The organism is Brevundimonas basaltis (genome assembly GCF_014202075.1).
Classification (GTDB): Bacteria; Pseudomonadota; Alphaproteobacteria; order Caulobacterales; family Caulobacteraceae; genus Brevundimonas; species Brevundimonas basaltis.
In genome coordinates this window covers 1-55,110 of sequence record NZ_JACHFZ010000002.1, presented here as the reverse complement: position 1 = coordinate 55,110, position 55,110 = coordinate 1, and the positions used below count along the sequence as shown (strand labels likewise).

Genomic DNA, 55,110 nt, shown 5'->3' with positions numbered 1-55,110 from the left:
CGCTCGTCCTGGCGGGTCTCTTCCGTCTGGGCCCCCCAGACGATGCCCTGGTGCAGATCCGTGATCCGGACGCCGTCGTTCTTGGCGTAGAACTGGAACAGCAGGGCGTCCTGGGTCTTGGTCATGTGATAGATCGAGCCCGGGTTGGGCGGGAACAGGATCTCCTGCTCGGCCGGGCCGAAGTCGGTATCGACCGTGACCTTCAGATAGCCTTCCGGGATGCGCAGCCCGGCCGTGGTGTAGCCATAGACGCCCATGGTCCCGAGGTGGGCCAGATGGACGTCAAGCCCGCTCTCGACGATCGCCGCCAGCAGGTGGTTGGTGGCGTTCAAGTTGTTGTCAACGGTATACAATTTGTGCCGCGCCGACTTCATCGAATAGGGCGCGGCGCGCTGTTCGGCGAAGTGGACGACACTGTCCGGCCTCCACTCGCGGATCAGGGAGACGAGGCGGTCGAACTCCTTGCCGACCGTCATGTTGACGAAGTCGACGGTCCGGCCCGAGACCTCCTTCCACGCAGCGATGCGCTCGCCCATGGTGCGGATCGGGGTCAGCGACTGGACCTCCAACTCGTTGTCGATGTTGCGGCGGCTGAGATTGTCGACGATGCAGACGTCCCAGCCTTGTGCCGACAGGTGCAGGGCCGTGGGCCAACCGCAGAATCCGTCGCCGCCCAGAACCAGTACGCGCATCCGTCCATCCCTCGTCATGACTGTCATCCTGCCTAGCCGATGGGGCCGGCGGGGCAAAGCCCGAGCATCCAACGCGCGAGCGCGGCGTACGGGCTCAGGCGCCGGTCCGGGCGCGCCAGGCTTCGCGGCTCTGGCCCCAGCGGTCGACGCGCACGGCCTCGAACGGCGGCGGCAGCCGGGTTGGGCCGAGGTTGCGTGATCCCAGCCGCTCGGCCAGTCGCTGCGACGGGGTGTTGTCCGGGTCGATGCAGTGAATGACCTCGGTCCAGCCAAGGGCATCGAAGGCGAAATCGATGGTCGCCGCAGCCGCCTCGAGGCCATAGCCCTTACCCTGGGCGTCCGGGTGCAGGCCCCAGCCGACCTCCGTGCCGGGCCAGCCCAGCGGCGTCCACGGGCCGACGCGGCCCAGCCACAGGCCGGTGTCCCGCTCGACCAGCGAGAACATGCTCACCCCCGTCAGGCTCCAGGCGCCGGCCATGGTCATGAAGCCACGCCAGGCCGACGCGGCCGGCTGCGGCCCGCCGAGGAATTTCGCCGCCTCGGGGTCGGCCATCATCTCCGCCCAGCGCGGGAAGTCCTCCATCACCGGCGGCCGCAGGGTCAGACGGGCGGTCTCGATCACAGCCAATACTCCTGTTCCAGTTGGTAGCGGCTGCCGTCCTGGGTCAGTACGCTGGACCACAGACCGAACCGGTCGGTCCGGATCGGCGGCGACTTCAGCAGATTGTGCCCGACGATCCACGCCCCGATCCGGTCCGGATTGGTCTGCGGTTTCAGATAGGCCAGCGTCACATGCGGGCGGTAATCGCGTTTCTCCATAACCACCCCGGCTCGCTCGCCGGCGGACCGGCAGCGTCCGGCCAGCACGGACAGCCGCTCGTTGGCCTCGACGCCCGCCCAGAGGCTGTGGCTGCGATGGTCGTCGCCGAAGGCGCCGACGCCGCTCAGGCTGAACTCGAACGGCCCGCCCCGGGCGGCGCGACCCAGTTCGGCGGCCAGATCGTCGGCGCGGCGCTCCTCCATCTCCCCATAGAAGGCCAGGGTCAGGTGCAACTGGTCCCGCGTCCGCCACTTGGCGCCCGGCAGGCCCGACTGACGGCGCTCCAGCGTGTCGGCGATATCCTCGGGGATCGACAGGGCGGTGAACAGCCGGATCATGCGACCGTTCGTAGCGGCTGAAACCCGACCGCCCAAGTCCGGTTTTCCTTGCGTATGGGAGAACCGGCCCCGATATTTGACCGGACAGCCGGGATCATCCCGGCGAACAAGGAGATCGAACTCGCGATGAGCGACTTCAACAACGGCTACGCCCGGCCTATTCCGCAGTCTGGCGACATGTCGGTGGACGCTGGCCTGCGCGGTTTCATGCTGGGCGTTTACAACAAACTGGCCATCGGCCTCGCCGTGGCGGGCACCCTGGCGCTCGTGACCGGCAATGTGCCGGCGGTGACGGAGCTGCTCTGGGTCCAGACCCCCAACGGCTTCGGCGTCACCATGCTGGGCATGATCGTCCAGTTCCTGCCGCTGGTGCTGATTTTCGGCTCGATGTTCTTCATGAAGAACCCGACCGCGGGCGGCGTGAACCTGCTGTACTGGGCTGTCGTGGCCTCAATCGGGGCGTCGCTGGGTTTCGTGTTCCTGCGCTACACGGGCTCCAGCGTGGCCTCGACCTTCTTCGTCACGGCGGCCGCCTTCGGCGCTCTGAGCCTTGTCGGCTACACGACCAAGAAGAACCTGACCGGCATGGGCAGCTTCCTGATCATGGGTGTGATCGGCCTGGTCATCGCCATGGTGGTCAACATGTTCCTGCAGTCGCCGATGATGCATTTGATCATCAGCGGCCTCGGCGTGCTGATCTTCTCGGGCCTGATCGCCTACGACACCCAGCGCCTGAAGATGACCTATTACGCGCTCGGCGGCGACAAGGCGGCCATGGGCGTGGCGACGGGCTTCGGCGCCCTGAGCCTGTTCATCAACTTCATCAACCTGTTCCAGTTCCTGCTCGCCTTCATGGGCGGCAGTCGGGACTAGGTCGGCGCAAAGGCCGAAGAAAAGGCCCGGAGCGATCCGGGCCTTTTTCTATTCCACGACGCTGAAGCGGCGGCTGTCGAACACGCGCAGCACCTGCGGCAGTTCGCGGCCCCGGCGCAGCACCACGCCGCCCTCGCCGATCACCGCCCACTGGCCCTGTTTCAAACGGAGCGCGGGGCGCTTCTCGATGCGGTAGGCGGGGGCATCGCCCGAGCGGCGAAAGACGGCGAACTCGGCGACATCGCGATGGCCGGCCATGGCGTAGTCGCGCCACTCGCCCGCCGCTACCATCCGCCCGTAGACCTTCAGGATCAACTCCAGTTCGCGCCGGTCGAAGAACACCGGGCCGGGCGCGGACTGAAATTCAGCGGCGTCGCTCATGGTTCGAGGTTAGGCGGCTCGTCCGGAAACGCCAGCGTTTATAGCCGGCCCCGATCGGATGACCGACGTGTCCCGAACGCCACTCGATGAAGAAATCGCCCGGAACACGAAATCGCCGCCGTTCCGCCCATCGTCCGCCCCCTTGGGAGGCGACACCTGATCCATCGGCTCGTCGGAGTCCGGAGCGATCCCGGATCCTGAACAGCCCCCCCAGCCCCCCTGGATCACTCCATCAAGGGCTCCGGCGGGTCGATGCTTCCTCCAAGCGAGACGCCCGCTCAGCCACCCTCCCCCCTCCGGCCGAGCGGGCGTTTTGCTGTCCGGCGTCTGGCGCCCGCGGTCAGGGCAGGATGATTTCGACCGCTTCCCCGCCCCGCATCACCGACAGGGTGCGCTGACCGCCTCCGTCGAGGGCGCGACCGAGACCGTCCAGATCGGTCACCGGGCGGTCGTCGACGAGGCGGATCAGGTCACCGGCCTGCAGACCCGCGCCGGCCGCGACGGAGCCGCCCTCGACCGCGAAGACCTGGGGACCGTCGGCGCCGGCCCGGGCGCTCAAGCCGCGCGCGACCACGACCCCGGACCCGATCACCACCGGGCGGTCGCCCGGGGCCTCGACGGTCAGCGTCGCCCGGCCCTCGCGGCCGTCGCGCAGATAGATGACCTGAACCTGGGTTCCGGGCTGGGCGATGCCGATGGTCGCCGCCACCGTGCCCGCGTTGGAGACCGGCCGGTTCTGGATGCGGGTGACGACGTCGCCGCGCCGCAGGCCGGCGGCCTCGGCGGATGAACCCGGCGCCACGCTCTCGACCACCGCGCCGCGAACGATGCCGAGGCCGAAATCGCGCGAGCGCTCGGCGTTGAGCGAGCCGAGAATGGCGCCGGTTGAGCCGCGTCTGACCTCGCCGACGGTGCGAAGCTGGCCGACGACATACATCAGGATACGGCTGGGGACGGCGAAGGCGATGCCGTCATTGCCGCCGCCGCCGCCCGACAGGATCGAGGTATTGATGCCGATCAGCCGGCCCCGGCTGTCCAGCAGCGGACCGCCTGAGTTGCCCGAGTTCACCGCCGCGTCGGTCTGGATATAGTCCTCAATCCGGTCGCCCATGCCCGACCGTCCGAGGCCCGAGATCACGCCCATGGTCAGGGTCTGGTCGAGGCCGAGCGGATAGCCGACGGCGAAGGCGAGGTCGCCGGTGCGCAGCTGGTCGGAATCGACCACCTCGATCTCCGACAGGCCGGAAGCGTCGAACTTCAGCACCGCGAGATCGGTCGCCTTGTCCGTGCCGACCAGGACCGCGTCGAAGATGCGGCCGTCGGTCAGGTCGACGGTGAATTTCCGCCCGCCTTCGACGACATGGTTGTTGGTGACGACAATCCCCTCGCGGGCGTCGATGATGGCGCCGGAGCCGCTGGAGATCGGCCGGGGCTCGTTCTCGCCCGAACTGGGCCCTTCCGACTGGCCGAGGGTGGTGACCTGGACCACCGCGGGCAGGGCCTGTTCGAGACCTTCGGCGAAGCTGAACACCCCTCGCCGGGAGTCATACGGGATCGGCCCCTGTGGCGTGGACTGGGCCGCGGCCCCGGTCGCGCCCAGCAGCGGAATCGCCATGGCCAGCGCCAGGATCGACAGGCCGTTTGCCCGATTGGTGGAACGCCGCATCGCCAGTCCCCTGTGGTTGTCGCGAGCCTAGCGCGAGAAACGCGCTGTGACGACAGCCCCCGGAGCGGCGTCATCGACGGTCATGGACGCGCCGTGTCGTTTCAGTATCGCCCGCACGAAGGCCAAACCCATGCCGTGGCTTTCCCGCGCCTCTCCGGCGACGTCAGGGGCCGGTCGCCGATCAGGCGAGAAGCCCGGGCCCTGATCGGCGACCGACAGCACCGGACCGCCGTCGCGCAGCCCGGCGGTCAGGGTCACCGCCCCGCCCTCGGGAGAGAATTTGACTGCGTTGTCGACCAGGTTGGTCACGGCCCGCTGCAGCAGGGAGCGGACCCCCAGCACAGCGGCCGGCTCGCTCTCTACCCGGATGGAGACGCCGCGCTCTTCGGCCAGCGGCTGGTAGAGATCGGCCGCCTGCGCCGCCAATTCGTCCAGCCGCACGCTCTCGAACACCCAAGCCTCGCCGTCCCGCAACGCCATCGCCTCGTTCATCGAGCGGGAAATCTGCGCCAGGTCGGCGCGGGCCTCGTCCACCAGTCTGCGCGCCTCCGGGGTCGTCGCCGCTGAGCGGAGCTTTTCAAGACGGACCGAGGCCCGGGCCAGCGGCGTCCGGAAATCGTGGGCCAGCTGGTCGGCGGAGTCGCGCAGCCAGCTGAGCAGTTCGTCGAGCCGGTCAAGCGTCAGGTTCACCTGGCCGGTAAGCTCCGTGAGCTCCGGGGCGAGGGCGGTTTCCGGGGCGCGGAGCGAGAAGTCGCCGACGGCGGCGCGATCCAGCGCACGACTGACCTCGGCCACGGCGGCGGTGAGGCGGCGGCGGGCCACGGCGGCGGCGGCCAGGCCGATGACCAGCAGCAGCAGGCCGGTTCCGATCACCGCCGCCACCGCCCAGCCCCAGGCGTCGCCCGAGCGGTCGACCACCCGGCCAACGGCGATGTCCAGCGCCCCGAACGTACGCCGAACCACCACTACCTCGACCGCCCGCGACGGGCACAGGTCGCCCGGTCCCAGCCGCACCACATGGACGTCCTCGCCCAGTCGCCCGGCGCGCTCGCTTCTCGCCGTTTCCAGCGCCGCCAGACCGGCGGGCTTGCCGACGGGCGCCCGGATGAAACGCACCCCGGCGCCGCCCCGGCCGGTGCGGCAGGTTTCCTCCAGCGTGCGGGCCTCCCGGGCCGGTCCGTCCTGGAAGGCGCTAAGCCAGGCCGAGAGCCACGCCGCGTCGGCCTCGGTGAGCTGGTCCGCCGACAGGCTGGCCTCCGAGCCGAGCTTCGAGACCATGGCGCCGTAGTCGTCGAGCGCGGCCAGCGCCGCCTTCTCGCGCTGATCCATGCGCACCGCCGCCCCGGTGATCAGCAGCGAACCGGACAGGGCCAGCGCCGCCAGCACGCCCATGGCCGCCGCCAGCTGGGTCGAGGTCCGCCGCGCCAGCCAGCCTCTCGGGCCCGGGGATCGCGCCGCCATCCCGGCCTCAATCCGCCGCCGACAGATCGCGGAAGACCAGGCTCTGGCTGCGCGCCGACACGATCAGCGGATGCAGATCCTCACCCAGTTCCGGCGTCTGTTCCTTCAGTCGGCGGCGCAGGGCGCTGATCCGGGCGTCGATGACGTTGACGAAATTGTCGGGCAGGAATTTCCACTCCACCCAGCAGCGGTCCCACAGCATGGTCTTGGTCACCGGCTGGCCCCGCGCCGCCATCAGTTCGGCGACGATGGCGAACTCCAGGGGCGACAGGTCGATCTGCCGGCTCTCGCCTGCCCCGGCATCGAACTTCAGGGTGCGGGCTCCGGGCGACAGGCGGAACGGCCCGTTGACCAGTTCGGCGCCCGCCGGCCGGGCCCGGCCCGATGCCCGCCGCAGCTGGGCGGCGATGCGCGCCACCAGTTCCTCGTCACCGACCGGCTTGGCCAGATAGTCGTCGGCGCCGCCCAGCAGACCTTCGACCTTCTGCCGTTCGCCGCCGAGGGCGGTCAGCATCAGGGCCGGGGCGTCGGCCGAGGTTCCGCCCCCGGCGCGCAGCCGCTTCAGCATCTCAAGCCCGTCCATGCCGGCCGTCAGTCGGTCGAGGATCAACACGTCATAGGGGGCGCGGGCCGCCGCCTCGAGCGCCGCCTCGCCCGCCTCGAACCGGTCCACGGCCTCGAAGCCGGCGGCGGTCAGCCGCTCCGCCACATGGTCGGACAGGGCCGGATCGTCCTCGAGCAGCAGGGCGCGGCGCCCCGCGAACACCGGACCGAGCCGGGCGAAGGGATCGTCGTCCCGCAGGGTCCCGTCGTTCTCGCCGTTCATCTCTGCGTCCACGCTGATCTCCGCCGCCGGCGCCACGATAGGACGCCGGGGCTGGATGACAACGCCCGGCGCCTCTCCGCTCTAGGCCGATGGGGCGGGGACGGGGGCTGATCGTTCCTGACGCCGCCCGTTCCCCGACCGGTCAGTGGCTGTCGTGACCGTGACCGTCGGCGCCGGCGTCAGTGGCCCCGGTCGCCCAGGCCTCGCCGCCGGTTTCCGCGAACCAGAACGGGGCGCGCGGCCGCTGGCGCGGCGCGATCTCGTTCATGCCCGAGTCGTAGACCCGGCCGTTGAGGACCGTGTAGGCGACCGAGGTGGTGTTCCGGATGTTGTCGAGCGGGTTGTCGTTCAGCACCACCATGTCGGCGAGCTTGCCGGGCTCCAGCGAGCCGATGTCGCCGTCCATGCCCAGCGCCCTGGCGCCGTTCAGGGTGCCGGCGCGAATGGCGTCCAGCGGCTGCATGCCGCCTTGGGCGAGACTCCATATTTCCCAGTGGGCGGCCAGTCCCTCGCGCTGGCCGTGCGCGCCGATCTGGACGGTGACGCCCTGGTCGGACAGGCGGGTCGCCTCGCGGGCCACGGAGATGTGGTTCCACTCGTTGTCGGGGGCGGTGACCGGACGCCGCGCGCGGGCGTCGAGGATGCGGCGCGGCACATACTGGGTCAGGATCGGATCGTCCCAGACCGGGCTTTCCTGATACCAGTAATTCTCGCCGTAGCTGCCGCCGTAGGCCACCACGATGGTTGGATTGTAGGCGACGCCGGTCTGGCGCCACAGCTGGTGCACGTCGTCGTAGAGCCGGGCCAGCGGGATGGCGTGCTCGATCGTGGTGTGGCCGTCGACGATCATCGACATGTTGTGCTGGTAGAGGGAGCCGCCCTCCGGGACGACCATCATATTCAGACGGCGGGCCGCCTCGATGACCTGCTGGCGCTGGTCGCGGCGCGGCTGGTTGTAGCTCTTGACGCTCCACGCCCCCGCCGCCTGCATCCGGCGCAGGGTCGACAGGGCGTCGTCGAGGTCGTCGATCTGGGCCGTCGAGGCCGTGGTCGCCCCGTACAGGATGGTGCCGGTCGAGAAGATGCGCGGGGCCACAACCCGGCCGGCGCGGGCCATCTCGCTGTGGGCGAAGATCTCGCTGGTGTCGGCCGAGGGGTTGTGGATCGTGGTCACCCCGAAGGCCAGCGAGGCGTAGTCGACCCAGCTCTGCTCGGGGATGATCTCGTCCGTCCCCATCGAGCCGTGCCAGTGGGTATCGACCAGACCGGGCATGATGGTCTTGCCGGCCATGTCGAGGGTCGGGATGCCGGCAGGGATGGTCATGCTGGCGGTCGAGCCGATCGACTCGATGCGGTTACCGTCGACGACGATGGTGCCGTTCTCGATCACCTCGGCGCCGTTCATGGTGATGATCCGGGCCCCGACCAAAGCCATACGGCCCTGCGGACGGTCCGTCTCGACGCTGAAGCCGAGATTGATCCCGTGTTCGTCCGGCTTTGGCAGCTCTTCCGGAGCACCCTCGACGAAGGCGAACGACCGGTTCAGGTCGCGGGTGAACAGCTCCGGTCCCTGCGACCAGTGCAGGCGGCCGGAGTCACCGGACCAGCTGAGCCATTCGCCGGAATCGCGGGTGACCCGGGCCTGCGGCAGGGACTTGCCGTCCGGACCGACGTTGATCGGTCGGCCCGCCGCCACGAAGGGGGCGACATAGGCGTTGAACCGCTCGGTCCAGCCGATCCAGTTGCCGTTCGGCGAGACGGCGAACTCGGCAGCCCAGTCGGAGGTCAGGTGGGTGCGCTGGTCCGAACCGTCCATATCGACCGAGATCAGGGTGCGTTTGTCGCCGTCGCGGCCGGTCAGAAACAGCCGGTCGCCATCGGCGCCGAACTGGGGGTGGGCGCCGTCCTCAGTGACCAGCACCGGCTCGCCGCCCGCGGCCGGGACGCGGTAGACGCCCGGTTCCCGGCTCCACAGGCCGGTGGTCAGGAAGCCGTCGTTGACCTTTCGGTAGACGATGGTGCGGCCGTCCGGCGAGAAGGTCGGCTCGATGTAGTGGCCAGGCTTCGGCGTCACGACCCGGCCGGCGCCGCCCGAGGCGGAAACCACCCGGACCGCGCCCAGCTGCTGGTCGTCCCAGGTCGTGTAGACGATCGAACGGCCGTCCCGCGACCAGTTGGGATAGAGTTCGAAATGGTCGCTCTGGCGGGTCAGGCGGCGCGCCGTGCCGGTGGGCAGGTCGCGGATCCACAGATTGCCCAGCGCCTCGAACACCACCTTCGAACCATCCGGCGAGGGGCGGGCCCAGCGCACCATCTTCACGTCGAAGCTGTCGGGCGCGACCTCGACCGGGAAGCGAACCGTGTCCTGCACCCGCCGGGTGTCGGCGACATGGAAGGGGATGTCTGAAACCGTCCCGGACGCGACCTCGACCTTCTGGATGCGGCCGTCGGCCCAGAACACAATGGAGCGGTTGTCGGGCGTCCAGCTGATCGCCGGATAGACCCCATGGATGGCCCACGTCTCCTGCAGATCGCGGTCGAGGGCGGAGAAGACCGGCGTCTCGCGCCCGGACTCGATATCCATCACATACAGCACCGACTGGTAGCGGACGCGCCGGATGAAGGCGATCGACTTGCCGTCGGGTGAGGGGGTCGGACGGATCGAGCCGCCCGGGCCGGTGATGTAGGGATCGATCTCGCCGGTCTCGCGGTCCAGACGGCGGATGACGTAGATCTGGCCGTTGACGTCCTTGGAGTATTCGAAGGTGCCGCCCGGCGTGGCGTCGTCGCTGAAATACAGATAGCGCCCGTCGGGCGAGAAGGCCGGTTCGCCGGTGTCTTTCTGCTGGGTGCGCCGCTCGGTCATCTGCACGCCACCGCCGCCGGTGCGGTGATACATCCAAAGCTCGCCAGCCCCGAGCGAGCGGGCCGAGGTGAAATGCTTCCGGGCCACGATGAACTGGCCGTCGGGCGTCCACTCCGGCTGGTTCAGCAGGCGGAACGACTCTTTCGAGATCTGGACCGGGTTCGAGCCGTCGGCGTCCATGATCCAGATGTTGTCGCCGCCGGCGCGATCGGAGGTGAAGGCGATGTGGCGGCCGTCCGGGGACCATTTCGGCTGCATGTCCCAGGCCACGCCCGAGGCGATGGCGCGCGCCTCGCCGCCCGAGATCGGCATCACATAGATGTCGCCCAGCAGGTCGAAGACGATGGAGCGGCCGTCGGGGCTGACATCGACCGACATCCACGTGCCGCGGGTCACATCGATGGGAATGTCGCGCGACGGGCCGGGCGGATTCTGCACATCCCATTTGGCGTCTTCGGCCTTCTCTTCGTCGGCGGGGGTCTGCGGGGTCTGCACGTCGGACGGAGGCACGACGGGCGGCGGAGCCGGTTCGGCCACCTGGGCCGTCGCCGGGCAGGCGAGCGCCAGCAGAGCGGCCGTAGCCAGGAGTTCGCGCTTCATGGTTTTGGTCCCCGAATCCGGACGTCTTGCGCCGACCGCCGGCTGACGCGTCCTTGCCGAGCGCGCAGTGAGCCCTGTCGGGCGGCGGAAGTCCAGCAGGCGGACGGAGACAGACGGTCGCGGCGAACCCACCTTCGGGACCCCGCCGTGCATTCCGGCGCGGCGGTCGCTATCTGAGGCGGAACATGGGAGCGATCGGCGCGGGGCGTCGTCGCTCCGCCCGCCGCCGAGGACCGCCCATGACCGACACGCTCGACCTTTCCCACTGGATCAATGGCGAGAAGGTTCGGGCGGACCTCCCGTCGGAGAGCCGAAATCCCTCGGATACGCGCGATCTCGTCGCCCGCATTCCCGACGGCGGCGTGGACGAAGTGAACGCCGCCGTGGACGCGGCCAAGGCGGCCTTCCCGGCCTGGGCCGAGGCATCGCCCGAGGTCCGCTCGGACATTCTCGACAAGGCCGGGACCCTGGTTATGGAGCGGCGCGAGCAGCTCGGCCGGCTGCTGTCGCGCGAGGAGGGCAAGACCCTGGCCGAGGGGATCGGGGAAACCGTCCGGGCCGGTCGGGTCCTGAAATATTTCGCCGGCGAGGCCCTGCGCCTGCACGGCCAGAACCTGGCCTCGGTGCGGCCGGGTGTGGAGATCCAGACCTATCGCCAGCCGGTCGGAGTGTTCGGCCTGATCACCCCGTGGAATTTCCCCATCGCCATCCCGGCGTGGAAGGCGGCGCCCGCGCTGGCCTTCGGCAATACGGTGGTGATGAAGCCGGCCGGTCCGACGCCGGCGACGGCCGAGGCGTTGGTCGCCATCCTGCACGAGGCCGGTCTGCCGAACGGGGTGCTGAACCTGGTGATCGGGCGCGGCGGCGTCGGCCAGGCCATTGTCGATCACCCGGACGTGGCCGGCGTCTCGTTCACCGGCTCGCAGGGCGTCGGCGCCGGCGTCGCGGCCGGAGCGGCGAAGCGACAGGCGCGGGTCCAGCTGGAGATGGGCGGCAAGAATCCGCTGATCGTGCTCGACGACGCCGATCTCGACCGGGCCGTGATGATTGCGCTCGACGGCTCCTACTACGCCACCGGCCAACGCTGCACCGCTTCCAGCCGCCTGATCGTGCAGGACGGAATTCACGACCGCTTCGTCGCCGCCCTCGCCGAGAAGGTCGCCGGCCTGCGCGTCGGCCCGGCGCTGGATCCGAACACCCAGATCGGTCCGGCGGTCAGCGAGGCCCAGCGCGAGACCTCCTACCGCTACATCGACGTCGCGCGCGGGGAAGGCGGCCGGGTCGTCATTGGCGGTGAGCGGCTGAGCCTCGACACGCCCGGTTGGTACGTCCAGCCGACCCTGATCGCCGACACCCACGCCGACAGCCGGATCAACAATGAAGAGGTGTTCGGTCCCGTCGCCTCGACCATTCGCGTCAAGGACTACGAGGAGGCGCTGGCCATCGCCAACGGCGTCGAGTTCGGCCTCTCCGCCGGCCTCGTCACCAGCTCCCTGAAACACGCCCGCGACTTCCAGCGGCGGGCGTTGGCGGGGATGACCATGGTCAATCTGCCCACCGCCGGGGTCGACTACCATGTGCCGTTCGGCGGGACGAAATCGTCGAGCTACGGCCCGCGCGAGCAGGGCTTCGCGGCGGTCGAATTCTTCACCCGGACCAAGACGTCCTACTCCGCCGGCTGAGAATCCGCGGTGAACCCGTCGGCGCGCGTGGCGTTAACCGGGAAAGGAGACTGCCCATGGCCACTGCAGATCCGGTCACCCGCAAGAGCGCGGCTCCCGAACGGAGCGGCGGCGACGACCTCAGCGACGTGGAACTCGTGGTCCGCCGCGCCCGCGCCGGCGACCTGACCGAAAACGAGGCGTTCGAGGATATCGACCGCATCGTCCGCCGTCGCGATCCGATGGATTTTGACCGAAAGTCCTGGGCCTAGCGCGGTCCCGGCCTGCTGAAAGGCCTGCCCCCGCCGGCGCAGCTGGTGGGAAGCAAATGGCGCACCCGGAGCGATTCGAACGCCCGACCCCCAGATTCGTAGTCTGGTGCTCTATCCAGCTGAGCTACGGGTGCGCATGGCCGCGAACGGCGAGGCGGCTATCTAGCCGAGAGGGCGCGGGGGGGCAAGGGCCGCATGCGGCTTTCCTGCAGTGATTTCCCGAGAGGGGTTTCGCCCCGGCGGCGGGCGCGCCAAGTTGCGGGTCTCCCCGTTATCGCGCCACCCGGACACGCCATGTTTTTGGTTCCGCAACCTGCCCTGCGATCCGTGATCGCGCTCGCCGTCGGGGTCGCTCTGATCCTGACCGGATGCGCCGCCGGCGCTGCAGGCGGGCCGCCCCCGGCCGCGGCGACGCCACAGGCGCCTCAAGCGCGCGGCCCGTTCGTGGCGGCGGCCAATCCCCTGGCGGTCGAGGCGGGACTGGAGGTGCTGCGGCGCGGCGGATCGGCGGTCGACGCGGCCGTGGCCGTGCAGGCGGTGCTGGGGCTGGTCGAACCCCAGTCGTCGGGCCTCGGCGGCGGAGCCTTCATGATGCTCTTCGACGCCTCGACCGGAGAGGTGACCGGCTACGACGGGCGCGAAACCGCTCCGGCCGCGGCGTCGCCGGAGTTGTTCCTCGAGGACGGCCGTCCGCTGGCTTTCGGGGACGCCGTGTTGAGCGGGCGCTCGACCGGCACGCCCGGCGCGGTGGCCGTGCTGGCGATGGCCCAGGCAGAGCACGGCGTCCTGCCGTGGCACAGCCTGTTCGCCGAGGCTGAGCGGCTGGCCCGCGACGGCTTCGTGGTCAGCCCCCGGCTGGGAGGCTTCATCGCGGCGACTCGGGGTCAGGCGCGGACCCGCTGGGCCGAGGCCTATTTCATGGGTCCGGACGGCGAGCGCCTCAAAACCGGGGACGTGCTGCGCAATCCGGCCTATGCCGAGACGGTGGCCGAGCTCGCCGCGGGCGGCTCCGACGCTTTCTATCGCGGCCGGATCGCGCGCGAGATCGTTTCGGCGGTGCGCGAAGCGCCGCGGCCGGGCGCTTTGACCGAGGCGGACCTGGCCGCCTATGAGCCGATCGAGCGCGGGGCCCTGTGCCGCCCCTACCGCATCTACATCGTCTGCGTGCCGCCCCCGCCGTCCAGCGGCGTGGCGGTGCTGCAACTGCTGGCCATGGCCGAGCTGACGCCGGACATCGTCGAGGGTCCGGACAGCGTCGACGCCTGGGTCGCCTTCGCCCAGCTGCAGCGGCTGATGTACGCCGACCGCGACCGCTACGTCGCCGATCCGGCCTTCGTCGGCGTGCCGGTGCAGGGGCTGCTGGACCCGAACTATGTGGCGGCCCGGGCGGCGCAGGCGCCGACCCTGGTCGCGGCGGCCGAGCCCGGCTTCCCGCCCGGCGGCGTCTTCACCGGCCCCGACGCGACGATGGAGCCGGCCGGCACCTCCCACTTCGTCATCGTCGACGCGGCCGGGAACGCGGTCAGCATGACCACCACGGTCGAGAGCGTGTTCGGCTCGGGCCGGATGGCCGCCGGCTTCTTCCTCAACAACCAGCTGACCGACTTCTCGTTCGCACCGCGCCGCCCGGACGGCGCGCCCGCGGCCAACGCCGTGGCGCCCGGCAAGCGGCCGCGCTCGTCGATGGCGCCGGTGATCATCCTCGACCGCGAGGGCCGGTTCGTCGGCGCGCTCGGCTCTCCGGGCGGCACCTCGATCCTCGCCTACAACACCAAGGCGCTGGTCGCCGTGCTGGACTGGGGAATGTCGATGGAGGCGGCCTTCGCCCTACCCAATCTGGTGGCCCGGGGCGACGGATTCGGGGCCGACACGGAGCGCTTTCCGGCGGCGATGCGTGAGGCGCTGGCCGCGCGCGGAGTCGTGCTGCGTCCCAACGCCAGCGAGAACTCCGGCCTGCACGGTGCGATCTGGCGGCGAGGAAGCGACGGCGTCTGGGGTTGGGACGGCGGCGCCGACGACCGCCGCGAGGGCGTGGCGCGGGTAGACTAGACTAGCCCAGCCTCTACTCCGGCTTGATCGACAGCTGGAACGCGATCAGCCCCTCGGACACGTCAGTGTCGACACCGTTGCCCGCGCGCAGGCCCTCGGCCTCGATCTCGCGGTAGACCAGGCCGATGGAGCTGTGCACCGGGCCGCGGCGCAGGGCCACGCCCAGCGAGGCGTCGCCGAGGAACGCCCCGGAATCGTGGCTGACGCCCGAGCGGCTGTAGCCGCCGTCGCGGTCCCGGGCCCAGTTGTAACCCACCGCCCGACCGGAGCCGGCGGCGTAGACGTACCAGCGGGCGCGTTCGCCGAAGGCCTCCTCGCCCTCGGGCACCAGCCGGTCGAGATCGCGGCCGATCCTGAGGGTTGCGCCGGCCTCCGTGACCTGGCCGCGGGTGCCGACCCCGACTCCGAGGTGCGGGGTCAGGGTGACGTCGAGGCCGTTCTCCGTCTGACCGAGCCTCTCGGTCCAGCCGCGCGTATAGGTCAGGTCGTAATGTTCGGCGTCATAGGCGGCCGGATCCAGGGGGCCGGGGGGCAGGGGTGAGCCGTCGGCCCGGCGCACCTGGCCCTCGGCGCGCAGGCGCAGCCTGTCGCGATAGGTCTCGCCCTCGTACCAGATGTCGCTGTTCGAGGCGGCCCAGGTCGCTGACACGTTTCGCCCCGGATCATATCCCGCCCAGCTATCGTCGCCCTCGAAGGCGGCTTTGCCGTCGCCGAAGCGCGCGTCGCGGTCGAGACGGGTTAGCAGGTCCGAAACCGTGGTGGGGCGCTCGCGCGCGACCCGCCAGGGGTCGGCGATGGCCTGCTGCGGGGTCGGGAACGCCATGGCCGCCGGGGCCGAACAGGCCGCCGCCGCCACCACTCCCGCACTGATCGCCGCAAGACGCATCAACGGTCCCCTTGTCCGTTAACGTCTGGAGCCTGCACGATCCGGGCCGCAACGCCAACTGACATTTTCCAGCCGGTCGAACGCCTCCGGTATGGGGCGGTTCCGCCTCAGCTCCAGGGCTGGAAATGCTTGGAAAGCTTGAGGCCTTGGCTCTGGTAGTGGCTGCCGCCCTCGCCGTAGAGGCGCGACGGCCGCTCCGTCAGCGGCTCATAGACCAACCGGGCCACGATCTGGCCGTGCTCCAGAAGGAAGGGGGTGTCGTGGGTGCGCACCTCGAGCACGCCCTTCGAGCCCGCGCCATGGGCCTCGTCGGTGCCGAATCCGGGATCGAAGAAACCCGCGTAATGGACCCGGAACTCGCCCACCGAGGGATCGATCGGGGTCATTTCGGCGGCCTGCATGACCGGGATCTCAACCGCCTCGCGGGACGCCAGGATGTAGAACTCGCCCGGATCGAGCAGCAGTTCGCCGCGCCGCACGCCCAGCGGCTCCCAGAAGTCGCGCGGATCGTGGCCGTCGATATGGTCGAGGTCGACCACCCCCGCGTGGCGCCGTCCGCGGTAGCCGACGATGGTCCCGTCGAGGCCCTCAAGGTCGACGCCGACGCTGCGGGTCTCCAGCTTGGGCGGCTCGCCGGCCTTGAGCCGCAGCTGGTTCAGCCGCGTACCCGGCCGCACCAGGATCGAGAAGGTCTGGGGCGCGATCTCGAGATACAGCGGCCCGTCGTAGCCCTCCTCAACGTCGTCGAAACTCGCCCCGCGGTCGGTCAGCAGCCGCACGAAGACGTCGACACGGCCGGTCGAACTTTTCGGGTTGGCGCGGGCGATCAGCCCCTTGGGCAGGCTCAACCGTTCCTGCAGTCGGGCGATGTAGACGCAGCCCTTCTCCATCACATAGCCGGCCGACAGGTCGACGCCGTGCATGGTCACGTCGGCGATCCGGTCCTCGACCGTCCGTCGGCCGGGCAGGAAGGACGCCCGCACCCGCCACGCCCGATCCGAGAGTCTCAGATCGAGACTGGCCGGCTGCACCTGATCCTTGTCGAACGGCGTATCCGAGGCGATCGCCCCGCCGGCGATCAGGGCCTCGATGGACTGCGACGGCAGGATGCCGGGGAGGGAGGTGGAAAAGCTCTGCATCGCTTCCGATTACACGATTCCGCGCCCGGTCTCCCGCAAAGTGTTCCGCCTGGCGGGCCTCGCCTCATCGGCGCTGGCGCTTGACCTGCCGGCCGCATCGGCGACCATGGGCGGATGTACGATACGCCCGCCTATGAAGCCGAGACCGAGGGCGTCCTGATCCGCGTCCGCCCCAGCTATCTGGCCGGTCAGTCCGATCCGGACGGGGGGCGCTGGGTCTGGGCCTATCAGGTTGAGATCGTCAATCTGACGCCGACCGCGATCCAGCTGATGGCCCGGCGCTGGGTCATCACCGACGGTCAGGGGCGGGTCGAGGAGGTGCGCGGCGCCGGCGTCGTCGGCGAGCAGCCGGTGATCAAGCCGGGCGACAGCTATTCCTACGCCTCGGGTTGTCCGCTCGGCACCCCGAGCGGCTCGATGGTCGGCGGCTACTATATGACGGATGCGAGCGGCCGCTCGTTCGAAGCCGCCATCCCCGCCTTCAGCCTCGACGTGCCAGGCGATCGGCGGGTGCTGAACTAGATTTCGGCTTGTTACCGCGCGTAACCCGAAGGGGGGCGAGGGGGCTGCGTCAACCCGGATAACCGCAGCCCCGCCCCTGACTCACCGCCGCGAGCGGAGGCAGCGGGAGGCGGACGGCGGCTCCCGTAGGAGCCATTCGTGTCGGCCGAAAGACCGAATTGGGACGGGCGCGCGAAACTGATCCCGCGCGCCCGGATTCAAGGCGCCGTCCTTGCTCGGGCAGCGAGCCGCCGTGCGGCGAGCGATAGCGCCCCTTGTTAGATGTACCGACGCAGCGAACGGGCCAGCTCGTCCTTGCCGCCCTTGCGGACCTGCGGCTGGTAGGCGACGCGGGCGTGTTCGACGCAGTAGACGCCTTCCGAGGAGCGGCGGCCGCAGAAGCTGAACTCGTTCGAGGACGGATCGCCGATCGGCCATTTGCACATGTGGGCGCCGAGGGTCATCACCGTGGCCGTGCCGGGCAGGTCGGGCATCGGAGCCGGGACCGACGGCGCGGCCGGGCGCGGCTGGGCCGCCTCGATGCGGCGGGGCGCCGACGGGGCCTGGGGCGGCGGAGCGGCGGGGCGCGGACGCGTCGGACGGAAGGTGGCGCGGGCCGGCTGCGACGGCGCGGCCCGGCCCGACAGGCCCAGGCGGTGCACCTTGCCGATGACGGCGTTGCGGGTGACGCCGCCGCCCAACTGTTTGGCGATCTGGCTCGCGGACTGGCCTTCCAGCCAGAGCTTCTTCAGCGCGCCGACGCGATCTTCGGTCCAGCCTGCGGTCATGCCACCCTCCGGGGTCGTGATTCAACATATGGGGTCATGGCTGCCCTCCCGGGGCCGCGACCTACCACTAATCGTAAACCAGACCCTAACAGACGCAATATGTGCGAATCAGTCCGTCCACAGAAACCAGATGTAGGGGTGGTTAACGAAGGGGCGAGGGACGACGGCGAGGGCCGAGCAAGAAGACGCACGCTTCGCCCAGACAAGGCGCCGCGTGGATAACCTTCCCTCGCCCCTCGTACCCCCCGGCCCCTTGCACTCCCGCATCGGCCAGCGCATCTCCCGCCCCATGACAGATCTCGCCTCGACCCGTCCGTCCGGCCTCCCGCAGCCGCGCAGCTATCCGGGGGTCAACTGGATCGGGGTGCGAACCCTCTATTTCCGCGAGGTGCGGCGGTTCTGGAAGGTCGGGGCCCAGACCGTGGCCGGGCCGGTGGTCACCACCCTGCTCTATATGATGGTCTTCGTGGTCGCCCTGCAGGGTTCGCGCCCGCCGCTGCACGGCACACCCTTCGCCGAATTCGTGGCCCCGGGCCTGATCATGATGGCCATGCTCAACAACGCCTTCGCCAACGCCTCCTCCAGCCTGATCCAGGCCAAGGTGATGAACACGGCGACCGACTTCCTGACTCCGCCGCTCAGCCCGATGGAGCTGACCATCGGCTTCGCTCTCGGCGCCGCGACGCGGGGCCTCGTGGTCGGCCTCGTCACCGCCGTCTGCGTCCTGCCCTTCGCCCGACTGGGGATCGCCAATGTCGTCGCCATCGTCTGGTTCGGCGGTCTGGCCTGCCTGATCATGGGCATGCTCGGCGTCTTCGCCGGCCTGTGGGCCCAGAAGTTCGATCAGCTGGCCGCCGTCCAGAATTTCATCATCATGCCGATGACCTTCCTGAGCGGCACCTTCTACCTAGTTGAGCGCCTGCCCGAGCCGTTCGCCACGATCAGCCACTTCAACCCGATCTTCTATCTGATCGACGGCTTTCGTTACGGCTTCATCGGTCAGGCTGAGAGCACGCTATGGATCGGGGTGGTCATGAGCGCGGCCCTGACCGTTGGCATGGCCGTAGCCTGCTGGCTGGTGTTCCGCTCCGGCTGGCGACTGAAGAGCTAAACCTCTCCTCCTTTTAAGGTGCGCGACCGTGCTCGCCGCGCTAGCCATGGCCGCCTGATCTTCCAGGGGGTTCCATGCTGTTCCGTCGTCTCGCCGCCGCCGCGGCCCTTCTCGCCGTCGCCGCGCCCGCGGCGGCGCAGGACATCGATCTGCGCGCCCAGGTCGCCGCCTACGTCCAGCCGTCGAACGAGGCGCGGACGGAGGTGCTGGTCGATCAGCTGCGCGCCGCCGGCTTCGACCCGGTCGTCGAGACCTTCGCGGGCGGCAATCGCCAGACCGGCGAGATGGAGGGCCGCAACGTCGTGGTCACCCTCGGCGACGACCCGCGCGAGATCCTGCTCACCGCCCACTATGACGCCGTGAGGCTGCGCGACGGTACGATGTCCCACGGCGTCGTCGACAACGCCGCCTCCGTGGTCGGGGTCATCGAGGCCGCCAAGATGCTCAGGGGCAAGAACCTGAACCACCGCGTCCGCGTCATCCTGTTCGACCAGGAGGAGCTGGGCCTGATCGGCGCGCGCAAGTGGATCGAGGCGCACGGCCTGGCGAACGTCGCCGCCGTCGTGAACGCCGACGTAGCGGGCTACGGCGACACGATGATGTACGGGCTCAACAACGGCCCGCAATCGGCCGGCGTCGTCCGGGCTGTGCGCGAGGTCTGCGCCGAGCGGGCCATGCACTGCGTCGGTTTCCCCGTCTATCCGCCGTCCGACGATCGCGCCTTCTCCGGCGCCGGCCTCGGCGAGGCGGGCCAGGCCGGCTCGACCGATCGCGTTCCTACGGTCTCCCTCGGCTTTCAGGACCACATCGGCGCCCACCAGATGTGGCTGGCCTTCAACGGCGGCGAGAGCAACGGCCTGGCCGAGGGCTTCGTGCCCCGGGTCTTCCAGCTGATCCATTCCGCCGACGACACCATGGAGCGGATCGACCCCGCCACGGTGAAGACCGCCGGGGAGGTCTATGCGGCCCTGGTCGAGCGGCTGGACCAGCAGCTAGGCGACTGATCCGGGGGTCTCGGGGCGGTGTTGACTAACCCCGTCCCCCGTCCGACAAGGCCTGACCCTTTCTCAGCGGTCCCGACGCCTTCCGCGCCGGGGCCGTCTCGCTTTTGGAGGCCTGCCCCGTGTCCACCGAACATCTGATGGGTGTCTACAACCGCGCGCCGCTGGAGGTGGATCGCGGTCGGGGCGCGCGTCTCTGGGGCAAGGACGGGACCGAATACCTCGACTGCGTCATGGGCATCTCGACCAACGCCCTCGGCCACGCCCATCCGATCCTCGTCCGGGCGGTGAAGGACCAGGCCGATAAGCTCTGGCACGTCTCCAACATCTTCAAGATCCCGGGGCAGGAAGCGCTCGCCGACGCCCTGTGCGAGAAGTCTTTCGCCGACGTGGTCTTCTTCACCAACTCGGGCACCGAAGCCGTCGAGTGCGCCCTGAAGACGGCGCGCAAATATCACTCGGCCAACGGCCAGCCCGAGCGGATCGACATCTACGGCTTCGACGGCTCGTTCCACGGCCGCACCTACGGAGCCATCAACGCCGCGGCCAACCCGTCCTACACCAACGGCTTCGGCCCGCCGATGGAGGGCTTCCATCAGCTGGTCTGGGGTGATCGCGAGGCGCTTGAGGCCGCCTTCCGCAACCCCACCACCTGCGCCGTCATCCTCGAGCCGGTGCAGGGCGAGGGCGGCTGCCGCGTCACCCCCGACGAGGACCTGCGCTGGATGCGCCAGATGGCCGATGAGCACGGCGTCCTGATCATCTTCGACGAGGTCCAGTGCGGCATGGGCCGGACGGGCAAGCTGTGGGCCCACGAATGGGCCGGGATGACCCCCGACATCATGGCCGTGGCCAAGGCGCTGGGCGGCGGCTTCCCCATCGGCGCCTGCCTCGCCACGACCGAGGCGGCGAAAGGCATGACGCCCGGCGCGCACGGCTCGACCTTCGGCGGCAATCCTTTGGCCATGGCCGTCGGCCAGGCCGCCTTCACCGAGATCTCCAGGCCGGAGACCCTGGCCAACGTCAACGAGATCGCCGGCTATCTGAAGCAGCAGCTGCATGGTGTCGCCCAGCGCTTCCCGGATGTGATCGTCGAGGTGCGCGGCAAGGGCCTGCTGATGGGGGTCAAGCTGATCCCCAACAACCGCGAATTCATGGGCTGGGCCCGCGATGAGGCCCACCTTCTGGTCGCCGGCGGCGGCGACAACCTGGTCCGCATCCTGCCGCCCCTGAACATGACCCTCGACGAGGCCCGCGAGGCGGTCGAACGGTTCGAGAAGGCCTGTGAGTTCGCGCGCGGCAAGCTGGCCGCGTAGGGGCCAGCGCGAGGGGGGTTCATCACAACGGTCACGACGATGCACAACGAACACGACGGGACCGAGTCTGTTTCGCCGGAGGTGAATCAGATCGGTCGCGCCGTGATGGATGCGGCCTTCGCGGCGCACCGCGAGCTGGGCCCCGGCCTGCTGGAGTCGGTCTACGAGCACTGTCTGGCCCAGGATCTTGTTCGCGCTGGACTTCAGGTCGACAGACAAGTCGCCGTGCCGGTCACTTACCGTGATGAGCGGATCGACGCCGGGTTTCGCCTCGACTTGCTGGTGGAGCGTCAGGTGGTGGTCGAGATCAAATCGATCGACGCCTTGGCGTCGATCCATACGGCCCAACTCCTGACCTACCTGCGGTTCTCGCAGGTTCGCTTGGGTTACCTCATAAATTTCAACACAGGCAGACTCAGGGACGGCTTCCGCCGCCTGGTCTTGTGACCGTGCCGGCCTGCCAGTCAGGCTCAAACCCCGTCGTGTTCGTTGTGATCTCGTTGTGATCGTTGTGATGAACCTTCCTGCCTTCCGACAAGAGCGAGCGCCATGACCCGCCACTTCCTCGACCTGCACCGGCTCGAAGCCGAAGTCCTGCGCGTCATCCTCGATGACGCCCACGCCCGCAAGCAGGCCCGCAAGGGCTGGCCGAAGGGCCGCGCCGACGCCGATGCTCCGGCGAAGGACCGCGTGCTGGCGATGATCTTCGAGAAGAATTCGACCCGCACGCGCTTCAGCTTCGACGCCGCCATCCGCCAGCTCGGCGGCGCGTCGATCATCGCCAACGCCGGCGACATGCAGCTGGGCCGCGGCGAGCCGGTCGAGGACACCGCCCGGGTGCTGTCGCGCATGGTCGACGCCGTGATGATCCGCGCCAACAGCCACGAGGATGTCGAACGCTTCGCCCGCGTCGCCACCGTGCCGGTGATCAACGGCCTGACCGACCGCTCGCACCCCTGCCAGATCCTCGCCGACCTGATGACCATCGAGGAGCATCGCGGCCCGATCGCCGGCAAGACGATCGCCTGGGTCGGGGACGGCAACAACGTCTGTCACAGCTTCATGCACGCGGCGCCGAAGCTGGGCTTCCACCTGACCGTGGCCTGCCCGGCCGACTATCACCCCGACCTGCACGACCTGGCCAAGGGCGGTCATCACGTCACCCTGACCGGCGATCCGCGCGATGCGGTGGCCGGCGCCGACGTCGTCGTCACCGACACCTGGGTGTCGATGGGCGACAGCGACTACGAGGCCCGGCTCGAGGCCTTCGACGGCTATGGCGTTGACGACGCCCTGATGGACGCCGCCGCCGCCGACGCCGTCTTCCTGCACTGCCTGCCCGCCCATCGCGGCGAGGAGGTCACCGACGCCGTTCTCGACGGCCCCCGCTCCCTTGTCTGGGACGAGGCCGAAAACCGCATCCACGCCCAGAAGGCCGTTCTGGCGTGGTGTTTCGCGGGTTAGGCGACAGGCATCAGACCACTGGCGGCGGGGGCGATGATGTCCGTAGCCACCGCCCTCGACTTCTTGCTGCCTGCTGACTGACGCCTCAGTTCAGCTTTACGTCCGCCACCCCGCCCACGTCCGGCAGGGTGTCCGTCGCATTGGCCTTGGCGATCTCATAGGCGAACTTGAAGAAGCCGCCCTCGTTGACCCAGACCCGGCCGTCGTCGGCGTCGAAGCGCAGGATGGTCAGCATCCGATCGTCCTTGCCCTCCGGATACCAGGCGGCCAGCACTGGGTTCCAGTAGCGGTCGATGATCTCGCGGTCGTGGCCGTGCACCGACAGATTGCCATGGATGCAGGCCCAGACGTTCTGGTCCTTCGAGCCGTAGTGGAACATGGCGCTCTGTCCCGATCCCACGGCGGCGTCCTTCGCTAGATCGGTGTCCTCACGGGTGAAGAACCAGATGGTCCCGGTCTCTTCCTCGCGGAAGGCCGTCATCGGCTGGGCGTGATAGCCGGGTTGGTCGAGGCCGAGCATGCCGGTGTTCGACTTCTTCAGATGATCCCAGAATTCCGTCTCGGCCTCGGCGGCGGTCAGCGGCTTGTCGGACATGGCGTCGTCTCCTGATCTTCGGGGGTTCGATCAGGGGAATGGGCGCGGGCCCTGCGGGTTCCGGCAGGAGCCTGATCGGTTGCGGTGGAATCGCTTCGCGATTCCGCCGATGCCGTGAATCAGGCTCCAGGAAACATGCTGGACCGAAATCTGAGCCCCGATGGACGGCGTCCATCAAGGCCGATTTCGGTCTAGCGGGTCGCCTGCGGAATTCCGAGCAGGGCCGCGACGTGGACCAGCAGCACCATCACCGCGGCCCCGGCCAAGACCATCACGAAGCGCCACGGGATCATGCGCACGCCGCGGTGCGGCTGCGACGGGCGGGCGCCCCGCCAGCCGGCGAACCCCGTCAGGGCGATGGCGACGGCGAGAGCGGCGAGGGTCACGGTCAGGCTCATCCGCGCCAAGTGGCTCGCCGGAGCCGCGAGGGCAAGCGCCCGAGTCCTTTCCAGGCCGTTAATCTTCACCTGCCGTTAACCAAACCGGCAGGAGAGTCGCCGGCGGTGCACGGGCTTTCCACAGGAAGATGGGCAGACCCTACATCTTGGGGTTAACCACGCGTTTACACCCCTGATCTGGATGAGTAGCGTTCGATTCAAAGGTCGGGAGGCGAATCAGTGAGCGCAGCCGCGCCGTGGAGCGTAAAGGGGATCGAGCCCCGGGCGCGTGAGATCGCCAAGGACCTCGCCCGTCGCTCCGGCATGACGCTCGGCGAGTGGCTGAACACCATGATCATGGAAGATGGCGACGACGACGAGGGCGTGGTCCCTCTGTCCCGCCGGGCCCACGCCGCAGACAGTTTCGAGCGCCGGGCGCGCAGCCGCCGCGTCGACGACGCCTATGCGTCGGATGACGCGCCATGGCAGCGGCTCAGCGCCTCGATCGACGCCATCGCTTCCCGTCTCGAAGCCGCCGAGCGCCGCTCGACCGTGGCTATCCAGGGTGTCGACCAGGCCGTCTCGGGTCTCGTGCGCCGTCTCGACGCCCAGGACGAGTCGGGCCGCGCCTACGGCCGCCGCATCGACGACCTGTCCGAGGAATTGCGCGAGGGCCATCGCCGCCTGCGCAAATTCGAGCAGGAGGTCGGCCCGAAGACGGCCGAAACCTTCGGCAAGGTCGAGACCACCCTTGGCGCGCTCGCCGGCCGGCTCTACGACATCGAGGAGCGCCAGCGTGGCGGCGTCAACGAGCTGCGCCAGCGCATGGACGCGGTCGAGAAGATCGCCGGTCCGGGCACCGGCTCCGAGCTGCTGGCCCAGGTCGGCCAGCGGCTGGACCAGGCCCAGGGCCGGACCACCGAGGCCCTGCGCGGCCTCGAGCGTTCGTTCGCCGATCTGGACAGTCGCCTGCGCGCCGCCGAGTCCCGCGTCGAGCCCGAGGGCGCCCGCGAGGCTGCGCGTTTCGAAAAGCTGGCCGAGACGCTGAGCCGACAGGTCGAGGCCAATCGTGCCGAGATGATGCGGCGGATGGATGCGGCCGAGGCCGAAGGCCGGATGGACCGCATCGAGCGCGCCGTCCTCGCCATTGGCGATCAGGTCAAGGCATCCGAGGATCGCTCGGCCAAGGCGGTCGAGGCCATGGGGCGCGAAGTCCTGCGGATCGCCCAGAACCTCAACGGCCGCGTCGGCAAGATCGAATCCGGCGCGACCGCGGGGCTGGACAAGCTGGGCGAGGCCCTGAGCCTCAAGGTCGAGGCCGACATGGGCCGCTTCGCCCAGGGCGTGGAACAGCGGCTCGTCGCCGCCGACGATCGGCATGCCCTGGCGCTGGAGAAGCTGGGCGGCGAGATCACCCGCATCTCCGACCGTCTGAGCGAACGGATCGCCCAGTCCGAGCGCCGCTCGCAGCAAGCGCTGGACGACATCGGCCGCCGCCTCGCTGACAGCTCGAACAAGATCGAGCAGCACTACGACCGCGCCTCGGGCGAGCTGGCCGAGCGCATGCGCCTGTCCGAGGAGCGCACCGCCGCCTTGATCGCCGAAGCGCGCGAGAACATCGGCCGTCGTGCCGAGCCGACCGCCCGGCCCGAGCCCGCCCAGCCCGACTGGCGCGCCGCCGCCTTCCCGGACGCGGCCTTCCCCGAAGCGACCTTCGACAACGGCTTCGACGATCCGGTCTTCGCCGAACAGCAGGCCTGGTCTGCCGAGCTCGCCCCGCCAGAGCCCGAGCCCCAGCCCCAGCCGGTTCCCGGCGCCCGCGGCGAGGTCCTGACCGCCGCCACCGTATTCGACGCGATGATGCGCGGCCCCGCCCCGGACGTCCCGCCGTCGGCGCCGTTCGGCAGCCGCCCGCCTGAGCCGTCGCTGACCGAAGAAGTCGGCCCCGCCCCCCAAGCGCCGGCGTTCGACCCGACCCCGACCCCGACTCCGGTCCACGCGACCGCCGCCCCGTCGGCCTTTGGTCAGGGCTTCGGCGGCGCCGATGTCTCCGACGCGCTCGCGGCCACCGCGGCGCCGGAGTTCGACGCCGGTCCGGACGATTTCTCCGCCGAGACCGATTTCGTTGATCCGCGCGCCCTGCGCGCCGCCGCCGCCCAGGGTCGGGCTTCGTCCACGCGTCAGGCTATCGACGCCGCCCGCGCGGCGATGGCCGCGCCCGAGGAGGCCGCGCCCGCCCGTTCCGGCTTCGGCCTCAAGCGCGGCGGCAAGTCCCGGCTGCAGGAGCGGCTCGACAAACAGGCCTCCAGGGGCGGCGACACGGTGCGAAAGGCGCTGGGCGCCTCGGCGGTGGCCGTGCTGCTCACCGCCGGCGGGGCCGCGGCCTTCGGCGAGCTGACCGGCACGGGCGTCCGACTTCCGGCGCTCGGAGGCTTCGGCGCCGCTCCGGAAACTCAACCTGTTGCGGCCTTGGCCGTGGTTCCCGCCCAGCCGTCGGCCGAGGACCAGGCCCGTGGCGCCGACCTCTACCGTCAGGCGATCGAACTGCTCGACGGCGATGACGCCGCCGGCGTCGACACCCTGAAACAGGCCGCCGGCCTCGGTTTCGCGCCGGCCCAGTTGCATCTCGCCAGCCTCTACGAGAACGGCGCCGCCGGTCTGGCCGTCAGCCCGGCCGAGGCGCGTGTCTGGGTCCGCCGCGCGGCCGACGCCGGCGACGCCCGCGGCATGCACAACTACGGCATGTACCTGTTCGAGGGGATCGGCGGCGCCCGCAACCGGCCCGAGGCCATCGACTGGCTCCGCAAGGCTGCGGAGGCCGGTCTGGTCGATAGCCAGTTCAACGTCGCCAAGCTGTACGAGGTCGGCGACGAAGGCATCCAGCCGGATCTTCCGGAGGCCTACAAATGGTATCTGATCGCCGCGCGCGCCGGGGATGGCGACGCCCAGTCGGCGGTCGAGCGGCTGCGGCCCGGCCTGCCGGCGTCGGAACGCGGCGCGGCGCGGGCCGCCGCCGACGCCTTCAAGGTCGAGCCGCTCGCCTGACGTGGATCAGACAAGCCTTTTCGGCGCATTCGGTGGCGGTGGCTACGGCGTGCGTATAGGACACCTTCACCGTCGCCTTTCCGGCGCCTAGCCTCAGTTCCAGCCGAAGGCGCGTCCTTTGGATATCTATCTGCCGATCGCCGAGGTTTCGGTGAACTGGCCGCTCCTGGTCCTGCTGGGGGCGGTTGTGGGATTCATCTCCGGCCTGTTCGGGATCGGTGGCGGCTTCCTGATGGCTCCGATCCTGATCTTCCTCGGCATTCCCCCGCCCGTCGCGGTGGCCAGCCAGGCCAGCCACGTCGTGGCGTCCTCGACCTCGGGCGTGATCAGCTACACCACCCGGAAGGCCGTCGATTACCGCATCGGCGGCGTCATGGCGGCCGGCGGCGTGCTCGGCGCCCTCGCGGGCGTCGAACTGTTCCGCTACCTCCTCCTGCTGGGGCAGGCGGACCTGGTGGTGGCCCTGTCCTACCTGATCTTCCTCGGCGCCATCGGCACCCTGATGCTGTACGAGAGCCTCGGCCAGATTCTCCGGCGCGTCCGCGGTCAGGTCACGCCGCACAAGGAACGCCGTCGGCCGCTGTGGCTCTACGGTCTGCCGCTCCGCATGCGGTTCCCGCGTTCCGGCCTCTACATCAGCGCCATCCCGCCGTTCGCCCTCGGCGCCTTCGCGGGCGTCCTGTCGGCCATCATGGGAGTCGGCGGCGGCTTCATCCTCGTCCCGGCCATGCTCTACATCCTGCGCATGAAAGCCAGCGTGGTGGTCGGCACCAGCCTGCTCCAGATCATCATCACCACCGCCATGACCACCGTCCTGCAGGCGGGCCGGAATCAGACGGTCGACATCGTGCTGTCGACCATCCTGCTGCTCGGCGGGGTCGTCGGCGCCCAGTACGGCGCCCGCTGGTCGGGCCGGTTCCGGGCCGAGGAACTGCGCGCCGTGCTCGGTCTCATCGTCCTGCTGGTCGGCATCCAGATGGGCCTCGAACTGTTCGTCCGGCCGTCCGACCTGTTCGGTTTCGCTCCGGGGGTGGCCGAATGATTCAGGCCCTGCCTCCGCCCCCGCCCGCCGTCGAGGCCCCGGCGCCCGAACGGTCGGCCGCGACCGAGGACCGGTTGAGGGTCGCCGCCGCCCTGACCGAGGCCCGCGTCAGCGTCGACTCCGGCTTCAGCGGGGCGTCCATCGTGCTCTACGGCGCCGTGTTCAATCCGGGCGACGATCCCACGGACGTGGTGGTCGTCGTGAGGGGGCCCGACGCGCCCGTCCGCCTCGTCAAGAAGACCCGCAACCTCGGGGTCTGGCTGAACAGCCGCCCGGTCGTGTTCGAGGGCGCGCCCGGCTTCTACATGACCGCCTCGACCCGGCCGCTCGGCGACATCGCCGACTTCGGCGACCTCCGCCGTCTGGGCGTCGGTGTTGATCACCTGCGCATCAACGCCCCCGAGGAGAGCCGCGTCGTCACTCGCTACGGCGTGCGGGACGTGGTCATCAGCCGCCTTGGCGAGGACTATCTCGACTGGCGCCGCGCGGTGATCCGCCTGCGCGAGGCGGCGGCCCTGTACAACACCGATCCCGAGGGCGTCCGCTTCGTCGACCGCGGTCTGTTCCGGGCCGAGATCGAACTGCCCGCTGTCGCCCCGACCGGCCAGTATTTCGCCGAGGTCTGGCTGTTCCAGGACGGCGATCCCGTCTCGGTCTCCAACCTCACCCTGACCGTCGAAAAGGTCGGCATCGAACGCGACATCTTCGAGTTCGCCCACAATCGCCCGTGGACCTACGGCGTTCTCTGCGTCCTGCTGGCGGCCTTCACCGGCTGGGCGGCCAGCCGCATCTTCCGTCGCCAGTGAGTTCCTTCGCGATCGGAGAGCGACCGGGCGGGATCAGCGGGCCGCGAACTCGCTCAGGGCGTCCAGAACCGCGCGGTTCTGGTCCTCGGTGCCGATGGTGATGCGCAGGGCCTCCGGCAGACCGTAGCCGCCGACCGGCCGCACAATGACGCCCTTCGAGTTCAGATAGTCGTTGGCGCGCTGCGCCTGTTCGACATCCTTGAACCGGACCAGCACGAAATTTCCCGCCGAGGGCAGCACCTCGAAGCCGAAGCCGCGGATGGCCTGGGCCATGCGCGGACGCCAGGTGTGGATCAGGTCGCGCGACGCCTGCTGGTGCGCCTCGTCGCCCAGAGCCGCCACGGCCGCCTCGAGCCCGGGCACCGAGACGTTGAACGGCAGGCGGATGCGGTCCACGGCCTGCGCCACCTTCAGAGGCGCATAGCCAAAGCCGATGCGCAGCCCGCCAAGCCCGTGAATCTTGGAGAAGGTGCGGGTGACCACGATGTTCTCGCTGTCGCGGGCGAGCGGGAAGCTGGTTTCCCAGTCCGGTTCGGTCACGTATTCCGCATAGGCCTCGTCGACGACCAGCAGGACGTCCGGTCGCAGCCCCTCGTGCAGCCGACGGATCTCCTCGCCGGTGTTGTAGCTGCCGGTCGGGTTCGACGGGCTGGAGACGTAGACGATGCGGGTGCGCTCATCGACCTGCTCCAGCAGGGCTTCCACCGTGGCCTTGAACTCCGGCTCGGGCGCCAGTTTGACCGAAGCCTGGTTGGCCAGGGCGCTGATCCGGTAGGCGAGGAAGCCGTACTGGCCTGTGACGATATTGTCGCCCGGCGTCAGATAGGTCTGGTTCAGCAGGGCGAAGACCTCGTCCGAGCCGTTGCCGAAAATCAGCCGCTCCGGCTCCAGCCCGTGGTGCCCGGCCACGGCGTCGCGCAGCTTGGTCGCCCGGCCGTCAGGGTAGATGTGGATGTTGCGGACCGCCGCTTCATAGGCCTCGCGCGCCAACTGCCCGGCGCCGAGCATGTTCTCGTTGGACGACAGCTTCATCGGCTCGGCCACGCCGGCGATGGCGGACTTGCCGCCTACGTAGGGGGCGATGTCGAGGATGCCGGGTTTGGGCGCGGGTGCGTCGGTCATGGCGGTTCCTCGGATTCAGAATACAGGGGCGGCGCCGATGACGCCGCTCAGATCTCCGGGCGCGCCGTTCAGCCGCCCGTCGTCCGGCTGCACATAGCCCGCGAGCACGAACAGCTTCAAGCCGCCTGCGGCGATGAGCGGGTCGGCGGCGAGGCCGCCTTCGCCGAGGCGCTGGACGATACGGGCGTCCGTCCACGGACTGTCGGTGACCCAGAAGGTGCGATCGTCGCCGGTCGGCCCCGGATCGACGGGCTGGACCAGCACGGCCCGGGGCAGGCCGTGGCCGTGGTCCGGCAGGGCCCCGACCACCCGCAGACGCGGCTCGGCCAGCAACCGCCCCCACCAGCCGGAGGCGCCCGTCAGGTCCATGAGCGCTCGCCCGCCGTTGCGGGCTGCGATCAAGGCCGCTTCGGGGGTCCCGGCGATCCGCGCCGTCAATCCGAACCGGTCCGAGGCCAACACCTGGCTGGCGGGACCCCAGACAGTCAGAGCCGGGCCGCTCGCCGAATCAAGCCGGCCCAGAAGGCAGCGGACGGCCGCCGTCGCCGGGGGCGACAAACCCTGAAGGGCGCGGCGCAGGGCGATCGCCTCGATCTCGGGCGTCGGGTGGGGACCGGCGGCGAGACGCGCTCGCACGGCCTCAGCCACCGCGCGGTCCAGCGCCTGCCGCTCGGCGTCGGGCTCGGGGGTGTTCAGCATCAGAACAGCTTCGGCGCGGGCGCGAGCGCGAACGGCCCCAGCCAGGTGCGGCCGTCGTTGAAGATCAGCACCAGATCCATCGGGCGGTCGCCCTGGACGCCGGCGGCGGCCGCGGCGCCGGCCGCTCCGACCCGGTTCACGGCCCCCGAGCGCGACCCCGCCAGGCCGGCGATGGCCTCGCCCGGACGTTCGGCGGTCAGCGCCAGCCGACCCTCCAGCCGTCCGTCCTCGCGGGCCCACAGGGCGTCGCTGGACAGGCTGGCGCTGCTGTCGCCGGCCTGCAGCCGACCCTTGATCGCCGTGAAGCGGCCCCCGGCTTCCGTCCAGTGGGCGAACACCCCGGCGCTGTCGACCCCACGCAGCCGGCTGGCCTGTTCGATCGTCGCCTCGACCTCGGCCGACAGCCGGCCCTCGCGGGTCGCGCCCTCCACCGGACCGCCGGCCCGTCCCCGTCCGTCTGTCAGCCGGAACAGCACGTCCATCTCGTCCGTCGCCGCTTCGCCGTCGGTCAGATGGGGCCGCGCATAGAGCTCGACCCGTTCCGCCGAGGCGAGGGGGAAGGGGTCGGCTCCGGCCACGGGCGTGAAGGTCGGCCGCGCCAGTTCGACCCGGAGGTCAGGAAACCGGTCGCGCAAATGGCTGATGCTCATCCGCAGCGCCTCGCCCTCGACCGCCACCTGTCCCTTGCCGGCGCGGGTCATGACCAGGCCGTCCGGCGCCAGGATCACCCAATGGCCGGGATTCCACGCGCTGGCCTCGGCCACCAGTCTGGCGGCGGCGACGCCATGGCCCGACGGGGCCACGATGTCGGCGGCTGGGAAGGCGACCCGGGTCCGGAACGGCCAGCCGCCGACCGTGACCGGCTCGTGCGACACCTGCCAGCCCTCACCCCTCAGGGCCTCGACCTGGGCCGTCAGCCGGGTCTCGACCTCGCCCGCCAGCCAGAACCACCATCCGGTCCAGGCGGCGAGCAGGACGCCCACGATCGCGAACGGAATGACGAGGCCGCGGCGGGAGTGACGGGCAGGGGTGTCGTTCATGGGCGCTCCTTATCAGAAGACAGGAACGCACCAACCTGCTCGACGGCTTCCGCCAGACCCATCCTTTGCACCTCGGTCCCCGGCGGCAGGCTGCCGAACAGCCGGGTGGGGGTGGCGGCGTCGAGCATCACGAACACCCCCTTGTCGTCGGCCCGGCGGATCAGGCGTCCGAAAGCCTGTGCGATCCGGGCTCTGGTCAGGGCGTCGTCGAAATTTCTGCCGCCCGCGCCCTCGCCGCCGAACCGCGCCCGCCGCGCCTTGTGCAGAAGGTCCGGGCGCGGCCACGGCGCCCGGTCGAAGGCGAGGATGCGCAGCGACCGCCCCGGCACATCGACCCCGTCCCGCACCGCATCGGTGCCCAGCAGGCAGCTGTCCTGCTCGGCGCGAAACACATCGACCAGCGCCCCCACCTCCAGCGGATCGACATGCTGGGCGTAGAGCGGGATGCCGTGTTTCGCCAGATCCGGCCCCAGTCGCTCATAGACCGCCTTCAGCCGCCGGATGGCGGTGAACAGGCCCAGACCCCCGCCGCCCGCCGCCAGGAACAGCTCGCGCATCGCCGCCGCGGTCTGGCGCGCGTCGTCCTTGACCAGGTCGTTGACGACGATGACCCGGGCGTTGGCCGCATAGTCGAACGGGCTTTCGACCTTCAGCGTCCGCGCCGGCTCGATCAGCCGCGCCGCGCCGGTGCGCAGCCGGGCCATGTCGAACGGATCGTCCGAGTTCGGATCGGACAGGGTGGCGCTGGTCACCAGCACGCCGTGGGCGGGCACGATCACCGCCGCCTCCAGCGGCACCGTCGGGTCGATCCAGTGCCGCCGCAGGGCCACGTCCATGATCCGCCCGAACGCCGCCTCGGCCGACAGCCAGTCGACGAAGTCCGGGTCCGGCTCGTCCGACGCAACCTCCAGCGCCGCCAGCATCGACCGCCAGCCGGGCAGGGTCATCCGCGCCCGCCGGTCCAGCCCGCGCAACGCTCCCTCGATCCGCGACCGCTGCGACCCGTCCAGCTCCGCCGCCTCGTCGTCGAGGATGTCCTCCAGGTGCCGGGCGAGGGCCAGCAGCGGCGCCTCGACCGCCGCCAGCGCCTGCGCCGCCTCCCGCGCCGTCTCCAGCACCGGATCGGTCACCGGCCTGAGCGCGCATTCCATGCCGAACTCGACCCCCGACCCGGCCGCGTTCTCGCTCGTCCGTGCACGGAGCTGCTCCAGTCCCGCCAGCAGAAACCGTTCGATCGGCCCCACCGGATTGACCTCGCCCGAGGCCGGCGCGATCCGCCCGGACACGCCTTCACCCGGCAGCTGCGCCGCCGCCCGCACCGCATCCTGCAACGCGTTCGTCGCGGCCTCGCTATCGGCGCACAGGTCGCCCAGCCGCTGCTCCAGCCCGCGCCCGCGCCGCCCTCTCCCCTCCGGCCCCCGGATCCAGCGCCGCAGCTCGGCCGCCTCCTGCCCGGAGAGACACGCCGAAAAGGCGCTGTCGGCGGCGTCGAACAGGTGGTGCCCCTCGTCGAACACGATCCGCTTCAGCGCCGCCGTCTCGCCGTCCTGCTTCAACCCCCGCGCCGACCGCGCCCCGTCGAACGCCGCCTGGGTCATCACCAGCGCATGATTGGCCACCACCAGATCGGCTCGGCGGCTGGCGCGGATCGTCTTCTCGACAAAACAGGTGCGGTAGTGGGGGCAGGCGGCGTGGACGCATTCGCCGCGGCGGTCGACCAGATTGGCCGCGCTGGCCTGATGGCTGGGCCCGACCGCGAACAGCCCGGGCAGCCAGCCCGGATAGTCCCCGCCGGTCATGTCGCCGTCGCGCGAGTGCATCGCCCAGCGGCTGGCCAGGGCCATGCCGATCAGGTCGCCGTTGCCCAGCTGCGCCGCCTGCACCATGTCCTGCAGGTTCAACAGGCAGAGGTAGTTCTCGCGTCCCTTGCGGACCACGGTCTTGCGTTTGCGTTCGGCCGGGTCGGGCCACAGCGCCGCGCTCTCGCGATCGATCTGACGCTGCAGGGCGCGGGTGTAGGTCGAGACCCAGGCCGCCCCCTGGTTGCGCTCGGCCCACAGCGACGCCGGGGCCAGATAGCCCAGCGTCTTGCCCGTGCCGGTCCCCGCCTCGGCCAGCAGCATGCGCGGCCGCCCCTCCTCGTCGCGGGGCGAGAAGGCGAAGGCGGCTTCGGCGGCGTAGTCGGACTGGGTCGGCCGGGTCTCGTCCAGCCCCGAGGCCTGCAACAGCTTGTCCAGCCGGATGCGGGCGCTCTCGGAGTCGACCGGGGCCGAGCCGGCCTCGCCGCGCGGGGCCTCGTCCTCCCACTCCGCCAGCCGCGACCAGGCGTCCAGCCCGCTCCCGCGATGCTGTCTTTCCCGCACCGGCTGATGCTGAAGGGCGCCCAGCACCCGCCAGCCCCATGCCCATCCGGCGCGGGCCAGTGTCTCCGCCAGGGTGAAGGCGGCCTCGCGATCGGGGTAGGTCGGCTCGGCCAACTCCCTCAGCAGGCCGTCCGCCGCCCGCCGCAACGCCTCGGCCTGGGCCTCCGCGCCCCTCGGCTCGGCCTGGCCCATGGCCAGGGCCAAGCCGCTCGGCGACGGGGCGCAGAACCGCGCCGGCCGCACGAAGGCGAACAGCTCCAGTACGTCCAGCAGGTCGGTCGACCGCGCCGGCGGGGCGATCCCCAGCCGCCGCGCCGTCAGGCTGGCGTGGGCCACCAGCACCGGCCCCGTGGTGAAGGCCCCCTCGGCAGCGCCCCGCCCGATCTTCCGCGCGCCCGCCTCATCGCAGATCGCCCCCGCGCCCGGCGGCACGGCCAGCGCCGCCGGCAGCACGAGCCACGGCTCGGCGCCGGTCAGGGCAGGGGAGGCGGTGAGGGTGGAGACAGTCACCCGCGTTAGATAGCCGGTCCCGTCGCGAAACGGAACGGGAACATCAGCTCACAGCGCGTTGACCGGAAGCTTCAGGAACCGCTTGCCCGAGGGCTCGACCGGCGGCAGGTCCCCGGCGCGGATGTTCACCTGTAGCGAAGGCAGGATCAGCTTCGGCTTGCCGAGCACCGTGTCGCGCGCATTGCGGCGGGCGACGAAGTCCGCCTCGCTGACTCCGCCGCCGACATGGATGTTGGCGCGGCGCTCCTCACCCACGGTCGTTTCCCAGGCGAAGTCGGTGCGGCCGGTTTCCGGCAGATAGTCGTGGCCGACGAACAGTCGCGTCTCGTCCGGCAGCGCCAGGATGCGCTGGATCGAGCGGTACAGGGTCGCCGCGTCGCCGCCGGGGAAGTCGGCCCGGGCGGTGCCGTAGTCGGGCATGAACAGGGTGTCGCCGACAAACACCGCGTCGCCGATGTGATAACTCACACAGGCGGGCGTGTGGCCGGGCGTGTGGATCACCTCCACCTCCAATTCGCCGATAGCGAAATGCTCGCCGTCGGCGAACAGATGGTCGAACACCGCGCCATCGTCGGTTACGTCCGTGGCGTCGAACAGCGGGCCGAAGACCTTCTGCACCTCGGTGATGCGCCCGCCGATGCCGATGGCCGCGCCGGTCTGTTCGCGGATGTAGTGCGCCGCGGACAGATGGTCTGCGTGAGCGTGGGTCTCAAGGACCCGGATCACGCGCAGACCCTGCGCCGCCGCAGCCGCCAGCATGTCGTCCGCGCTGGCGGTTGAAGTGCAGGCGGACGCCGGATCGTAGTCCAGCACAGGATCGATGATCGCGGCGTCGCTCGAGTCAGGATCGCTGACCAGATAGCTGATGGTGTTGGTGGCCTTGTCGAAGAAGGCCTGGATGGTCGGTTGCATGTTGTGCCTCCGTGGCTGTGGCGGACAACATATTAGGTATTGCTAAATTAGCAAGTCTGCATATATTCCGACCCATGATCGACCTGAACTCCATCGACTTCGCCCGGTTCGAGGCCAGCGCCACTCGCGCGGCGGCCCTGCTCAAGGCCCTGTCCAATGAAAAACGGCTGATGATCCTGTGCCAGCTCGGCGACCGGGAGCTTCAGGTCGGGGCGCTGCGGCCGCTGGTCGGCCTGTCGCAGTCCGCCCTGTCCCAGCATCTGGCCCTGCTGCGCGAGGAAGGCCTCGTCGCCGCGCGGCGCGAGGGCCAGGCCGTCTTCTACCGCATCGCTGATCCGGCCGCGGTCCGCGTGATCGCCACCCTCGCCGAAATCTACTGTTCCCCCTCCCCGGAGTAAGCCTATGACCGCCGTTCTCACCCCCCTGTCGCCGCGCGACGTCGCTGATCGCCTCAACACCGGCCGCGCCGTGCTCGTCGACATCCGCGAGCCGGACGAGTTCGCCCGCGAACATCTGCCCGGCGCCGTATCCGCGCCCCTTTCGACCTTCGAGCAGGCAAATCTCGGCATCGAAGCCGGGCGCGATGTCGTCTTCATGTGCCGCAGCGGCGCGCGCACGGGCGCCCATTGCGAGCGCCTGGCCGCCCGCATCGACGGGGCCGCCTATGTGCTGGAGGGCGGCCTCAACGGCTGGAAGGCGGCCGAACAGCCCGTCACCGTCGACCGCAAGGCGCCGCTGGAATTGATGCGTCAGGTCCAGATCGCCGCCGGCGGCCTGGCGCTGCTCGGCGCCCTGCTGGCCTGGCTGGTGCATCCGGCCTTCGTCGCCCTGTCCGGCTTCGTCGGCGCCGGCCTGCTCTTCGCGGGAATCAGCGGCTTCTGCGGCATGGCGCGGATGCTCGCCGTCATGCCGTGGAACCGGCTGCGGGCCGCCTGAACGTGGACCCGGCGCTGTGGACCTTGGGCGCGGCCGCTCTCAGCGGCGCCGTGGTGGGCCTGTTTCTGGCCGTCTTCGGCGGCGGCGGGTCGGTGCTGGCCGCCCCGCTGCTGCTCTATTTCGTCGGCGTCAGCGATCCCCACGTGGCCATCGGCACCTCGGCCGCGGGGGTGGCGCTGAACGCCATCACGGGACTGACCGGCCATGCCCGCGCCGGACGGGTCAAATGGCCATGCGCGAGCCTGTTCGCCGCGACGGGCGTGCTGGGCGCCCTGGCCGGCTCGACCCTCGCCAAACGGGTGGACGGTCAGAGCCTGCTGCTGTTCTTCGCCCTCGCCATGGTGCTGATCGCCCTGTCCATGCTGCGCAAGCCGCGCAGCGAGGGAGACGCCGCGGTCCGTCTTGACCGCCGCCTCACCCTGCGGCTGGCCCCGATGGGGCTCGGCGCGGGCTTCGCCGCCGGCTTCTTCGGCATCGGCGGCGGCTTCCTCATCGTGCCGGGATTGATGGCGTCCACCGGCATGACCCTGCTGCATGCCCAGGCCTCGTCCCTGCTCAGCGTGGCGGTGTTCGGCGCCTCAACCTCGGCCAACTATGCGGTTTCCGGTCTGGTCGACTGGCCCGTCGTGGTCGCCATGGTCGTCGGCGGCGTCTTCGGAACCGCGCTGGGACTGCCTATCGCACGCGCCCTGGGGGACAGGGCCGCCCTCGGCCGACGCCTGTTCGCCGGCCTGATCATCCTCGTCGCGGTCTACGTCGCCGTCCGCGCGCTGGGTGGGTGAAACGGAACGGGAACATGCTATAGGCGCGATGTGACGCCGCCCACCGTTCCCGCAACGCTTCCGCCTCTCTTCGCCGACTGGTTCGCCTCGCGCGGCTGGGCGCCTCGACGGCACCAGCTGGAAATGATCGCGGCGGCCCAGGCCGGCGCGCACGCCCTGCTGGTCGCCCCGACGGGCGGCGGCAAGACCCTGGCCGGCTTCCTGCCCAGCCTGATCGAACTGGCCGAGCGGGGGCCGAAGCCCGCCACCGGACCCGGCTCCGGTGTCCACACCCTCTACCTGTCCCCGCTCAAGGCCCTGACTACCGACGTCGAACGCAATCTGATGATCCCGATCCGCGAGATCGGGCTCAACATCCACGTCGAGAGCCGCACCGGCGACACCAAACAGTCGAAACGCCAGCGTCAGCGCGACTTCCCGCCCGACATCCTGCTGACCACCCCGGAACAGCTGGCCCTGTTCTGCGCCTGGGACGGCGCCCGCAGTTATTTCGCTGACCTGCAATGCGTCGTCCTCGACGAGGTCCACGCCATCTGGAGCGGCAAGCGCGGCGACCTGCTGAACCTCGGGCTGGGCCGATTGCAGACGTTCGCGCCGGCGATGCGGCGGGTGGCGCTGTCGGCGACGGTGGACGACCCGGACATGATCGCCTCGTGGTTGGCGCCCGGAAATCCTCCCCACACGGGGGAGGGGGACCGCGAAGCGGTGGAGGGGGCCGGCCGCACACTCCCCCCTCACCATGCTACGCATGGTCCCCTCCTCCCGGTGGGGGGAGACCCGGTAACCATCATCCGCGGCGACCCCGGCGCCCCGCCCGTCATCGACGTCCTCGTCTCCGAGGGCCACGTTCCATGGGCGGGCCACACGGGCCGGCACGCCATCCCCGAGGTCTACGACGCGATCCGCCGCGCCGGCATGACCCTGATCTTCGTCAACACCCGCTGGCAGGCCGAATTCGTCTTCCAGCAGCTCTGGGCCATCAACGACGACGACCTGCCCATCGCCCTGCATCACGGCTCGCTGGCCGCCGAACAGCGCCGCAAGGTCGAGGCGGCCATGGCGCGCGGCGATCTGCGCGCCGTGGTCTGCACCTCGACGCTCGATCTCGGCATCGACTGGGGCGACGTCGATCTCGTCATCCAGCTGGCCGCCCCCAAGGGGGCCAGCCGTCTGGTCCAGCGCATCGGTCGCGCCAACCACCGCCTCGACGAACCCAGCCGCGCCCTGATGGTCCCCGCCAGCCGCTTCGAGATGCTGGAATGCCAGGCCGCGCGCGAGGCGGTGGCCGAGAACGCCTTTGACTGGGAGCCGGTCCACACCGGCACCCTCGACACCCTGGCCCAGCACGTCATGGGCTGCGCCTGTTCCGAGCCGTTTGCCATGGACGATCTGTATGCGGAGGTGTCCGCCTGCGGCCCCTATCGCGGCTTGACGTACGAGCAGTTCGAGGAAGTCGTCGATCTGGTCGCCACCGGCGGCTACGCCCTGCGCACCTACGAGCGCTTCGCCCGCATCGTCCGCACCCGCGACGGCAAATGGAAGGTGCGCGACGCCCGGACCGCCCAGCGCCACCGCATGAACGTCGGCGCCATCGTTACGGCGGCGACCCTCAACGTCCGCGTCGCCTCGCGCCGGGGCCAGCGCCTGATCGGCGGCCGCAAGGTCGGCGAGGCCGAGGAGAGCTATTTCGAGCCCATGGTCCCCGGCGACACCTTCATCTTCGCCGGCCAGGTTTGGGCCTTCCAGGCCATCGCCGGCATGGACGCGCTGGTCACCCACGCCCAGGACAAGGACCCCAAGATCCCCTCATGGGGCGGCTCGAAATTCCCCATGTCGACCTCCCTCGCCGACCGCGTCCGCGCCATGATCGAGGACCGTGACCACTGGCGCGTCCTGCCCCCCGATGTGCAGGAGTGGCTGGAGCTGCAGGAAGAGAAATCCGCCATCCCCGACGCGGAGACCCTGCTGGTCGAGACCTTCCCGCGCGGCAGCCGCCACTTCCTCGTCGCCTATCCGTTCGCCGGCGGTCTGGCCCACGGCACCCTGTGCATGCTGCTGACCCGCCGCCTCGACCGGCTCGGCGTCGGCCCGCTCGGCTTCGTCGTCACCGACTATTCGCTGGCCATCTGGTCGATCAAGCCCATGGACGGCCTCGACCTCGACGCCCTGTTCGAGCCCGACATGCTCGGCGACGACCTCGAGAGCTGGCTGGAGGAGAGCTTCATGATGAAGCGCACCTTCCGCAATTGCGCCCTGATCTCCGGCTTGATCGAGAAGCGCCAGCCGGGGAATGAGAAGACCGGCCGGCAGGTGACCTTCTCGACCGACCTGATCTACGACGTGCTCCGCCGCCATCAGCCCGACCATCTGCTGCTCAAGACCGCCCGCGCCGACGCCGCCGCCGGCCTGCTCGACGTCGCCCGCCTCGGCCAGCTGCTCCAGCGCATCCAGGGCCACATCCGGCACATGCATCTGGAGCGCCCCTCGCCCTTCTGCGTCCCCGTCCTCGTCCAGATCGGCCGCGAGCGCGTCGGCGGCGGCCAGGCGGCCGAGATGATCCTCGACGCCAGCGCCTATGGCTTCGACGAGGCCGACCTGATCGCCGAGGTCATGGGCGAACCCTCGGCCGAGGCGGCCCAATGAACGCAGCCCTCAGACAGGCCCTGTCCCCCGCCCGCTGCCCCAGCGGCGGCCTGCGCGTCTCCATTGAGGGCGAGCCCTGCGTGCTGCGCTGTTCCGGCGCTCTGTGGGTGTTGAATCACCGCACTCTGATCGCCGCCGACCTGCATCTGGAGAAGGGCTCGGCCTTCGCCGCCCGCGGGCAGATGCTGCCCCCCTACGACAGCCGCGCCACACTCGACCGGCTCGAGGCCGAGATCGAGGCCCTGCGCCCCGCGACCGTCATCCTGCTCGGCGACAGCTTCCACGACTCGAAATCCGTCGCCCGCATGGCCCCCGACGACGCCGCCCGCCTGCACCGGCTCGCCGCCGGCCGCGACTGGATCTGGCTCGAAGGCAACCACGACATCGCCGCCCTCGCGGACAGCGTCGACGCCCTTCCCGGCGAGGTGGTCGAAACCCTCTCCCTCGGCGCCCTGCGCCTGATCCACGAGCCCCAGCCGGGCGAGCGCCCCGGCGAGATCGCCGGCCACCTCCACCCCGCCGCCCGCGTCGCCGCCCACGGCCGCGGCGTCCGCCGCCCCGCCTTCGTCACCGACGGCCGCCGCGCCGTCCTCCCCGCCTTCGGCGCCTTCACCGGCGGGCTGGATGTGAGAGACCCCGCCATCGCCGGCCTGTTCGCTGAGCCGCCGCTGGCCGCGGCGCTGGGCCGCGACAAGGTCCACGCGCTGGCGTGGGAGAGGCTGGGCTAGCCCGATCCAGTGAGAGCGGACCGCTTCTCCGCCGCAAGCATCGCTCCCGACGCCCCCTCGATCCGCGCCTCCAGTTCCCCCATGAATTCCGCCCGCTTCAGCCCCCCCGGGATCGCCGGCAGGAACTCATAGACCACCGTCCCCGGATAGCGCCGGAACCCGTGCGCCGGCCAATGCACGCCCGAATTGGTCGCCATCGGCACGCACGGACAGTCCAGATCCCGGTACAGCGCCGCGATGCCCGGCTTGTAGTCCGCCGGCGCGCCTACGGCCGCCCGCGTCCCCTCCGGAAAGATCAGGATCTGCCGCCCCTCGGCGAACCGGCCGCGCGCCTGTTTGACCATGTCCTTCAGCGCCTTGGAGTGCGCCGAGCGGTCGACCGCGATCATCCCGGTCTTCCACGCGAACCAGCCGAAGAACGGCAGGGGCCGCAGCTCCTTCTTCATGATGAAACAGTTGTCCGGCAGCACCGCGAACGGCGCGATCACGTCCAGCATGCTCTGGTGCTTGCCGGCGATCAGGGCGGCGCCGGTCGGCCGGTGCTCCAGCCCCCGGAACTCGACCTTCACCCCCGCGATCCAGCGCAGGCCGAACAGCACAAACCGGGACCAGCCCCGGATCACCCCCATGGCGTAGCGATGCGGCAGCAACAACGCCGGCGACAGGCCGACGGCGAACAGCACCATCGACAGATAGAGCCACAGCACGAAGACGAGCGAACGGATCGTGGTCACTCAGGCGGCCTTCTTGGCGACCGGTTCCCCGGCCTCTGCCGCCGGTGTCTCATAGGCGCCGCCGCCGACCAGCGCCCGGCCGAGCGCCGCCAGATATTTCATGTATTCCAGCGTCATCCGCCGCGCCGCTGCCGCCGCCCGCCACCAGCCCGCGTCGTCCAGCGACGGCGTCTCGACCGCATAGGGCGTCAGCTCCACCCCAGGCGCCGCCGCCCGGATCTCGGTCAGGGCGCGCGGCATGTGATAATCCGAGGTCACCACGATCAGGCTGTCATAGCCCTTGGCGTCGGCCCAGGCGGCGATCTCCTGGGCGTTGCCGATGGTGTCTTCGGCCTCGAAGCCGAGATCGACGCAGCAGTTGAACAGCCGGTTCGAACCCGGCGTCAGGGCGCGCAGCTCCTGGCGCCGCACCTCGCGATTGACGCCCGAGATCAGCACCCGCTGGCCCTTGTCCTGCTCCAGCAGGCGGATTGCCGCGTTGACGCGCTCGGCCGACGGCCCGGTCAGGGCCACGATGGCGTCCGCTCGCGCCGGCTCGGCGGCCGGCGTATAGCCGCGCACCCGGTCGGCGAAGGCGAACAGGCCGACCCCCCAGATCACGACGATTATGGCGATGAAGGTCAGAAACTTCATGGCGTTAACCTAGCGACCGCCCCTCAGTCGCGCCAGCGCTGTGATCCGCGCCGCGACAAGCGCCACCGTAGCGGCCAGCAGCGGACATGGCGAGAGCATCAGCACGTCGCCCCAGGTCACCGGCAGGGCGGGCGTCACGCCGTCCGCGCCGCCGAGGAACCGCGCGCCCGCGACCAGCCCCATGGCGACGACCGCCCCGGCCGCCCCCGCGCCGGCCGCCAGCAGGGCGTAGCGGGTCTGATAGAGGCCGGCGATGCGTCCGTCCGAGGCCCCGTTCAGGCTCAGCGTCTCGATCACCGTCCGCTGCGCCGCCATCCCCGCCTGGGTCGCATAGACGATGGCCGCCCCGGCCCCGCCCGCCGTCAGCAGGAAAGCGGTCAGGGCGAGGAGGGTGATCAGGGCCGCCGACCGCTCGACCTCGCCGCGCCACAGGCTGTGATCGTCCACCGTGGCGTCGACGCCGGCCTCGGCCAGGGCCCGGCTCAGGCTGACCGGACTGGCCGGCGCCTCCGGGTCGAGCCGCACGGTGACCAGATGGGGCAGGGGCAGATCGGGCAGGACGGCGTCTCCGACCCACGGCCGCAGCAGGGCCTCGGCCGTCTTGCGGTCCATGGCCTCCGCCTCGTCGACCCCGGTCACGCCCGCCAGCGTCTGCGCCGCCCGGGCGGCCGCCTCGGAGCCCGTCTCGTTGACGCGCGGCCGGACCTGCACTGTCGCCTCGGCGCGCAGCTGCCGGACCCAGCCGTGCGCCGCCCGGTCCGCCGCCACCGCCCCGACCGCCGACAGACAGGCGAGGAAGCACAGCACCGCGATCACGGCCGCCAGCCACGGCTCGCCGCCGCCGTCGCGCGGCAGGATCGGCGCCCGGCGCGGGATCCAGCGCCCGATCATGTTCCGCCGCCCAGCAGCCGTCCGCCCTCGAGCCGCAGCGCCGTCGCCCCCGAGGCCGCCGCCAGCGCCTCGTCATGGCTGGCGATCAGCACCGTCGTCCCCAGCCGGTTCAGCGACTGGAACAGTTTCAGCAACCGCTCGCCCATGGCCGCGTCGACGCTGCCGGTCGGTTCGTCGGCGAGGATCAGTTCGGGCCGCGTCACCACCGCCCGGGCGATGGCCAGCCGTTGCTTTTCGCCGCCCGACAGGGTCGGCGGCCGGTCGTTCATCCGCTCGCCCAGCCCGACCCAGTCCAGCATCTCCTCCACGTCCTCCGCCCAGCTCTCCCGCCTGACGCCCGCCAGGCGCAGCGGCAGGGCGACATTGTCGAAGGCCGACAGATGATCCAGCAGCCGGAAGTCCTGGAACACGACCCCCATCCGCCGCCTGAAAACGGGCAAGGCCGCCCGCGGCGCCTCCCCCGCCGCCTCGCCGAACAGCGCCAGCGCCCCCGCCGTCGGACGCCGGGCGAGGGTCAGCAATTTCAACAGCGTGGACTTCCCCGCCCCCGACGGCCCGGTAAGGAAGTGGAAAGAGCCCGCGGGCAATATGAGGTTAACGTCCCGAAGCACGTCCGGGCCGTCCGCATAGCCGAAGCTGACGCCCGAGAGGCGGACGGTCTCGGTCGCGGAGTCGGTCAAGGCGGCGCGGCGGGGCTGAACGGGCATCTATTTTGGGTCAGGACGCGGCTTATGCCGCGACAGGAGGGGGCGAAACGCCTCTCAGTCAGCACACATGATACTGACCTGTCCGTCCTGCGCCACCAGCTATTTCACCCCCGACGAGGCGATCGGCCCCGGCGGTCGCACCGTGCGCTGCAAGACCTGCAAACACACCTGGCGCGCCACGCTGGAAGAGCCGCTGGAGCTGTCCGCCGCCCCGCCCGGCGTCGCCGCCGCCCCCGCGCGTCACGAGGAGCCGGCGCCGGACTCGCTGGCCGAGACCTCGGCCCCCGAACTGCCCCGGGCCTTCCGCGCCCGCGCCGAACACCAGCGTCGCCTGCGCCGCGCCGCCGCCCACGGCGTGGTCTGGGCCGGCATCGCCTCCGGCTTCGCCGCCCTGCTCACCGCCGCCTGGCTGTTCCGGGTCGAGGTGGTGGAGCTGGCGCCCCGCACCGCCGCCGCCTACGCCGCCGTCGGCCTCACCGTGAACCCGACCGGGCTGGAGTTCGAAGCGGTGTCGGCCCGCGCCGCGCCCAATGACCCCGGCAAGGTGCTGATCTCCGGCGCCCTGCGCAACGTCCGCGACGAGGAGCGCATCGCCCCGCCGGTCCGCGTCGCCCTGCTGGACGCCCACGGCGCCGAGATAGGCTATGCCGTCGTCCGTATCGACGCCGCCCCGGTCCTGCCGGGCAAGGTCCAGGGCTTCGCCGCCATGATTCCCGACCCCGGCGGCAAAGGCCAGGGCGTCGGGGTCGACTTCGTGCTCGATCAGGCCGCGCCGGTCCGCGCCGCCGCCCGCCCCGCCCCGCCCACGGTCCATCGCCCGCTCCCCACCGCGGACGCCGCTCCCGCCGCGCCGGTCAAGACGGCCGCTCCCGTCTCCGAGGCCGGCCTGCGCCCGGCCCTGCTGCCCGATCCGGCCACGGTGCTGGACATGCAGCCGATCGACGCGGTGCCATTGCCTGTCGACTCGCCCGGCTCCGGGGCGGTATCCGCCTCGCATGGCTGACACCCCGACCCCCATCGTCCTGCTGCCCGAATCCGAGGTCGCCCGCATCGTCGCCGATCTGGCCGCGCGCATCGCCCCCGTCACGGATGACGAGACGGTCGCCGCCGTCCTGCTCACCGGCGGTCTGTGGTTCGCCGCCGACCTGACCCGGGCCCTGTCGCGCCTCGGCCGCAACGTCCGCTTCGATGCCCTGTGGCTGGCCTCCTACGGCGACGAGAAGGAAAGCCGGGGCCGGATCGACGTCTACGCCCCGTTTCAGCGGCCCGTCGCCGGCAAGACGGTGCTGATCCTCGACGACGTCTTCGACACCGGCCTGTCGCTGGCCGAGGCGGTGCGGATCGCCAAAGAGGGCGGCGCCGCCCGCGTCCTCACCTGCGTCTTCGCCCGCAAGCCCTGGCCGCTGCCCCGCGCCCCCGAACCCGACTTCGTCGGCTGGGACGCCCCCAACCGCTTCCTCGTCGGCTACGGCCTCGACCACGCCGGCGCCCTGCGGGGACTGCCGGACATCTGCGCGCTGGACTAGGACCGGGCGGGGCGGGCCCCTTCCTTTCGTCATCCCGGGGCAAGCGGCGCAGCCGCGCAGACCCCGGGACCCAGCGGCGCGCGGGAGCGCGAAGTCGTCGAGAGCGCGGCTGCTCGCCACCGCCCTACCTGAACAGATCGCCTCCGGCGCCGCTGGGTCCCGGGGTCTCGCTGCGCTCGCTCCCGGGATGACGAAAGTAGGTGTGACGCTGTGCCTACAATCCGCGAAAACATAGTCGGATTGTGGAGACGTTCCGCAGCCTTTTCAGCCGCTTGGTCGAATCTGAAATCAATCTTCCATCCGAATAAGCCGGCGGGCGCATAATGCGTCGTCCGCCTGCCCGCCGGTCTTTGACAATCGCATCCCCGCCGCACCGCCCCAGGCGCGCCGATGAGACTCTGCCGACTCTGCCATACGGAATTCCGGCGCCGACTTTGCCGACTCCGCCACACCGTTTTTTCGGATTTCACCCGGGTGGAACCGGCCTCAGCCCAGCCAGTCCGCCTTCGGCTCGCGGCTCCACATCTCGTCATACGACGGCCGCGACCGCACCACCGCCCAGCGATCGCCGTCGACCAGCACCTCCGGGACCAGCGGCCGCGAATTGTACTCGCTGGCCAGCACCGCCCCATAGGCGCCCGCGCCCATGAAGGCGACCAGATCGCCCGCCTCCAGCGGGGGCAGCCGCCGCTCCCGCGCGAACACGTCGGTCGATTCACAGATCGGCCCGACAAGGTCGTAAGCCCCGACCTCGCCCGGCCGCTCGCGCACTGCGACCACATCGTGGAAGGCGTCGTACAGCGCCGGCCGCATCAGGTCGTTCATGCCCGCGTCCAGCACCAGGAAGGTCCGGCCGTCGCTGCGGGCGTTGACCTGGATGACCCGGCTCAGCAGCACCCCGGCGTTGGCCGCCAGCAGCCGTCCCGGCTCGAACGCCGCCTCGACCTCGAGCCCGTCCAGCACCCGGGCCGCCATGCCGACATAGTCCGCGATCGACGGCAGGTCGGTCTGGCCGTGGTAGGGCACGCCCAGCCCGCCGCCGAGGTCCAGCCGGCTGACCGCCAGTCCCCCGGCCCGCAGCGCCAGCGTCATCTCCCGCAGCGCCCGGAACGCCCCCTCCAGCGGCTCCAGCGTGGTGATCTGGCTGCCGATGTGACAGGCCAGCCCGACCGGCGTCACATGCGGCGAGGCGGCGGCGCGGGCGTACAGCGCCGGGGCCTCCTCGGCCGGCACGCCGAACTTGTCGGTCGCCCCGCCGGTGGTGATCCGCGCGTGGCCGCCGGCCCCGATTTTCGGATTGACCCGGATGGCGATCTCGGGCGCCGCGCCTTTCGCCGCCGCCACCGCGATCAGCCGGTCCAGCTCCACCGCGCTCTCGACATTGATCTGGCGCACGCGGGCCTCGAGGGCGAAGGCCAGCTCCGCGTCCGTCTTGCCCACGCCCGAGAAGACGATGCGCTGGCCGGACACCCCCGCCTTCAGCGCCCGCCGGATCTCCCCCTCCGACACCGTATCGGCCCCGCAGCCCAGCCGGGCCAGGGTCGCCAGCACCGACAGATTGGAATTGGCCTTCACCGCAAAGGCAATCAGGGCGTCGCCCAGCGACCCGCGATGGGTGTCCACCGCCTCGCGGAACAGGCCGTAGTGCCGGGTCAGCGTCGCCGTCGAATAGACATAGGCCGGCGTGCCCACGGCCCCGGCGAGCGTTTCCAGCGGCACGGTCTCGGCATGGAGGGCGCCGTCGATCCGGTCGAAATGGTGCAAGGCTCTAGCGGGGGTTCGTACCCGAACCGCCGTAGGGGTTCGAACTGGGTCCGCCGTCGATCGGCGCCTGGCTGGGCGGGCGGTAGACGGTCGCGGGCTCCACCGGACCCTTTCGGCCCTCGCCCGACGGCAGGCTGCGCTCGGTGCGCTTGGCCGGAGGCGCGTCCAGATCGGCCATGCGGCCGCAACCCGAAACGGAGACCGCGATCAGGGCGGCGACGCCCGTCAGAACGAGTTTCTTCATGCCAATCCCTCTACGCGAGACGCGTCTTCCATTCGGCGATGCGCGCCCGGACCTGTTCCGGCGCCGTGCCCCCGAAGCTCTGGCGGCTGGCGCAGGAGGCCTCGGGCGTCAGCACCTTGTAAACCGCTTCCGTCACGCCCGCCTCAAGCGATTGCAGTTCGGCCAGCGGCAGTTGCGCCAAATCCACGACCAGCGCCTCGGCCCGCTTCACCGCCGCGCCCGTCACATGGTGCGCCTTGCGGAACGGCAGGTTCAACTCCCGCACCAGCCAGTCGGCCAGATCGGTCGCCGTCGAAAACCCGGAGCCGGCGGCCGCGGCCATCTTGTCTGTGTCCGGTTTCAGGGCCGAGACCATCGCGGTCATCGCGCCCAGCGCCAGCGCCAGGGCGTCGAAGGCCTCGAACACCGGCGGCTTGTCCTCCTGCATGTCCTTCGAATAGGCCAGCGGCAGGCCCTTCATCACCGTCGACAGGGCGACCAGCGAGCCCATGATCCGGCCTGTCTTGGCCCGCACCAGCTCCGCCGCGTCCGGATTGCGTTTCTGCGGCATGATCGACGAACCGGTGGTCAGGTCGTCCGGCAGGACGACGAAGCCGAACTGCGGCGTCATCCACACCACGATCTCCTCGGCCAGCCGCGACAGGTGTCCGGCGCAGATCGAAGCGGCGGCCAGGCTCTCCAGCGCAAAGTCCCTGTCCGACACCGCATCCAGCGAATTGCCCATGGGCCGGTCGAAACCAAGCTCGGACGCCGTCATCCGCCGGTCGATCGGAAAAGGCGATCCCGCCAGAGCCGCCGCTCCCAGCGGGCTCTCGTTCATCCGTGCCCGGGCGTCGGCGAACCGCCCCGCGTCACGCCCGAACATCTCGACATAGGCCATCAGATGGTGGCCGAATGTGACTGGCTGGGCCGGCTGCAGATGGGTGAAGCCGGGCATCAGGTCCCCGGCGTGCTGCTCCGCCCGCGTCAGCAGGATGCGCTGCAGTCCCTGAAGTTGATCGACCGCCGCGTCACAGGCGTCCCGCACCCACAGGCGGAAATCGGTCGCCACCTGGTCGTTCCGGCTCCGCGCTGTGTGCAGCCGCCCCGAGGGTTCCCCGATCAACTCCGCCAGCCGGGCCTCCACATTCATGTGGATGTCCTCGAACTGGTCGCGGAACGGGAAGCTCCCATCGCGGATTTCGGCCTCGATGGCGTCCAGTCCTCGCAGAATGGCCTCGGCGTCTGCCTGCGACACGATTCCCTGCTGCGCCAGCATCCGGCAATGAGCCCGCGACCCGGCCAGATCCTGGGCCCACAGCCGCCGATCGACGCCGATCGACACGTTGATCGCCTGCATGATGTCAGCCGGCCGCGCCGAGAAACGTCCGCCCCACATGTCTTGACCTTCCGCGCCCGGGGAAGGCTTAACTGCGGGGCCGGGTTGGGAAGGTTGTGTCATGAAGGGCTCGAAGGCGGCAGGGATGGCGGTCGCGGCGGCGCTGGCGGTCGGCGTGATCGCGGGCGCCGGGCTGCTATACGCCAATCGCGACGCCTTCTTCAAAGCCGCAGCGCCTGAGCCGCCGGCGAAGAGCGACCTCGCCCGCTTCGCCCGGGGCTCGCTGACCCGGCTGGAGACCCCCGCCGCCACGCCGATGGCCCCGGATTACGTCTTCAGGACCCGCGACGGGGCCGAGGCCCGCTTCGCCGATTTCCGCGGCAAGGTCGTGGTGGTCAATCTGTGGGCCATGTGGTGCGCGCCCTGCCGCACCGAGATGCCGACCTTGGCTCGCCTCGACGAGGCCTATCCGGACGACCGGCTGGTGGTGCTGCCGATAAACGTCGACGCCACCGAGGACGGGCTGGCCGACGCCCGCAGCTTCATCGACGTGCACGAGCCCCTGCCGCTGTACAGCGACATGACCTTCCGGCTGCCCTTCGAACTTCCCGGTGAGGGCAAGATGCCCCAGACCGTCCTGCTCGACCGTCAGGGCCGCATCCGCGCCCACTTCTCGGGCGAGGCCGACTGGGCCAGCCCCGAGGCGCGAGCGCTTGTCGACGCCCTGCTGGCCGAACCGGCCGCCTAGCGACCATCCTCGCCCCGGGCGTCGGCCGCGGTCTCGGCCTTCTGTTCCTCGGCCTCCTCGGCGAGCCGGTCGGTGCTCTCGTCGATCTCCTGCGCGACCTCTTTCGCGCCAGCCTTGAGGGCGGATCCGATCTGACGGGCCTCTTCCTGAAGCTCTGATCCGGCGGCGTTGGCGTCGGCCTGGGCGTCGTCCTGCTCGGCCTCGGTGCAGCCCGCGACGGCGAGCGCGAGAGCCGCCGCTGCGGCTACGGCCATGAATCGGATGTGCATGAGATGTCCCCTTTCAGCGCTGAACCTTGGCGGTTGAACGCGGGAGGCCAGACAGCGGTTGCCGCTGGCGATATCGCGAAGCGGTGGTATCCTGCTGCAGCGGGTCGTGCATAACCAAGGAGCGTCCGATGCGCGCAAGAACCTCCCTCGTAATCACTCTGGCCGCAGCGCTTCTGGCGCCGCCGGTCATCGCCCAGGTGCCCGGCGGCGGAGGCGGTCCGACGAGCGCTCAGCAAGCGAGCGGTGGGCCGATCGGGCGGATGACCGCGGGGCAGGAATCCTGGCGGTTCGAGAGTGAAGCGATGCGTCGGGCGAACGCGATGACGACCGAAGAGGCCGAGGCTGAGTATGGCGCTGAGCGGGTCGAACTCGCGAACCGCGTGCAGGCGCTGATCAACGAAGGCAAATGCCGCGAAGCGCGGGCCATGGCCAATGCGGCCGGCGAACGGCAGATGGCGCTCCGTATCCGGCAGACCTGCCGTTCCCGCTGATCATCCGGAAGAGAGATGGTGGCTGGAGGCGGGCTCGAACCGCCGACCTGTGGGTTATGAATCCACCGCTCTAACCAGCTGAGCTACCCAGCCCCAATCGACGATCACGTCTCTCGAGCCCCGGCGGGAACTGGTCTGTCCGCCGGAAGAGGCGTGCCTATAGAGGCAGGCGGGGACCGATTCAAGTCGTCCTTGGGCTGCGGTGCGGCTCTTTGCTCCTTGCGCCTGTCGCCAGGAAAGCCAAGGCTCCCGGTGTCGTTTCGTCGCCAGCACCCCGTCAAGGATTCGCCATGCGCCCGCACGCTCTCGCCGCCTCCGTTTTCGTACTCGCGCTCGCGGCCGCCTGCGGCGCCAACGGACAGGGGCAGACGGCCGCCCAGGACGGTGCGCCGCTGCCGACGGGCCGGGCCAATGCGCCCGACCAGCAACCGATCTTCCCCGGCCAGACCCGGGCTCCCGGCGTCCGCACGCAGGCAGCCCTCGCGCACACCGTGCTGGCGTCCGGCCTGGTGGAGCCCTGGGGCCTGGCCCTGCTGCCCGATGGGCGCTGGCTGGTCACCGAGCGTCCCGGCCGGATGCGGATCATCACCCCCGGGGGCGCGGTGGGCGAACCCCTCGCCGGTCTGCCGACCGTCGACGCCCGCGGACAGGGCGGTTTACTCGACGTGATCGTCGGCCCGGATTTCGCCGAAGATCGTCGGATCTACTGGAGCTATGCCGAGCCCCGCGAGGGCGGCAACGGCACGGCGGTGGCGCGAGCACGCCTCTCGCAGGACGGAAGCCTGGTCGAGGACGTCGAGGTCGTCTTCCGCGCCATGCCGACCTACGACGGCGACAAGCATTACGGTTCGTCTTTGGCCTTCGATGACGCCGGCCATCTGTTCATCACCCTCGGAGAGCGGTCGGATCGCCCGATCCGGCAGCAGGCGCAGGACCTCGGCTCCCATCTGGGCAAGACCATCCGCATCAATGCGGACGGTTCCGTACCGCGAGACAACCCCTTCGTCGGTCGCGACGGCGCCCGACCGGAAATCTGGTCGCTGGGCCACCGCAACGTCCAGGGAATCGCCATCGCTCCCGACGGCGGCGTCTGGACGGTGGAGCACGGCCCCCGTGGCGGCGACGAGGTCAACCTCGCGCAACGCGGGGCCAACTACGGCTGGCCTGAGGTGACCTACGGGGTCGAATATAGCGGCGCCCCGGTCAGTAACGGGATCACCGCCCGCGAAGGCGTCGAACAGCCGGTCTACTACTGGGATCCGGTCATCGCGCCCGGCGGCATGACCATCTACGACGGAGCCATGTTCCCCGGCTGGCGCGGCAACCTGCTGGTCGCGGCGCTGAAGGAGAAACACATCGCCCGGCTGGTGCTCGACAACGGCCGCGTCATCGGTGAGGAGCGTCTGCTGACCGATCTCGGCGAACGGGTCCGCGACATCGCGGTCGGCCCCGACGGCGCGGTCTGGGCCATCACCGACGAGACCAACGGCAAGCTGGTGCGGCTGGCGAAGGCGGAGTAAATTTCCGGCCGCGGTCGGATGTCGCCTTTATCGCCCCTGTCGCGTTTGTCGAGGGCGGCCGTGTCTTGCTTGTCTCGATCGAAATGTATCGGGTCGAGTCAGTCGCGCAGCAGCTCGTTAACGCCGGTCTTGGCCCGCGTCTGCGCGTCCACCCGTTTGACGATGACGGCGCAATACAGCGACGGCCCTCCGTTGGGGTCGGGCAGCGAACCAGGCACCACCACCGAATAGGCTGGCACCTCGCCGCGGAAGACCTCGCCGGTCGCCCGATCGATGATCTTCGTCGAGCCCGACAGATAGACCCCCATGGCCAGCACGGCGCCTTCGCGGACGATGACGCCCTCGGCGACCTCAGCCCGGGCCCCGATGAAACAGCCGTCCTCGATGATCGTCGGATTGGCCTGCAGGGGCTCCAGCACCCCGCCGATGCCGGCCCCGCCGGACAGGTGCACATTCTTGCCGATCTGGGCGCAGCTGCCGACCGTGGCCCAGGCGTCGACCATGGACCCCTCGTCCACATAGGCACCGATGTTTACGAAGCTGGGCATCAGCACGACATTGCGGCCGATGAAGGCTCCTTGGCGGACGATCGCGCCCGGGACCGATCGGAAGCCCGCGTCCTGATAATGGTTGGCGGTCCAGTCGCCGAACTTGTTGGGGACCTTGTCCCACCACGGGCCGACGCCCGGCGCGTGGCTGGCCGCGCCGCGGTCGCCGCCCCGGACGAGGGCATTGTCATTCAGCCGGAAGGACAGCAGCACGGCCTTCTTCAGCCATTGGTGCGTGATCCAGACCCCGTCGGCGCCGCGCGAGGCCACACGGGCCTCGCCGGAGTCCAGCAGGTCAAGGGCTTGCTCCACAGCCTTGCGGACCTCGCCATGCGTTGAGACGCCGATATTGGCGCGATCCTCCCAGGCGGCCTCGATAACGGCTTCCAGGTGCGTCCGGTCTTCAGGGGCGGTGGCGGTCATGCGGCGACATCCTTGAAAGTCAGCTCGGTCAGGAAATCGAGCAGGTCGGGAGCGATGTGGTCGATGTGGTCGCCCAAGGGCTTGCCGTGGCCGTCCCCGATCAGGACGGTGGCCATACCCAGAGCCTTGGCCGGCTCGAGGTTGCGCGGGGTGTCCTCGAAGAAGGCCGCCGACCGGGGCTCGAAGTTGAATCTCTCCAGCATGCGCCGGAACGTCGACGGCGCGGGCTTGGGCGTAAGGTCGGCGTCCTCGATGGCGAACACCCCGTCGAAACAGTCGGTCACGCCCAGCCGGTCCAGCACCCTGCCGGCGTATTCCCGCGCGCCGTTGGTGAAGACAAAGCGCCGGCCGGGCAAACGCAGCAACTGCTCCCGCAACGCCGGACTCGGTTCCAGCCCGTCCATCGGCACATCGTGGACGTCGTGCAGAAAATGCTCCGGCTCGATGGTGTAGTTGGCCATCAGGCCGGCGAGGGTCGTCCCGTGCTCGTCGAGAAACTGCCGCTGCAGGACGCTCGCCGAGTCCGGATCCAGCCCGACCGCCTCGACGACGTAGGCGTTGATCCGCGCCTGGACCAGCGACATCAGGCCCTGGTCGCGCGGGTAAAGGGTGTCGTCCATGTCGAACACCCAGGCCGTGACATGGGACAGATCGATCAAGACGCCTTCACCAGCGTGCCGGCGCCGTGTTCGGTGAACAGCTCGACCAGCATGGCGTGCGGCCGCCGCCCGTCGAGGATGACCACCGCCTCCACGCCGTCCCGGACCGCGGCCATAGCGGTCTGAAGCTTGGGAATCATGCCGCCTGTGGCGACGCCGTCCTCGATCAATTTCGAGGCTTCGCCGACAGTCATCTGGCGGATGATCTCGCCGTCCGCGCCCTTGACCCCGGCGACGTCGGTGAGCAGCAGCATCCGCTTGGCGCTGAGGGACCCGGCCAGCGCGCCCGCCACCGTGTCGGCGTTGACATTGAAGGTCTGGCCGTCCTCGGCCACCCCGATTGGCGCGATCACCGGCACCCAGTCGGCGTCCGACTCCAGCAGCCGGACGACCAGCTTCGGGTCCACCCGGGTCGGTTCGCCGACGAAGCCGAGATCGACCTCATGCTCGATCATGCTGTCGGGGTCGCGCTTGGTGCGGCGGGTCTTCTCAACGGTCATCAGTCCGGCGTCCTTGCCGGACAGGCCGATGCCGCGCACATCGGCTTCGCGCCCGGCCATGGTGATCCAGTGGGCGATCTCCTTGTTGACCGCGCCGGACAGGACCATCTCGGCCACCTGCATGGTGTCGGCGTCGGTGACCCGCAGCCCGTCGACGAAGCTGGTTTTCACCCCGGCCTTGTCCAGCATGGCGCTGATCTGCGGTCCGCCGCCGTGGACCACGACCGGATTCACCCCCATCAGCTTGAGCAGGACGACATCGGCGGCGAACTGTTTCGCCACGGCGCTCTCGCCCATGGCGTGGCCGCCGTATTTGATGACCACGGTCTTGCGGTCGTAGATCTGGATATAGGGCAGGGCCTCGGCGAGAGTCTTCGCCGTGTCCCAGCCGCGATCTTCGGATTGCCGTTCAGTCTCGTCCATCACCAGCGGGTCCGTAATGCCAAGCCCGGGCCGTGTCATCATGAAACCGGAGCGTCGCGCGCCCGTTCCGGGTGGATGAACGAACACGACATCGACGATCGGGACCTGACGCCCTCGGATCCGGCGGACCGTTCATCGCTCCAGCATCCAGACCCGGCCCTGTGCCCGGAGTGCCTCGGAGCCGGCGTCGTGGCCACAGGCGAGACCTGCCCGGTCTGCGAGGGAACCGGAAAGCCGACCAATCGCACCGGCGGCGGTTGAAGGGCATAAAGACGGCACGCGCTTGTCGTTTCAGGCCGCAATGTTACGCTCTCCGCTCCACAGCGCGGCAGGCCCAACCATGTTCGATTTCTCCGCTTTCGGCGGCGGTTCGTGGCTATGATCGGACCGTCGAGGTCCACGTCATGATCGGCGATCGCCGGGTGCTGGCGATTGTGCCGGCCCGGGGCGGCTCACGCCGTCTCCCCGGAAAGAACACCCGCCTCCTCGCCGGACGGCCGATGGTGGCGTGGACGCTGGAGGCGGCGCGGGATTCCGACCTGATCGATCACCTTGTGGTCTCGACGGATGATCCGTCGGTCGTGGCCACCGCGACCGCCATGGGTTGGCCGCCGCCCTTCGTGCGACCCGATCATCTCTCTGGTGACGAGGCGTCGGTCATCGACGCAATTGAGCACGCCCTTGGTGAAGTCGGCGGGCGCTGGGACTATGTAGTACTGCTGCAGCCGACATCGCCGCTGCGCACCGCTGCGGATATCGACGGCGCGATCCGCCTTTGCGACGAAACCGGCGCTCCGGCGGTCATTGGCGTGTCGCCCGTTGCGAAACCGGCGAGTTTTTATGGCCGTGTCGATGATGAAGGCCGTTATGCGCCCGGCGGCGTCGATCAACGAGCAGTGCTGGTAAACGGCGCCGTCTATGTCGGACGACCGGATATCCTGATGCGGGACCGCACCTTTCAAACCTGGGACACCCGGGCTTTTCATATGCCCGTTGAGCGGGGCTGGGATGTCGATACACCGATGGAGTTCGCTGTTTGCGAGGCGTACTTGTCGCTCCTGAGGCCGGAGAAGGCCGACATCCGGTCCGTCACAACGCCTTCCTAAGCGCCGCTGTAACCCAGCGGCCACGCTTGTCGCAGTTCGGCTGTTCTCCGTCTCGACCTGGGCTAGCGGGGCTGTTATGACAACTTAAGCGGCGGCTCATACGCCGCGCTGAGCAACAACTGGGCTGCGGAGGGCATCCACCCATGCGCGTTAAGACAATCATTCTGGCGTCATGCGCCGCCGGGGCGCTGGCCCTGTCGGCCGGCGCTGCGTCTGCCGATCCGAACGGCTGGTACGGCGCGATCGACGCCGGCTACCACATGCCGGAAGTCGATACGAACATCGGCGTTGAGAT

The 55,110-nt window shown here is 70.0% G+C and carries 54 protein-coding genes and 2 tRNA genes (1 of these 56 only partly in view); 25 read left to right on the top strand and 31 right to left on the bottom strand.

What is annotated here, in order from left to right:
- The 3 genes from HNQ67_RS04715 to thpR all read right to left on the bottom strand — a co-directional run.
- On the bottom strand, nt 1–692 hold the 5' portion of the coding sequence (locus tag HNQ67_RS04715) for an NAD-dependent epimerase/dehydratase family protein (RefSeq protein ID WP_183252902.1). It extends 553 nt beyond the left edge of the window; only the first 692 of its 1,245 coding nucleotides appear in the window; it begins with the start codon at nt 690–692; its stop codon lies beyond the left edge, outside the window.
- 94 nt (nt 693–786) lie between these two features.
- Entirely contained in the window at nt 787–1,314 is a 528-nt protein-coding gene (locus HNQ67_RS04710; RefSeq protein ID WP_343054817.1) for a GNAT family N-acetyltransferase, read from the bottom strand.
- Nucleotides 1,311–1,850 carry an RNA 2',3'-cyclic phosphodiesterase gene (gene thpR / locus HNQ67_RS04705; RefSeq protein ID WP_183252899.1) on the bottom strand — a complete coding sequence of 180 codons (540 nt, stop codon included), beginning with the start codon at nt 1,848–1,850 and terminating at the stop codon, nt 1,311–1,313. The genes HNQ67_RS04710 and thpR overlap by 4 nt, the downstream gene beginning before the upstream one ends.
- Before the next feature lie 126 nt (nt 1,851–1,976).
- Here thpR and HNQ67_RS04700 point away from each other — a divergent pair, with 126 nt between their 5' ends.
- A complete protein-coding gene (locus HNQ67_RS04700) occupies nt 1,977–2,723 on the top strand; it encodes a Bax inhibitor-1/YccA family protein (RefSeq protein WP_183252897.1) in 747 nt (248 codons plus the stop codon).
- A gap of 48 nt (nt 2,724–2,771) precedes the next feature.
- Here HNQ67_RS04700 and HNQ67_RS04695 read toward each other — a convergent pair whose 3' ends face one another.
- The 5 genes from HNQ67_RS04695 to HNQ67_RS04675 all read right to left on the bottom strand — a co-directional run bounded on the left by HNQ67_RS04695 (nt 2,772) and on the right by HNQ67_RS04675 (nt 10,523).
- A complete protein-coding gene (locus HNQ67_RS04695) occupies nt 2,772–3,104 on the bottom strand; it encodes a DUF2794 domain-containing protein (protein ID WP_183252895.1) in 333 nt (110 codons plus the stop codon).
- A gap of 340 nt (nt 3,105–3,444) precedes the next feature.
- The gene (locus HNQ67_RS04690) at nt 3,445–4,770 is read right to left on the bottom strand and encodes a trypsin-like peptidase domain-containing protein (protein ID WP_183252893.1); all 1,326 of its coding nucleotides are present in this window, start codon (nt 4,768–4,770) and stop codon (nt 3,445–3,447) included.
- A 27-nt stretch (nt 4,771–4,797) separates the two neighbouring features.
- On the bottom strand, nt 4,798–6,231 hold the full coding sequence (locus HNQ67_RS04685) for a sensor histidine kinase (RefSeq protein WP_183252891.1): 1,434 nt from the start codon (nt 6,229–6,231) through the stop codon (nt 4,798–4,800).
- Nucleotides 6,232–6,238: 7 nt separating this feature from the next.
- The gene (locus tag HNQ67_RS04680; protein WP_183252889.1) at nt 6,239–7,069 is read right to left on the bottom strand and encodes a response regulator; all 831 of its coding nucleotides are present in this window, start codon (nt 7,067–7,069) and stop codon (nt 6,239–6,241) included.
- A 130-nt stretch (nt 7,070–7,199) separates the two neighbouring features.
- Complete coding sequence (locus HNQ67_RS04675) at nt 7,200–10,523, bottom strand: amidohydrolase family protein (protein WP_183252887.1); 3,324 nt, start codon at nt 10,521–10,523, stop codon at nt 7,200–7,202.
- Between the two features lie 239 nt (nt 10,524–10,762).
- Between HNQ67_RS04675 and HNQ67_RS04670 the strand changes: the two genes are divergently transcribed.
- Nucleotides 10,763–12,205, top strand: a complete 1,443-nt coding sequence (locus tag HNQ67_RS04670; protein ID WP_183252886.1) for an aldehyde dehydrogenase family protein — start codon at nt 10,763–10,765, stop codon at nt 12,203–12,205.
- 56 nt (nt 12,206–12,261) lie between these two features.
- Complete coding sequence (locus tag HNQ67_RS04665; protein ID WP_183252884.1) at nt 12,262–12,456, top strand: hypothetical protein; 195 nt, start codon at nt 12,262–12,264, stop codon at nt 12,454–12,456.
- A 57-nt stretch (nt 12,457–12,513) separates the two neighbouring features.
- Here HNQ67_RS04665 and HNQ67_RS04660 read toward each other — a convergent pair.
- Nucleotides 12,514–12,590: transfer RNA gene (locus HNQ67_RS04660), tRNA-Arg, on the bottom strand.
- A gap of 160 nt (nt 12,591–12,750) precedes the next feature.
- On the opposite strand from HNQ67_RS04660, the gene HNQ67_RS04655 reads away from it, so the two are divergent.
- On the top strand, nt 12,751–14,505 hold the full coding sequence (locus HNQ67_RS04655) for a gamma-glutamyltransferase family protein (protein ID WP_183252882.1): 1,755 nt from the start codon (nt 12,751–12,753) through the stop codon (nt 14,503–14,505).
- Nucleotides 14,506–14,518: 13 nt separating this feature from the next.
- On the opposite strand, the gene HNQ67_RS04650 is transcribed toward HNQ67_RS04655, so the two are convergent.
- Together HNQ67_RS04650 and HNQ67_RS04645 are read right to left on the bottom strand one after the other, a co-directional pair.
- Nucleotides 14,519–15,391: a lipid A-modifier LpxR family protein gene (locus tag HNQ67_RS04650; RefSeq protein ID WP_246347459.1), complete on the bottom strand. Its 873-nt coding sequence runs from the start codon at nt 15,389–15,391 to the stop codon at nt 14,519–14,521.
- Between the two features lie 107 nt (nt 15,392–15,498).
- Nucleotides 15,499–16,530: a 2'-deoxycytidine 5'-triphosphate deaminase gene (locus HNQ67_RS04645; RefSeq protein ID WP_183252880.1), complete on the bottom strand. Its 1,032-nt coding sequence runs from the start codon at nt 16,528–16,530 to the stop codon at nt 15,499–15,501.
- Between the two features lie 114 nt (nt 16,531–16,644).
- On the opposite strand from HNQ67_RS04645, the gene apaG reads away from it, so the two are divergent.
- Nucleotides 16,645–17,052 carry a Co2+/Mg2+ efflux protein ApaG gene (gene apaG / locus HNQ67_RS04640; RefSeq protein WP_183252878.1) on the top strand — a complete coding sequence of 136 codons (408 nt, stop codon included), beginning with the start codon at nt 16,645–16,647 and terminating at the stop codon, nt 17,050–17,052.
- A 257-nt stretch (nt 17,053–17,309) separates the two neighbouring features.
- On the opposite strand, the gene gcrA is transcribed toward apaG, so the two are convergent.
- Nucleotides 17,310–17,819, bottom strand: a complete 510-nt coding sequence (gene gcrA, locus HNQ67_RS04635; RefSeq protein WP_183252877.1) for a cell cycle sigma 70 cofactor GcrA — start codon at nt 17,817–17,819, stop codon at nt 17,310–17,312.
- 289 nt (nt 17,820–18,108) lie between these two features.
- Here gcrA and HNQ67_RS04630 point away from each other — a divergent pair, with 289 nt between their 5' ends.
- The 5 genes from HNQ67_RS04630 to argF all read left to right on the top strand — a co-directional run bounded on the left by HNQ67_RS04630 (nt 18,109) and on the right by argF (nt 22,711).
- On the top strand, nt 18,109–18,930 hold the full coding sequence (locus HNQ67_RS04630) for an ABC transporter permease (protein ID WP_183252875.1): 822 nt from the start codon (nt 18,109–18,111) through the stop codon (nt 18,928–18,930).
- Between the two features lie 74 nt (nt 18,931–19,004).
- Complete coding sequence (locus HNQ67_RS04625; protein WP_183252874.1) at nt 19,005–19,934, top strand: M28 family metallopeptidase; 930 nt, start codon at nt 19,005–19,007, stop codon at nt 19,932–19,934.
- 119 nt (nt 19,935–20,053) lie between these two features.
- Nucleotides 20,054–21,247 (top strand): aspartate aminotransferase family protein, encoded by a 1,194-nt coding sequence (locus HNQ67_RS04620; RefSeq protein WP_343054816.1) that lies wholly within the window; start codon nt 20,054–20,056, stop codon nt 21,245–21,247.
- Nucleotides 21,248–21,286: 39 nt separating this feature from the next.
- Entirely contained in the window at nt 21,287–21,694 is a 408-nt protein-coding gene (locus tag HNQ67_RS04615; RefSeq protein WP_183252872.1) for a GxxExxY protein, read from the top strand.
- A gap of 102 nt (nt 21,695–21,796) precedes the next feature.
- A complete protein-coding gene (gene argF / locus HNQ67_RS04610; RefSeq protein WP_183252870.1) occupies nt 21,797–22,711 on the top strand; it encodes an ornithine carbamoyltransferase in 915 nt (304 codons plus the stop codon).
- 85 nt (nt 22,712–22,796) lie between these two features.
- Here argF and HNQ67_RS04605 read toward each other — a convergent pair whose 3' ends face one another.
- Entirely contained in the window at nt 22,797–23,306 is a 510-nt protein-coding gene (locus tag HNQ67_RS04605; RefSeq protein ID WP_183252868.1) for a pyridoxamine 5'-phosphate oxidase family protein, read from the bottom strand.
- A 191-nt stretch (nt 23,307–23,497) separates the two neighbouring features.
- Nucleotides 23,498–23,704 (bottom strand): hypothetical protein, encoded by a 207-nt coding sequence (locus HNQ67_RS04600; RefSeq protein ID WP_183252866.1) that lies wholly within the window; start codon nt 23,702–23,704, stop codon nt 23,498–23,500.
- A 219-nt stretch (nt 23,705–23,923) separates the two neighbouring features.
- Here HNQ67_RS04600 and HNQ67_RS04595 point away from each other — a divergent pair, with 219 nt between their 5' ends.
- The 3 genes from HNQ67_RS04595 to HNQ67_RS04585 all read left to right on the top strand — a co-directional run bounded on the left by HNQ67_RS04595 (nt 23,924) and on the right by HNQ67_RS04585 (nt 28,576).
- Nucleotides 23,924–26,728: an SEL1-like repeat protein gene (locus HNQ67_RS04595; RefSeq protein ID WP_343054815.1), complete on the top strand. Its 2,805-nt coding sequence runs from the start codon at nt 23,924–23,926 to the stop codon at nt 26,726–26,728.
- A 118-nt stretch (nt 26,729–26,846) separates the two neighbouring features.
- Nucleotides 26,847–27,770: a sulfite exporter TauE/SafE family protein gene (locus HNQ67_RS04590; protein ID WP_183252864.1), complete on the top strand. Its 924-nt coding sequence runs from the start codon at nt 26,847–26,849 to the stop codon at nt 27,768–27,770.
- The gene (locus tag HNQ67_RS04585; protein ID WP_183252862.1) at nt 27,767–28,576 is read left to right on the top strand and encodes a TIGR02186 family protein; all 810 of its coding nucleotides are present in this window, start codon (nt 27,767–27,769) and stop codon (nt 28,574–28,576) included. Before HNQ67_RS04590 ends, HNQ67_RS04585 begins: the two co-directional genes overlap by 4 nt.
- 33 nt (nt 28,577–28,609) lie before the next feature.
- On the opposite strand, the gene hisC is transcribed toward HNQ67_RS04585, so the two are convergent.
- The 5 genes from hisC to HNQ67_RS04560 are packed head-to-tail and all read right to left on the bottom strand — an operon-like array spanning nt 28,610 to nt 35,222.
- Entirely contained in the window at nt 28,610–29,698 is a 1,089-nt protein-coding gene (gene hisC / locus HNQ67_RS04580) for a histidinol-phosphate transaminase (RefSeq protein ID WP_183252860.1), read from the bottom strand.
- Nucleotides 29,699–29,713: 15 nt separating this feature from the next.
- Nucleotides 29,714–30,397, bottom strand: coding sequence for a hypothetical protein (locus HNQ67_RS04575; RefSeq protein WP_183252858.1), 684 nt, complete (start codon nt 30,395–30,397; stop codon nt 29,714–29,716).
- Entirely contained in the window at nt 30,397–31,437 is a 1,041-nt protein-coding gene (locus HNQ67_RS04570; protein WP_183252855.1) for a DUF2125 domain-containing protein, read from the bottom strand. The genes HNQ67_RS04575 and HNQ67_RS04570 overlap by 1 nt, the downstream gene beginning before the upstream one ends.
- The gene (locus tag HNQ67_RS04565; protein WP_343054814.1) at nt 31,434–34,310 is read right to left on the bottom strand and encodes an ATP-dependent DNA helicase; all 2,877 of its coding nucleotides are present in this window, start codon (nt 34,308–34,310) and stop codon (nt 31,434–31,436) included. The genes HNQ67_RS04570 and HNQ67_RS04565 overlap by 4 nt, the downstream gene beginning before the upstream one ends.
- Nucleotides 34,311–34,358: 48 nt before the next feature.
- Nucleotides 34,359–35,222 (bottom strand): MBL fold metallo-hydrolase, encoded by an 864-nt coding sequence (locus HNQ67_RS04560; protein WP_183252853.1) that lies wholly within the window; start codon nt 35,220–35,222, stop codon nt 34,359–34,361.
- Between the two features lie 74 nt (nt 35,223–35,296).
- On the opposite strand from HNQ67_RS04560, the gene HNQ67_RS04555 reads away from it, so the two are divergent.
- The 5 genes from HNQ67_RS04555 to pdeM are packed head-to-tail and all read left to right on the top strand — an operon-like array spanning nt 35,297 to nt 40,311.
- Nucleotides 35,297–35,620, top strand: a complete 324-nt coding sequence (locus HNQ67_RS04555; protein WP_183252851.1) for an ArsR/SmtB family transcription factor — start codon at nt 35,297–35,299, stop codon at nt 35,618–35,620.
- Between the two features lie 4 nt (nt 35,621–35,624).
- On the top strand, nt 35,625–36,158 hold the full coding sequence (locus HNQ67_RS04550) for a rhodanese-like domain-containing protein (protein ID WP_183252849.1): 534 nt from the start codon (nt 35,625–35,627) through the stop codon (nt 36,156–36,158).
- On the top strand, nt 36,134–36,940 hold the full coding sequence (locus tag HNQ67_RS04545) for a sulfite exporter TauE/SafE family protein (RefSeq protein ID WP_425486333.1): 807 nt from the start codon (nt 36,134–36,136) through the stop codon (nt 36,938–36,940). Before HNQ67_RS04550 ends, HNQ67_RS04545 begins: the two co-directional genes overlap by 25 nt.
- A 30-nt stretch (nt 36,941–36,970) precedes the next feature.
- Nucleotides 36,971–39,583, top strand: a complete 2,613-nt coding sequence (locus HNQ67_RS04540) for a DEAD/DEAH box helicase (RefSeq protein WP_183252847.1) — start codon at nt 36,971–36,973, stop codon at nt 39,581–39,583.
- On the top strand, nt 39,580–40,311 hold the full coding sequence (pdeM, locus tag HNQ67_RS04535; protein WP_183252845.1) for a ligase-associated DNA damage response endonuclease PdeM: 732 nt from the start codon (nt 39,580–39,582) through the stop codon (nt 40,309–40,311). The genes HNQ67_RS04540 and pdeM overlap by 4 nt, the downstream gene beginning before the upstream one ends.
- Here the strand turns inward: pdeM and HNQ67_RS04530 are convergent.
- Genes HNQ67_RS04530 through HNQ67_RS04515 form a run of 4 tightly spaced genes read right to left on the bottom strand, consistent with a single transcriptional unit; the run spans nt 40,308 to nt 43,276 of the window.
- Nucleotides 40,308–41,045, bottom strand: coding sequence for a 1-acyl-sn-glycerol-3-phosphate acyltransferase (locus HNQ67_RS04530; protein ID WP_183252844.1), 738 nt, complete (start codon nt 41,043–41,045; stop codon nt 40,308–40,310). The genes pdeM and HNQ67_RS04530 overlap by 4 nt on opposite strands.
- Complete coding sequence (locus tag HNQ67_RS04525) at nt 41,046–41,678, bottom strand: YdcF family protein (RefSeq protein WP_183252842.1); 633 nt, start codon at nt 41,676–41,678, stop codon at nt 41,046–41,048. It lies immediately after the preceding gene.
- Nucleotides 41,679–41,687: 9 nt separating this feature from the next.
- Complete coding sequence (locus tag HNQ67_RS04520; RefSeq protein ID WP_183252840.1) at nt 41,688–42,569, bottom strand: cell division protein FtsX; 882 nt, start codon at nt 42,567–42,569, stop codon at nt 41,688–41,690.
- Complete coding sequence (locus HNQ67_RS04515) at nt 42,566–43,276, bottom strand: cell division ATP-binding protein FtsE (RefSeq protein WP_183252838.1); 711 nt, start codon at nt 43,274–43,276, stop codon at nt 42,566–42,568. Before HNQ67_RS04515 ends, HNQ67_RS04520 begins: the two co-directional genes overlap by 4 nt.
- A 67-nt stretch (nt 43,277–43,343) precedes the next feature.
- On the opposite strand from HNQ67_RS04515, the gene HNQ67_RS04510 reads away from it, so the two are divergent.
- A complete protein-coding gene (locus HNQ67_RS04510; RefSeq protein WP_183252836.1) occupies nt 43,344–44,279 on the top strand; it encodes an MJ0042-type zinc finger domain-containing protein in 936 nt (311 codons plus the stop codon).
- Entirely contained in the window at nt 44,272–44,802 is a 531-nt protein-coding gene (locus HNQ67_RS04505; protein WP_183252834.1) for a phosphoribosyltransferase, read from the top strand. Before HNQ67_RS04510 ends, HNQ67_RS04505 begins: the two co-directional genes overlap by 8 nt.
- Before the next feature lie 486 nt (nt 44,803–45,288).
- On the opposite strand, the gene lysA is transcribed toward HNQ67_RS04505, so the two are convergent.
- From lysA to argH, 3 genes are read right to left on the bottom strand one after another with little or no spacing between them, the layout of a single operon-like run.
- Entirely contained in the window at nt 45,289–46,566 is a 1,278-nt protein-coding gene (gene lysA, locus HNQ67_RS04500) for a diaminopimelate decarboxylase (protein ID WP_183252833.1), read from the bottom strand.
- A 4-nt stretch (nt 46,567–46,570) separates the two neighbouring features.
- Nucleotides 46,571–46,810, bottom strand: coding sequence for a lipoprotein (locus HNQ67_RS04495; RefSeq protein ID WP_183252831.1), 240 nt, complete (start codon nt 46,808–46,810; stop codon nt 46,571–46,573).
- Between the two features lie 10 nt (nt 46,811–46,820).
- Complete coding sequence (gene argH / locus HNQ67_RS04490) at nt 46,821–48,188, bottom strand: argininosuccinate lyase (protein ID WP_183252829.1); 1,368 nt, start codon at nt 48,186–48,188, stop codon at nt 46,821–46,823.
- A gap of 61 nt (nt 48,189–48,249) precedes the next feature.
- Here argH and HNQ67_RS04485 point away from each other — a divergent pair, with 61 nt between their 5' ends.
- Nucleotides 48,250–48,876 carry a TlpA family protein disulfide reductase gene (locus HNQ67_RS04485; protein ID WP_183252827.1) on the top strand — a complete coding sequence of 209 codons (627 nt, stop codon included), beginning with the start codon at nt 48,250–48,252 and terminating at the stop codon, nt 48,874–48,876.
- Here HNQ67_RS04485 and HNQ67_RS04480 read toward each other — a convergent pair.
- Nucleotides 48,873–49,130, bottom strand: coding sequence for a hypothetical protein (locus HNQ67_RS04480; RefSeq protein WP_183252825.1), 258 nt, complete (start codon nt 49,128–49,130; stop codon nt 48,873–48,875). The two genes, HNQ67_RS04485 and HNQ67_RS04480, sit on opposite strands and share 4 nt — an antisense overlap.
- 143 nt (nt 49,131–49,273) lie before the next feature.
- Between HNQ67_RS04480 and HNQ67_RS04475 the strand changes: the two genes are divergently transcribed.
- Nucleotides 49,274–49,636: a hypothetical protein gene (locus tag HNQ67_RS04475; protein ID WP_183252823.1), complete on the top strand. Its 363-nt coding sequence runs from the start codon at nt 49,274–49,276 to the stop codon at nt 49,634–49,636.
- A 16-nt stretch (nt 49,637–49,652) separates the two neighbouring features.
- On the opposite strand, the gene HNQ67_RS04470 is transcribed toward HNQ67_RS04475, so the two are convergent.
- Nucleotides 49,653–49,729, bottom strand: a tRNA-Met gene (locus tag HNQ67_RS04470).
- Between the two features lie 197 nt (nt 49,730–49,926).
- Between HNQ67_RS04470 and HNQ67_RS04465 the strand changes: the two genes are divergently transcribed.
- Complete coding sequence (locus HNQ67_RS04465; RefSeq protein WP_183252821.1) at nt 49,927–51,156, top strand: PQQ-dependent sugar dehydrogenase; 1,230 nt, start codon at nt 49,927–49,929, stop codon at nt 51,154–51,156.
- A gap of 98 nt (nt 51,157–51,254) precedes the next feature.
- On the opposite strand, the gene dapD is transcribed toward HNQ67_RS04465, so the two are convergent.
- The 3 genes from dapD to argB are packed head-to-tail and all read right to left on the bottom strand — an operon-like array spanning nt 51,255 to nt 53,709.
- Nucleotides 51,255–52,127: a 2,3,4,5-tetrahydropyridine-2,6-dicarboxylate N-succinyltransferase gene (gene dapD, locus HNQ67_RS04460; RefSeq protein WP_183252819.1), complete on the bottom strand. Its 873-nt coding sequence runs from the start codon at nt 52,125–52,127 to the stop codon at nt 51,255–51,257.
- On the bottom strand, nt 52,124–52,786 hold the full coding sequence (locus tag HNQ67_RS04455; RefSeq protein WP_221247762.1) for a pyrimidine 5'-nucleotidase: 663 nt from the start codon (nt 52,784–52,786) through the stop codon (nt 52,124–52,126). The genes dapD and HNQ67_RS04455 overlap by 4 nt, the downstream gene beginning before the upstream one ends.
- Nucleotides 52,783–53,709: an acetylglutamate kinase gene (argB, locus tag HNQ67_RS04450; RefSeq protein WP_183253961.1), complete on the bottom strand. Its 927-nt coding sequence runs from the start codon at nt 53,707–53,709 to the stop codon at nt 52,783–52,785. The genes HNQ67_RS04455 and argB overlap by 4 nt, the downstream gene beginning before the upstream one ends.
- Before the next feature lie 75 nt (nt 53,710–53,784).
- Between argB and HNQ67_RS04445 the strand changes: the two genes are divergently transcribed.
- Both HNQ67_RS04445 and HNQ67_RS04440 read left to right on the top strand, forming a co-directional pair.
- Nucleotides 53,785–53,970, top strand: coding sequence for a hypothetical protein (locus HNQ67_RS04445; protein WP_183252816.1), 186 nt, complete (start codon nt 53,785–53,787; stop codon nt 53,968–53,970).
- A 143-nt stretch (nt 53,971–54,113) separates the two neighbouring features.
- Nucleotides 54,114–54,815 carry an acylneuraminate cytidylyltransferase family protein gene (locus HNQ67_RS04440; RefSeq protein ID WP_183252815.1) on the top strand — a complete coding sequence of 234 codons (702 nt, stop codon included), beginning with the start codon at nt 54,114–54,116 and terminating at the stop codon, nt 54,813–54,815.
- The last annotated feature ends 295 nt before the right edge of the window (nt 54,816–55,110 follow it).

Coding starts and splice junctions, on each gene's coding strand:
- thpR (WP_183252899.1), bottom strand. CDS start 1,850: ATGATCCGGCTGTTCACCGCCCTGTCGATCCCCGAGGATATCGCCGAC.
- HNQ67_RS04700 (WP_183252897.1), top strand. CDS start 1,977: ATGAGCGACTTCAACAACGGCTACGCCCGGCCTATTCCGCAGTCTGGC.
- HNQ67_RS04695 (WP_183252895.1), bottom strand. CDS start 3,104: ATGAGCGACGCCGCTGAATTTCAGTCCGCGCCCGGCCCGGTGTTCTTC.
- HNQ67_RS04690 (WP_183252893.1), bottom strand. CDS start 4,770: ATGCGGCGTTCCACCAATCGGGCAAACGGCCTGTCGATCCTGGCGCTG.
- HNQ67_RS04685 (WP_183252891.1), bottom strand. CDS start 6,231: ATGGCGGCGCGATCCCCGGGCCCGAGAGGCTGGCTGGCGCGGCGGACC.
- HNQ67_RS04675 (WP_183252887.1), bottom strand. CDS start 10,523: ATGAAGCGCGAACTCCTGGCTACGGCCGCTCTGCTGGCGCTCGCCTGC.
- HNQ67_RS04670 (WP_183252886.1), top strand. CDS start 10,763: ATGACCGACACGCTCGACCTTTCCCACTGGATCAATGGCGAGAAGGTT.
- HNQ67_RS04665 (WP_183252884.1), top strand. CDS start 12,262: ATGGCCACTGCAGATCCGGTCACCCGCAAGAGCGCGGCTCCCGAACGG.
- HNQ67_RS04655 (WP_183252882.1), top strand. CDS start 12,751: ATGTTTTTGGTTCCGCAACCTGCCCTGCGATCCGTGATCGCGCTCGCC.
- HNQ67_RS04650 (WP_246347459.1), bottom strand. CDS start 15,391: ATGCGTCTTGCGGCGATCAGTGCGGGAGTGGTGGCGGCGGCGGCCTGT.
- HNQ67_RS04645 (WP_183252880.1), bottom strand. CDS start 16,530: ATGCAGAGCTTTTCCACCTCCCTCCCCGGCATCCTGCCGTCGCAGTCC.
- apaG (WP_183252878.1), top strand. CDS start 16,645: ATGTACGATACGCCCGCCTATGAAGCCGAGACCGAGGGCGTCCTGATC.
- gcrA (WP_183252877.1), bottom strand. CDS start 17,819: ATGACCGCAGGCTGGACCGAAGATCGCGTCGGCGCGCTGAAGAAGCTC.
- HNQ67_RS04630 (WP_183252875.1), top strand. CDS start 18,109: ATGACAGATCTCGCCTCGACCCGTCCGTCCGGCCTCCCGCAGCCGCGC.
- HNQ67_RS04625 (WP_183252874.1), top strand. CDS start 19,005: ATGCTGTTCCGTCGTCTCGCCGCCGCCGCGGCCCTTCTCGCCGTCGCC.
- HNQ67_RS04615 (WP_183252872.1), top strand. CDS start 21,287: ATGCACAACGAACACGACGGGACCGAGTCTGTTTCGCCGGAGGTGAAT.
- argF (WP_183252870.1), top strand. CDS start 21,797: ATGACCCGCCACTTCCTCGACCTGCACCGGCTCGAAGCCGAAGTCCTG.
- HNQ67_RS04605 (WP_183252868.1), bottom strand. CDS start 23,306: ATGTCCGACAAGCCGCTGACCGCCGCCGAGGCCGAGACGGAATTCTGG.
- HNQ67_RS04600 (WP_183252866.1), bottom strand. CDS start 23,704: ATGAGCCTGACCGTGACCCTCGCCGCTCTCGCCGTCGCCATCGCCCTG.
- HNQ67_RS04585 (WP_183252862.1), top strand. CDS start 27,767: ATGATTCAGGCCCTGCCTCCGCCCCCGCCCGCCGTCGAGGCCCCGGCG.
- hisC (WP_183252860.1), bottom strand. CDS start 29,698: ATGACCGACGCACCCGCGCCCAAACCCGGCATCCTCGACATCGCCCCC.
- HNQ67_RS04575 (WP_183252858.1), bottom strand. CDS start 30,397: ATGCTGAACACCCCCGAGCCCGACGCCGAGCGGCAGGCGCTGGACCGC.
- HNQ67_RS04570 (WP_183252855.1), bottom strand. CDS start 31,437: ATGAACGACACCCCTGCCCGTCACTCCCGCCGCGGCCTCGTCATTCCG.
- HNQ67_RS04560 (WP_183252853.1), bottom strand. CDS start 35,222: ATGCAACCGACCATCCAGGCCTTCTTCGACAAGGCCACCAACACCATC.
- HNQ67_RS04555 (WP_183252851.1), top strand. CDS start 35,297: ATGATCGACCTGAACTCCATCGACTTCGCCCGGTTCGAGGCCAGCGCC.
- HNQ67_RS04550 (WP_183252849.1), top strand. CDS start 35,625: ATGACCGCCGTTCTCACCCCCCTGTCGCCGCGCGACGTCGCTGATCGC.
- pdeM (WP_183252845.1), top strand. CDS start 39,580: ATGAACGCAGCCCTCAGACAGGCCCTGTCCCCCGCCCGCTGCCCCAGC.
- HNQ67_RS04525 (WP_183252842.1), bottom strand. CDS start 41,678: ATGAAGTTTCTGACCTTCATCGCCATAATCGTCGTGATCTGGGGGGTC.
- HNQ67_RS04520 (WP_183252840.1), bottom strand. CDS start 42,569: ATGATCGGGCGCTGGATCCCGCGCCGGGCGCCGATCCTGCCGCGCGAC.
- HNQ67_RS04515 (WP_183252838.1), bottom strand. CDS start 43,276: ATGCCCGTTCAGCCCCGCCGCGCCGCCTTGACCGACTCCGCGACCGAG.
- HNQ67_RS04510 (WP_183252836.1), top strand. CDS start 43,344: ATGATACTGACCTGTCCGTCCTGCGCCACCAGCTATTTCACCCCCGAC.
- HNQ67_RS04505 (WP_183252834.1), top strand. CDS start 44,272: ATGGCTGACACCCCGACCCCCATCGTCCTGCTGCCCGAATCCGAGGTC.
- HNQ67_RS04495 (WP_183252831.1), bottom strand. CDS start 46,810: ATGAAGAAACTCGTTCTGACGGGCGTCGCCGCCCTGATCGCGGTCTCC.
- argH (WP_183252829.1), bottom strand. CDS start 48,188: ATGTGGGGCGGACGTTTCTCGGCGCGGCCGGCTGACATCATGCAGGCG.
- HNQ67_RS04485 (WP_183252827.1), top strand. CDS start 48,250: ATGAAGGGCTCGAAGGCGGCAGGGATGGCGGTCGCGGCGGCGCTGGCG.
- HNQ67_RS04480 (WP_183252825.1), bottom strand. CDS start 49,130: ATGGCCGTAGCCGCAGCGGCGGCTCTCGCGCTCGCCGTCGCGGGCTGC.
- HNQ67_RS04475 (WP_183252823.1), top strand. CDS start 49,274: ATGCGCGCAAGAACCTCCCTCGTAATCACTCTGGCCGCAGCGCTTCTG.
- HNQ67_RS04465 (WP_183252821.1), top strand. CDS start 49,927: ATGCGCCCGCACGCTCTCGCCGCCTCCGTTTTCGTACTCGCGCTCGCG.
- dapD (WP_183252819.1), bottom strand. CDS start 52,127: ATGACCGCCACCGCCCCTGAAGACCGGACGCACCTGGAAGCCGTTATC.
- argB (WP_183253961.1), bottom strand. CDS start 53,709: ATGGACGAGACTGAACGGCAATCCGAAGATCGCGGCTGGGACACGGCG.
- HNQ67_RS04445 (WP_183252816.1), top strand. CDS start 53,785: ATGAACGAACACGACATCGACGATCGGGACCTGACGCCCTCGGATCCG.
- HNQ67_RS04440 (WP_183252815.1), top strand. CDS start 54,114: ATGATCGGCGATCGCCGGGTGCTGGCGATTGTGCCGGCCCGGGGCGGC.